This window comes from Tumebacillus amylolyticus (assembly GCF_016722965.1).
Taxonomy (GTDB): Bacteria; Bacillota; Bacilli; order Tumebacillales; family Tumebacillaceae; genus Tumebacillus; species Tumebacillus amylolyticus.
In genome coordinates, this window is sequence record NZ_JAEQNB010000002.1 from 1 (window position 1) to 57,671 (window position 57,671).

The 57,671-nt window shown below is 53.9% G+C and carries 51 protein-coding genes, 1 rRNA gene, 1 pseudogene, 1 riboswitch and 1 other annotated feature (1 of these 55 running past the window's edge); of the genes and pseudogenes, 17 read left to right on the forward strand and 36 right to left on the reverse strand.

The genetic code is table 11. From position 1 onward, the window contains the following. The 6 genes from JJB07_RS06900 to JJB07_RS06925 all read right to left on the reverse strand — a co-directional run. A 16S ribosomal RNA gene (locus JJB07_RS06900) occupies positions 1-63 on the reverse strand; the annotation flags it as partial. A 218-nt stretch (positions 64-281) separates the two neighbouring features. Further along, a complete protein-coding gene (locus tag JJB07_RS06905) occupies positions 282-1,172 on the reverse strand; it encodes a DMT family transporter (RefSeq protein ID WP_236587871.1) in 891 nt (296 codons plus the stop codon). Positions 1,173-1,273: 101 nt separating this feature from the next. Further along, entirely contained in the window at positions 1,274-2,137 is an 864-nt protein-coding gene (locus JJB07_RS06910; protein WP_201632792.1) for a 2-oxoacid:ferredoxin oxidoreductase subunit beta, read from the reverse strand. After that, positions 2,137-3,900, reverse strand: coding sequence for a 2-oxoacid:acceptor oxidoreductase subunit alpha (locus JJB07_RS06915; RefSeq protein WP_201632794.1), 1,764 nt, complete (start codon positions 3,898-3,900; stop codon positions 2,137-2,139). The genes JJB07_RS06910 and JJB07_RS06915 overlap by 1 nt, the downstream gene beginning before the upstream one ends. A 119-nt stretch (positions 3,901-4,019) precedes the next feature. Continuing rightward, positions 4,020-5,036 (reverse strand): tryptophan--tRNA ligase, encoded by a 1,017-nt coding sequence (gene trpS, locus JJB07_RS06920; protein WP_201632797.1) that lies wholly within the window; start codon positions 5,034-5,036, stop codon positions 4,020-4,022. Between the two features lie 109 nt (positions 5,037-5,145). Continuing rightward, positions 5,146-5,380 (reverse strand) — a binding site (T-box leader). Positions 5,381-5,426: 46 nt separating this feature from the next. Beyond that, a complete protein-coding gene (locus JJB07_RS06925; protein ID WP_201632800.1) occupies positions 5,427-6,611 on the reverse strand; it encodes a trans-sulfuration enzyme family protein in 1,185 nt (394 codons plus the stop codon). 156 nt (positions 6,612-6,767) lie between these two features. Between JJB07_RS06925 and JJB07_RS23950 the strand changes: the two genes are divergently transcribed. Beyond that, positions 6,768-7,547 (forward strand): 3D domain-containing protein, encoded by a 780-nt coding sequence (locus tag JJB07_RS23950; RefSeq protein WP_236587873.1) that lies wholly within the window; start codon positions 6,768-6,770, stop codon positions 7,545-7,547. A 59-nt stretch (positions 7,548-7,606) separates the two neighbouring features. Here the strand turns inward: JJB07_RS23950 and JJB07_RS06935 are convergent, their stop codons facing one another. The 8 genes from JJB07_RS06935 to JJB07_RS06970 all read right to left on the reverse strand — a co-directional run bounded on the left by JJB07_RS06935 (position 7,607) and on the right by JJB07_RS06970 (position 19,660). After that, positions 7,607-8,392 (reverse strand): ABC transporter permease, encoded by a 786-nt coding sequence (locus tag JJB07_RS06935; RefSeq protein WP_236587875.1) that lies wholly within the window; start codon positions 8,390-8,392, stop codon positions 7,607-7,609. A gap of 417 nt (positions 8,393-8,809) precedes the next feature. Then, a complete protein-coding gene (gene avs1c / locus JJB07_RS06940; protein WP_201632807.1) occupies positions 8,810-9,049 on the reverse strand; it encodes an AVAST type 1 anti-phage system protein Avs1c in 240 nt (79 codons plus the stop codon). A gap of 13 nt (positions 9,050-9,062) precedes the next feature. Then, positions 9,063-14,948 (reverse strand): S1 family peptidase, encoded by a 5,886-nt coding sequence (locus tag JJB07_RS06945; protein ID WP_201632810.1) that lies wholly within the window; start codon positions 14,946-14,948, stop codon positions 9,063-9,065. A gap of 13 nt (positions 14,949-14,961) precedes the next feature. Continuing rightward, positions 14,962-16,176 (reverse strand): AVAST type 1 anti-phage system MBL fold metallo-hydrolase Avs1a, encoded by a 1,215-nt coding sequence (avs1a, locus tag JJB07_RS06950; RefSeq protein ID WP_201632813.1) that lies wholly within the window; start codon positions 16,174-16,176, stop codon positions 14,962-14,964. A 290-nt stretch (positions 16,177-16,466) separates the two neighbouring features. Further along, positions 16,467-17,276: an ABC transporter permease gene (locus JJB07_RS06955; protein WP_201632816.1), complete on the reverse strand. Its 810-nt coding sequence runs from the start codon at positions 17,274-17,276 to the stop codon at positions 16,467-16,469. A gap of 4 nt (positions 17,277-17,280) precedes the next feature. Continuing rightward, entirely contained in the window at positions 17,281-18,267 is a 987-nt protein-coding gene (locus JJB07_RS06960; RefSeq protein WP_201632819.1) for an ABC transporter ATP-binding protein, read from the reverse strand. A gap of 8 nt (positions 18,268-18,275) precedes the next feature. Further along, the gene (gene hepT, locus JJB07_RS06965) at positions 18,276-18,710 is read right to left on the reverse strand and encodes a type VII toxin-antitoxin system HepT family RNase toxin (RefSeq protein WP_201632822.1); all 435 of its coding nucleotides are present in this window, start codon (positions 18,708-18,710) and stop codon (positions 18,276-18,278) included. Between the two features lie 95 nt (positions 18,711-18,805). Continuing rightward, positions 18,806-19,660: an N-acetylmuramoyl-L-alanine amidase family protein gene (locus JJB07_RS06970; RefSeq protein WP_201632825.1), complete on the reverse strand. Its 855-nt coding sequence runs from the start codon at positions 19,658-19,660 to the stop codon at positions 18,806-18,808. A 241-nt stretch (positions 19,661-19,901) separates the two neighbouring features. Between JJB07_RS06970 and thiE the strand changes: the two genes are divergently transcribed. Together thiE and thiO are read left to right on the forward strand one after the other, a co-directional pair. After that, a complete protein-coding gene (gene thiE / locus JJB07_RS06975; RefSeq protein WP_201632828.1) occupies positions 19,902-20,612 on the forward strand; it encodes a thiamine phosphate synthase in 711 nt (236 codons plus the stop codon). Then, the gene (gene thiO, locus JJB07_RS06980; RefSeq protein ID WP_201632832.1) at positions 20,609-21,739 is read left to right on the forward strand and encodes a glycine oxidase ThiO; all 1,131 of its coding nucleotides are present in this window, start codon (positions 20,609-20,611) and stop codon (positions 21,737-21,739) included. Before thiE ends, thiO begins: the two co-directional genes overlap by 4 nt. 39 nt (positions 21,740-21,778) lie before the next feature. On the opposite strand, the gene JJB07_RS06985 is transcribed toward thiO, so the two are convergent. The 4 genes from JJB07_RS06985 to JJB07_RS07000 form a co-directional block, all read right to left on the reverse strand. Next, positions 21,779-22,303 (reverse strand): DUF4352 domain-containing protein, encoded by a 525-nt coding sequence (locus JJB07_RS06985; RefSeq protein ID WP_201632835.1) that lies wholly within the window; start codon positions 22,301-22,303, stop codon positions 21,779-21,781. Positions 22,304-22,416: 113 nt separating this feature from the next. Further along, positions 22,417-24,156, reverse strand: coding sequence for a DEAD/DEAH box helicase (locus JJB07_RS06990; RefSeq protein ID WP_201632838.1), 1,740 nt, complete (start codon positions 24,154-24,156; stop codon positions 22,417-22,419). Positions 24,157-24,308: 152 nt separating this feature from the next. Then, positions 24,309-24,734, reverse strand: a complete 426-nt coding sequence (locus JJB07_RS06995) for a hypothetical protein (protein ID WP_201632841.1) — start codon at positions 24,732-24,734, stop codon at positions 24,309-24,311. A gap of 127 nt (positions 24,735-24,861) precedes the next feature. Further along, the gene (locus JJB07_RS07000; RefSeq protein ID WP_201632844.1) at positions 24,862-25,611 is read right to left on the reverse strand and encodes a glycerophosphodiester phosphodiesterase; all 750 of its coding nucleotides are present in this window, start codon (positions 25,609-25,611) and stop codon (positions 24,862-24,864) included. 142 nt (positions 25,612-25,753) lie between these two features. On the opposite strand from JJB07_RS07000, the gene JJB07_RS07005 reads away from it, so the two are divergent. From JJB07_RS07005 to JJB07_RS07025, 5 genes are all read left to right on the forward strand, one after another. After that, entirely contained in the window at positions 25,754-26,716 is a 963-nt protein-coding gene (locus tag JJB07_RS07005; RefSeq protein ID WP_201632846.1) for a GntR family transcriptional regulator, read from the forward strand. A gap of 75 nt (positions 26,717-26,791) precedes the next feature. Further along, entirely contained in the window at positions 26,792-28,522 is a 1,731-nt protein-coding gene (locus tag JJB07_RS07010) for a 2-oxoacid:acceptor oxidoreductase subunit alpha (RefSeq protein ID WP_201632848.1), read from the forward strand. 1 nt (position 28,523) lies between these two features. Next, entirely contained in the window at positions 28,524-29,393 is an 870-nt protein-coding gene (locus tag JJB07_RS07015; RefSeq protein ID WP_201632850.1) for a thiamine pyrophosphate-dependent enzyme, read from the forward strand. Positions 29,394-29,500: 107 nt separating this feature from the next. Continuing rightward, complete coding sequence (locus JJB07_RS07020; protein WP_201632851.1) at positions 29,501-30,775, forward strand: DUF1800 domain-containing protein; 1,275 nt, start codon at positions 29,501-29,503, stop codon at positions 30,773-30,775. Between the two features lie 16 nt (positions 30,776-30,791). After that, positions 30,792-32,024 (forward strand): DUF1501 domain-containing protein, encoded by a 1,233-nt coding sequence (locus JJB07_RS07025; protein WP_201632853.1) that lies wholly within the window; start codon positions 30,792-30,794, stop codon positions 32,022-32,024. Between the two features lie 58 nt (positions 32,025-32,082). Here JJB07_RS07025 and JJB07_RS24495 read toward each other — a convergent pair. Then, a pseudogene (locus JJB07_RS24495) lies at positions 32,083-32,259 on the reverse strand (DapH/DapD/GlmU-related protein); the annotation flags it as partial. Between the two features lie 788 nt (positions 32,260-33,047). On the opposite strand from JJB07_RS24495, the gene JJB07_RS07035 reads away from it, so the two are divergent. Further along, positions 33,048-33,722, forward strand: a complete 675-nt coding sequence (locus JJB07_RS07035; RefSeq protein ID WP_201632856.1) for a response regulator transcription factor — start codon at positions 33,048-33,050, stop codon at positions 33,720-33,722. Beyond that, on the forward strand, positions 33,715-35,169 hold the full coding sequence (locus JJB07_RS07040; protein ID WP_201632859.1) for an ATP-binding protein: 1,455 nt from the start codon (positions 33,715-33,717) through the stop codon (positions 35,167-35,169). Before JJB07_RS07035 ends, JJB07_RS07040 begins: the two co-directional genes overlap by 8 nt. On the opposite strand, the gene JJB07_RS07045 is transcribed toward JJB07_RS07040, so the two are convergent. The 7 genes from JJB07_RS07045 to JJB07_RS07075 form a co-directional block, all read right to left on the reverse strand. Continuing rightward, on the reverse strand, positions 35,166-36,026 hold the full coding sequence (locus tag JJB07_RS07045; protein WP_201632862.1) for an aminopeptidase: 861 nt from the start codon (positions 36,024-36,026) through the stop codon (positions 35,166-35,168). The genes JJB07_RS07040 and JJB07_RS07045 overlap by 4 nt on opposite strands. Positions 36,027-36,062: 36 nt before the next feature. Further along, positions 36,063-36,230: a hypothetical protein gene (locus JJB07_RS07050; protein WP_201632863.1), complete on the reverse strand. Its 168-nt coding sequence runs from the start codon at positions 36,228-36,230 to the stop codon at positions 36,063-36,065. Between the two features lie 170 nt (positions 36,231-36,400). Beyond that, a complete protein-coding gene (locus JJB07_RS07055; protein ID WP_201632865.1) occupies positions 36,401-37,564 on the reverse strand; it encodes an alanine racemase in 1,164 nt (387 codons plus the stop codon). Positions 37,565-37,642: 78 nt separating this feature from the next. Continuing rightward, entirely contained in the window at positions 37,643-38,140 is a 498-nt protein-coding gene (locus tag JJB07_RS07060; protein ID WP_201632867.1) for an NUDIX domain-containing protein, read from the reverse strand. Next, positions 38,137-39,096, reverse strand: coding sequence for an NAD(P)/FAD-dependent oxidoreductase (locus tag JJB07_RS07065; RefSeq protein ID WP_201632869.1), 960 nt, complete (start codon positions 39,094-39,096; stop codon positions 38,137-38,139). Before JJB07_RS07065 ends, JJB07_RS07060 begins: the two co-directional genes overlap by 4 nt. Next, positions 39,080-39,637 (reverse strand): 5' nucleotidase, NT5C type, encoded by a 558-nt coding sequence (locus tag JJB07_RS07070; RefSeq protein ID WP_201632871.1) that lies wholly within the window; start codon positions 39,635-39,637, stop codon positions 39,080-39,082. Before JJB07_RS07070 ends, JJB07_RS07065 begins: the two co-directional genes overlap by 17 nt. 20 nt (positions 39,638-39,657) lie before the next feature. Further along, entirely contained in the window at positions 39,658-40,812 is a 1,155-nt protein-coding gene (locus JJB07_RS07075; protein WP_201632872.1) for a class I SAM-dependent methyltransferase, read from the reverse strand. 181 nt (positions 40,813-40,993) lie between these two features. Between JJB07_RS07075 and JJB07_RS07080 the strand changes: the two genes are divergently transcribed. The 4 genes from JJB07_RS07080 (at position 40,994) to JJB07_RS07095 (ending at position 43,922) form a co-directional block, all read left to right on the forward strand. Further along, positions 40,994-41,218: a hypothetical protein gene (locus JJB07_RS07080; protein ID WP_201632874.1), complete on the forward strand. Its 225-nt coding sequence runs from the start codon at positions 40,994-40,996 to the stop codon at positions 41,216-41,218. A 107-nt stretch (positions 41,219-41,325) separates the two neighbouring features. Then, the gene (locus tag JJB07_RS07085; RefSeq protein WP_201632876.1) at positions 41,326-41,574 is read left to right on the forward strand and encodes a hypothetical protein; all 249 of its coding nucleotides are present in this window, start codon (positions 41,326-41,328) and stop codon (positions 41,572-41,574) included. A 46-nt stretch (positions 41,575-41,620) separates the two neighbouring features. Continuing rightward, a riboswitch (purine riboswitch) is annotated at positions 41,621-41,723 on the forward strand. Positions 41,724-41,910: 187 nt separating this feature from the next. After that, entirely contained in the window at positions 41,911-42,513 is a 603-nt protein-coding gene (locus JJB07_RS07090; RefSeq protein ID WP_201632879.1) for a xanthine phosphoribosyltransferase, read from the forward strand. A 95-nt stretch (positions 42,514-42,608) separates the two neighbouring features. Further along, entirely contained in the window at positions 42,609-43,922 is a 1,314-nt protein-coding gene (locus tag JJB07_RS07095; protein WP_201632881.1) for a nucleobase:cation symporter-2 family protein, read from the forward strand. A gap of 171 nt (positions 43,923-44,093) precedes the next feature. Here the strand turns inward: JJB07_RS07095 and JJB07_RS07100 are convergent, their stop codons facing one another. The 6 genes from JJB07_RS07100 to JJB07_RS07125 all read right to left on the reverse strand — a co-directional run bounded on the left by JJB07_RS07100 (position 44,094) and on the right by JJB07_RS07125 (position 51,877). After that, positions 44,094-46,817 carry an S-layer homology domain-containing protein gene (locus JJB07_RS07100; protein ID WP_201632884.1) on the reverse strand — a complete coding sequence of 908 codons (2,724 nt, stop codon included), beginning with the start codon at positions 46,815-46,817 and terminating at the stop codon, positions 44,094-44,096. A gap of 112 nt (positions 46,818-46,929) precedes the next feature. Beyond that, entirely contained in the window at positions 46,930-47,130 is a 201-nt protein-coding gene (locus JJB07_RS07105; protein ID WP_201632887.1) for a hypothetical protein, read from the reverse strand. Positions 47,131-47,258: 128 nt separating this feature from the next. After that, complete coding sequence (gene splB / locus JJB07_RS07110) at positions 47,259-48,284, reverse strand: spore photoproduct lyase (protein ID WP_201632889.1); 1,026 nt, start codon at positions 48,282-48,284, stop codon at positions 47,259-47,261. Between the two features lie 22 nt (positions 48,285-48,306). Next, entirely contained in the window at positions 48,307-48,804 is a 498-nt protein-coding gene (locus JJB07_RS07115) for a divergent PAP2 family protein (RefSeq protein WP_347338325.1), read from the reverse strand. A 92-nt stretch (positions 48,805-48,896) separates the two neighbouring features. Further along, positions 48,897-49,973 (reverse strand): M42 family metallopeptidase, encoded by a 1,077-nt coding sequence (locus tag JJB07_RS07120; RefSeq protein ID WP_201632892.1) that lies wholly within the window; start codon positions 49,971-49,973, stop codon positions 48,897-48,899. Positions 49,974-50,107: 134 nt separating this feature from the next. Beyond that, positions 50,108-51,877: a B12-binding domain-containing radical SAM protein gene (locus JJB07_RS07125; protein ID WP_201632895.1), complete on the reverse strand. Its 1,770-nt coding sequence runs from the start codon at positions 51,875-51,877 to the stop codon at positions 50,108-50,110. Between the two features lie 62 nt (positions 51,878-51,939). On the opposite strand from JJB07_RS07125, the gene JJB07_RS07130 reads away from it, so the two are divergent. Further along, on the forward strand, positions 51,940-52,248 hold the full coding sequence (locus tag JJB07_RS07130; protein ID WP_201632898.1) for a YunC family protein: 309 nt from the start codon (positions 51,940-51,942) through the stop codon (positions 52,246-52,248). Positions 52,249-52,313: 65 nt separating this feature from the next. Here the strand turns inward: JJB07_RS07130 and JJB07_RS07135 are convergent, their stop codons facing one another. Beyond that, positions 52,314-53,561, reverse strand: a complete 1,248-nt coding sequence (locus tag JJB07_RS07135; protein ID WP_201632900.1) for a glycosyltransferase family 2 protein — start codon at positions 53,559-53,561, stop codon at positions 52,314-52,316. A gap of 202 nt (positions 53,562-53,763) precedes the next feature. On the opposite strand from JJB07_RS07135, the gene JJB07_RS07140 reads away from it, so the two are divergent. Beyond that, positions 53,764-54,759: a phosphotransferase gene (locus tag JJB07_RS07140; RefSeq protein WP_201632903.1), complete on the forward strand. Its 996-nt coding sequence runs from the start codon at positions 53,764-53,766 to the stop codon at positions 54,757-54,759. Between the two features lie 33 nt (positions 54,760-54,792). Next, positions 54,793-55,413: a DedA family protein gene (locus tag JJB07_RS07145; RefSeq protein WP_201632906.1), complete on the forward strand. Its 621-nt coding sequence runs from the start codon at positions 54,793-54,795 to the stop codon at positions 55,411-55,413. Positions 55,414-55,454: 41 nt separating this feature from the next. Here the strand turns inward: JJB07_RS07145 and JJB07_RS07150 are convergent, their stop codons facing one another. From JJB07_RS07150 to phnE, 3 genes are all read right to left on the reverse strand, one after another. Then, positions 55,455-56,618, reverse strand: a complete 1,164-nt coding sequence (locus JJB07_RS07150) for an MFS transporter (protein ID WP_201634452.1) — start codon at positions 56,616-56,618, stop codon at positions 55,455-55,457. Between the two features lie 52 nt (positions 56,619-56,670). Then, entirely contained in the window at positions 56,671-56,961 is a 291-nt protein-coding gene (locus JJB07_RS07155) for a hypothetical protein (protein WP_201632909.1), read from the reverse strand. 141 nt (positions 56,962-57,102) lie between these two features. Continuing rightward, positions 57,103-57,671, reverse strand: the 3' portion of a protein-coding gene (phnE, locus tag JJB07_RS07160) for a phosphonate ABC transporter, permease protein PhnE (RefSeq protein WP_201632912.1). It continues 244 nt past the right edge of the window; only the last 569 of its 813 coding nucleotides appear in the window; its start codon lies beyond the right edge, outside the window; the stop codon is at positions 57,103-57,105.

Below are 57,671 nucleotides of genomic sequence, written 5' to 3' on the forward strand. Positions count from 1 at the left end.
GACTTGCATGTATTAGGCACGCCGCCAGCGTTCGTCCTGAGCCAGGATCAAACTCTCAATAAAAGTTTGGTTCTGACTCGAATCGATCTTCATCTATCACTCGTTTAGTTTTCAAGGATCAATCTCATCACCCGCTTGTCTCTCGCGGCGACAAGAGTTATCTTATCATGCCCATGACACCGCCACAACAAGACTTGTCCCCCAAACAAAAACAAATTCGCGCGATTCCTCCCAAATCTGAGGATCGCGCGAAGAGAGGTCCTGATTTTGTTTTCATACTCCTATTTTCGACCCAACGACAGAATCGTCACCGTAAGCAGAATGCAGACAGCACCGACTCCCTCGTAAAAACCAAACGGCACCTTCAACCACACAACCGATGCCAAGACAGCTACCAACGGCTCGATGATCGACAGCAGCGATGCTTCCGTCGACGTCAAATAACGCAGACTATCTACAAATAAATAGAACGCAATCAACGTCCCGAACAAGACCACAAAAACAACCTCTGCGACACTCACCCACGACCAGTGCATCCCCGTGGCATTCCAAGGCTGATTGATCACCGCCAGAGCAATACTGCCGATCACCATCGCCCAACCTACAATCACAGTTGAATCCCACTTGCGCTGTAGCTCCGACGGATAGATCGTATTAAACGCCAACCCAACCGCCGACAACAAACCCCAAACAACCGCAGCGGTCGAAATCGAGAGGTTATGCCAAGAACCGTTCGTGACCAAAAGCAACGTCCCCACCAGCGCCGTCATCACAGCCAATCCTTCTCGACCGCTCGGCATCCGGGAGTTCACCCACGCTTGATAGATCACAACCAGCAACGGCGACAAATATTGCAACAACGTAGCCGTCGCCGCATTGCCCTCTTCGATCGCGACAAAGTAGGTATACTGCACCCCAAGCATCCCGATAATCCCAAACACGATCAACCGCACGCGTGATCCAGTATCTTTCCAGACCCCGAGCACTTGTTCCCGTCGCTCGCCAATCAGAGCAATCAGCAACAAAAGAATCCCGGCCACCAGCATCCGCAAGCAAACCAAGAACTCCGGCGTGAACCCTTCCTCCACGAACAACTTCTGCGCCACCGTGCCGGACAACCCCCAGAACGCGCCGCCTATCAAAACCATTGCAAACCCTCTCCACCGATTCAACCAAACTTCCTCCTCCGCGCTATTGTTCCCTCCTTTTAGAATAATAGAAAAAGCTCTTGCACGCACGCGCGTACAAGAGCTTTTTTCTGCACAATTCAGGCTTACTTGAATTGCGCGATCAGTTTGCCCCAGTTCTCTTGGTCGAGGTTGATGTCAGCCTTGACAACCGGAGTAGACGGGAAGTTGGAGTTTGCTTCGTGGTACGGGAGCTTCTCGGTGCTGTGGTACAGCAAGCCGGTGAGGTGCTCGTCGCACTCTTCGATCTTCTTGATCGCAGCGAAACGGTCGGTCTTGTCGTAGGACGGATCTTCGTCTACGTTGACCAAGGTTTGCTTGTAGAAGTCGTAGGTGTTGACTTTGTTGAAGGTGACGCACGGCGAGTAGATGTTGATCAGCGAGAAGCCTTTGTGCTTCATGCCGCCTTCGATCAGCTCGGTCAGTTGCTTGAGGTTACCGGAGTAGCCTTGTGCAACGTAACCGCAACCAGCCATGATCGCCATTTGCAGCGGGTGAACCGGCTCGTCGGTGGAACCATCCGGAGCGGTCTTGGTCTTGGTCCCTTTGTCAGAGGTCGGGGACGTTTGACCGGTGGTCAGACCGTAGATGTGGTTGTCCATGACGATGTACGTGATGTCGATGTTACGGCGCAGAGCGTGGATGAAGTGGCCAATCCCGATGCCGTAGCCATCGCCGTCGCCGCCTGCTGCGACAACGGTCAGGTCAGTGTTGGAGAGCTTCACTGCAGTCGCAACCGGAATGGAGCGGCCATGCAGGGAGTGGAAGCCGTAGGAACCCATGTATTGCGAGATCTTACCCGAGCAACCAACACCAGAAACAGTTACCATATCCTCCGGCTCGAGACCGATGTTTGCTGCTGCCTTTTGCAGTGCTGCGAGGACGGTGAAGTCGCCGCAACCCGGGCACCAGTTCGGTTTTTCCGCACGGAAATCTGCCAATGTTGCCATTAGAGCGTCACCTCTTTTTTCAAGCTTGCTGCAACGTCCTTCGCTTTGGCCAGAACTTCGCGGACCAGAAGCGGGTCGCCGCTGTATTTCAGGAAGGATTCAAACTTCTCGTGACCGCCGACGAATTGCTTCAGCTGTTGAGCCAGCTGACCGGTGGAGTTGAGTTCGGTTACGAGGATTTTCTTCGCTGCGTTGATGTACGGAGCCACATCAGCAGTCGGGAACGGAAGCACGCGTGCCAGGGACAGATGGCCGACCGAAACGCCTTCCTCTACCAGTGCCTCGTATACTTCGCGTTGGATGCCGGAAGTGGAACCGAAGTCCACGAGCAGCAGTTCAGCGTTCTCAGCACCTACGTAGGAAGCGCCGACGATATCGTCGAAGCCTACGAGTTTCTTCGCACGCTTATCCATTTGCTTGACGCGCAGTTCTGCTTCTTCCATTTCCACGCCGACTTCGTCGGATTCGTTACCCATGGCAACGAAACGGCCGTTTTTCATGCCCGGGATGGTACGAACGGAGATGCCGTTCTCTGCGGTCACGTCGAAACGCTTGTACTCGCCCTTCTCAAGGGAGTCGAGGTATTCTTGGGACGCAAAGTTGCCACGGTTGTTTTGGAGCTTGTCGAAGTCGAGAGATTCGACGGTCCATTTGTTCATCCCCATGAACAGGTCGGTTGCGACGATAACCGGGCATTGGTACTTCTCAGCCAGGTTGAACGCTTCCTTGGTGAAGTAGAACACTTCTTCGACGTTGCGCGGGGTCAGGACGATACGCGGGATTTCACCGTGCGAACCGTACATGATCGTGTACAAGTCGGACTGTTCGGTTTTGGTCGGAAGGCCCGTGGACGGACCTGCACGCATAACGTCGATGATGACGAGCGGAGTTTCCGAGATCCCGGAGAGACCGAGTGCTTCCATCATCAGAGAGAAGCCCGGACCCGAGGTAGCGGTCAGCGCGCGCGCACCGGTGTAGTTCGCACCGATTGCCATCATGACGGCTGCGATTTCGTCTTCCGCTTGGACGACAGCGCCGCCCAGTTTCGGGAAGTTTTTGACCATTTGGTACATAACTTCGGTTGCCGGAGTGATCGGGTATTGCGACAGGAAGCGAGCGCCGCCTGCGATTGCACCGATCGAAGTCGCTTCGTTACCGGAGATGAACAGACGCTCCGGACGCAGAGCCGGACGAGCCGGGAGTTCGATATGGTTGCTGAAGTTGGCTTTGTAGTAGTCGTAGCCCTTTTGCATCGCTTGGATGTTGGACTCTACGACGTCATCGCCTTTGGAACCGAAACGGTCGGTCAGAACGGAACGGAAGTCGTCCGGGGTCAGGCCGATGATCGCTGCGGTTGCACCGATGGAAACCATGTTCTTCATAATCGTAGAACCGGCTTCCTTCGCGATGTCGGTCAACGGAACCGGAACGATGTTGACTTTGTCGTTCTCCGGAACTTCGACGTTCTTGATGGAGGTATCGTAAATCAAGAAACCGCCGTCCACGAGTTCGTGGAAGTTGAAGTTGATCGTCTCTTGGTCAAACGCCAGCAGGATGTGCAGGTCGTCGCCGTGGTGACCTTTGTTCTCGGTGGTAACACGAACTTTACCATTCGTGTGGCCGCCCTTGATCAAGGACATGAAGTGACGATACGTGGAAACATAATAGCCGAGACGGAAGAGAGACAGTGCAAAGATATCACCGGTAGACTCGATGCCTTCGCCTTGCGCCCCGCCTACTTTCCAACCAAGGTCTTTACTCACTATGGTTCACCCCTATTTCAATAAATGCCTATACCCTATGATACAGTTACATCTCCTCCATTGTAACAGTTCTGGACCAAAAATCTAGAGGGCATCTGCATAATTTTCGCGAGAGTTGGTTAGACGGTAATGATTCCAACCGCTTTGCGTACCTCTGCAATCGTGCGCTGTGCCGATTCTTTGGCACGTTTTTGACCATCTGTAAGCACATTTAAAATGAACTGTTCAGTCAGTTTTTCCCGACGCTCACGGAACGGGTTGACGATGTCTTTTATAGATTCTGCTAAGCGTGCCTTGCATTGGACACACCCGATCTCGGCACGCACACACTGTGTTTCAAGCTCTGCACGCGTCTGTTCGTCTGTGAAGTACGAGTGCAGATGAAAAATGTTGCAGCCCTCCACCGTCGGGTGACCGGGTTGGTGTTTGTAGAGGCGTTCCGGGTCGGAGAACGCTTTTTTGATTTTTTTCTCGATCAGGTCTTGCGGGTCGGTCATCGAGATGTAGGAGTCGGCGGCGTCAGACTTGCTCATCTTTCCCTGCCCGGTGAGCGCCGGAATGCGCACGGCGTTTTTGGTCATCCCTTGGGGTTCGGGGAAGATGTTTCCATAGAGCTGGCGGAATTTGCGAACGATCGTGCGCGCCATCTCCAGATGCACCATCTGGTCGTCGCCCACGGGCACGAATTCGCCCTTGTGAATGAGAATGTCGGCCGCCATCAGCACCGGGTAGCCGACGAGTCCGTAGTTGACGTTGTCGGGGTGTTTCTTCGCTTTCTCCTTGAAGGTCGGGCAGCGCAGCAACTCCCCGAGCGGCATCATCATCCCGAGGTACATCGCCAGCTCCGAGACTTCGGCGGCGATGGAGGACTGCGCGTACAGCGCGCATTTTTCCGGATCGAGACCGGCCGCCAAGTAATTGCCCGCCACGTTCAGCACGTTCTCGCGCAAGTTCGGGTTGCTCGGGTGCGTCGTCAGCGAGTGCAAGTCGGCGATAAAAAAGTACGCGTCGTACTCCTCTTGGTAGTTCACCAAATCCATCATCGCGCCGTAGTAGTTGCCCAAGTGCAGTTCACCCGTTGAACGGATGCCGGATACCAGTCGTTTCGAGTTCGTTGTGTTCGCCAATTTAGTCATCAGTAACCCTCCAATGTGTTTTTTGTTCACGTCCAAACCTCCACCACCAGCCGTCGCTCATCGCGACCCACCTCCTTTTTTGGGCAACAAAAAACGGGCCTCTCCTCCTGTAAAGGACGAGAGACCCGTGGTGCCACCTTTGTTTGTGCTCAATCGGTACACAACTGCTATACCTAGCCCCTTGTATCGGTGGGACGGTCCGCCGGAGCCTACTTTTTTCAAAAAAGAAAAGTTCGGTCCAGTGCTCGGAAGGCCATTCACAACGTCGCATGCACCGGCTCGCACCTCCCGCCGGCTCTCTGAAGCATACCTACGCCGCTACTCTTCTTCCTCAAAGCATCGCGGTTTGCAGTTGTTAACCCCTATCATATTCCTCTTTGCAAAAAATGTCTATGCCTTCAGCGCTTGGTCGAGGTCGGCGATGATGTCTTCCACATCCTCGATGCCGACCGACAGACGGATCAGACCGTCGGTGACGCCCGATGCTTCGCGTTCTGCTTTGGGCATAATCGCGTGGGTCATCGACGCCGGGTGTTGGATCAGCGTATGAACGTCTCCGAGGGAAACGGCCAGATGCGCGAGTTTCACGTTGTTCATGACCGACTTGCCCTTCTCAAACGAACGCACAACAAACGACATCGTACCGCCGAATCCGCTCATCTGGCGCAGCGCCAGTTCATGTTGCGGGTGCGATTCGAGGCCCGGGTAGTAGACTTCTTCGACTTCCGGATGGCTTTCGAGGAACTTGGCGACGGCGAGGGCGTTTTTGTTATGCTGTTCCATGCGCAGAGCCAGCGTTTTGACACCGCGGTTGAGCAAGAACGCGTCAAACGGCCCCATGATCGGGCCGTGTTCCTTGAGCGTGCCGAACAGAGGTTTGATGATATCCGCGTAGCCGACTGCAATTCCTCCGACAACGTCTCCGTGACCGCCGATGTATTTGGTGGCCGAGTGGATGGAAACGTGAGCCCCGAGGTCGATGGGACGTTGGAAGTACGGCGACATGAAAGTGTTGTCGACGACGACTTTCATCTCGGTGCCCTGGGTCAGTTCGGAGATCGCGGCGATGTCGGCCATCTTCATCGTCGGGTTCGCCGGCGTTTCCAAGTAGATGACTTTGGTGTTCGGTTGGATCGCAGCTTTCACTTTCTCCACGTCGGAGGTGTCCACCCAGGTCGTTTCGACGCCGTACTTTTTGAACGTCTTTTCAAAAAGCGCAAACGTCGCGCCGTAGAGCGCATCGGCCGCCACGATGTGGTCGCCCGCTTTCAAGAGGTGCAGCATGACCGTCGAAATGGCCGCCATGCCGGAACCGAAGCAGAGGCCGGCTTCCGCGTTCTCCAGAGCGGCGATTTTCTCCGCGAGTGCATCGGTGTTCGGGTTGCCGAGACGGCTGTATTTGTAGCCCGGATCGGTGCCGCCAAATCGTGCGGCGCCTTGGTCTGCATCTTCAAATACGAACGTGGAAGTCTGGTAGATCGGCATGTTGTGCGAACCGGTGGTCGGGTCGACTTTGTGACCGGCGTGGAGAATGCGCGTGCTGTATCCCAATTTGTTGAAGTCATGTTTGCTCATCAAAAACAACTCCCTCTCTGTATCGCGTAGAAATAGTGTAACTTACGTGCGACGTTCTCAATCTGCCAATCGAATTTCTGTATAGCGGCGTCTCGCCTCGGGCACAGTAAGACTGATTTTACGTACTTACAACGCTTCGAGGAGTGACGATCTGCCATGCAACCACGAAGTATAGTGATGGTCGCGCTGGCGACCTGTTTGCTCTGGTCAACCGCCGGCCATCACATCAGCGAGGCGCAACCGCTTACCCATATGGCGGTCAAACCTCTGGAGTTGCACTCGAGAGCCTTCCCTGCCCTGAAAGTGCTCCATGCGCAAATGCCGACCGCAAGTGCTTCGGTGAGTCCGGCACCGATCCGACATGATGAGCCGCAGATGGCGCGTCATACGATTGCCCAAGGCGACACGCTGTTCGAGATTGCAACTCGGTACAACACCAAAGTGGAGCATATCATGCAGCACAACCCTGAGGTGAATCCCGATAACCTCAAAGTGGGCGATACGCTGCAAGTTCCGCTCAACACGGTGAAGCACACCAAAACGCGGGAAGAGCTTGGGGACATCGCCGCCAGCGTCACGGTCGCGAGCAACGGTGAACCCGTGGGCTACAAACGCAAAATTACTTGCATGCTGACGGCCTACACGAACTCCTATGAATCCACCGGCAAACATCCGGGTGACAAAGGGTATGGCATCACCGCCAGCGGTCGAACCGCCAAGGAAGGGATGACGGTAGCCGTCGACCCCGACCTGATCCCTTTGCACAGCGTGGTGTACATTCCGGGGATCGGCCCCCGCTATGCAGAAGATACCGGAGGTGCAGTGAAGGGTCCGCACATCGACGTGTTTTTCAACGACGATACGACGGCCCGCGACTTTGGAGTCAAGCAAGCCAATGTTTATATCATAGAAGAAGGGCCCAGGGAGACGCAGTGACTCCCTGGTTTTTTTGTGTGTTTGCATTTATCTAGTAATCTTACTATAATGCTTGGAATTTAGGAACTGGCACTCGTGTAATTTCTCAACGCCTGTTTCCAGAACCAGCGGGCGACGAAGACGATCACGATGGCGATGATGAACGAAATCACAGCATCCGTCCACGTCAGTTTGCCGATCAACCCGGCGGCCGGGAACGTGGTGAGCACGGCGACGGGAAACACGTAGGTCAAAAGCGCTCGGAGAATTCCCTTGTACACTTGCACGGGGAAGCGTGCCGTTTCAAACAGCGACGTGAACAGGAACGTCAAATTCTCCACCTTCACGAACCAGAACGACATCGTCATCAGCACCATCCAGATTCCGTAGAGCGTAACCAGTGCCGCGAGGAACATCAGCGCAAACCAGAGCAGGTGGGAAGCGGTGAAGGCGAGGTTCATTTTCACAGCGGCATACACGACGAGACCCAGGCCCATGAGCACGTCGGTGATCGGCCAGAACAGGATGTGCCGGAACGAGACGTAGAACTGGCTGTCCACAGGCTTTGTGAGGATCAAGTCGAGCGTGCCTTTGCGGATGTGCTGGACAATGCGTCCGATGTTGGGGCGCAGCACCATTTTTACCACGCCGTCGAGAGCGTTGAAGATGCCGAGCAATACGAGCACCTGCTCAAAACTCCACCCTCCGATCGCTTGCGTTTGGTTGAAAAAAACTTGCAGGGTCAAAAGCGACACGAACAAGCCGGATACGGTGCTGAGCACGTTGGCGAAGAAGTTGGAACGGTACTCCATCTCTTCCACCACAGCAGCGCGAAGAAATTCCTTCATTAGGCGTAAGTATTTCATTTGAATCTCCTCCTGTCGCGGTGTTGCTCGTCTCATCTCTCCCTCCATTTTGCACCTATCTCCGTACTCTTTTCAACTTCTAAAAACAGCAAAACACCTTTCCGACCTCAAGTGCTTGGAGAGTTGAATGCGCCTACACAGAAGAATCGGAGGGCAAAATTATGCAAACTTCCGTAAAAGTCATTCGTTCTGACACAGGTTCCACGTTCCTCATGCCACCCGAAAGAAAATCAACAGACTGTGAGAACCCGATCTTCTATAAAAGACTAGCCAAGATTATCGCCAACTCTACAAAATAAAAAAATGAACGCGCCTTTAATTGCGGGCATGGTCATTTTTTCGTTTACATTTTGGCATCGCCAATACTGGGCGCACATGAAAAAGCCTGACCATTGAATGGACAGGCTTTTCATGTGGTTAAAAATCCCTATCGTGAAAGTTTGCCATCATGTTCACATGAAGTCGTGCAGTCTCATCGACACTTAAAAAGTCGATACGATTATTTGGCAAAAACCTTACTTTTCTTAGACCAGCGATCGATCTTTTAACGCCGGCAGAGAAGTCCATTTTGTTATTATGGATCTGTTCTGCAGTTAAGAAAAAACGCCTCTCAAATTCTCGCCTGTTCCTAGGTGTTTCCATTGGCGCGATGTTCATTAGAAGGCTCCTCCTATCCAAAACGAATAATTGTTCTCTGATCACGATCAATTATAAACGACGTGGTAAAGTCATATCGAACGAGCCACACCAACCTCCAAGGTGTTAAACTCAACCTCCTGGTATTCTCTTTTGATATGAGCAAACGGCATCCTTCCCGCAGAGGCATACCTATCCGGTCGACATCCCAGTCCCTACCTTCCAGCCAACTTTCCCGAATTACGTCCAATTCTCGAAGTTCACCTAAGAGATCGTCTAGCTGGGGATGGATAAACGCCGGGGTCATAATACCACCAGATACTTCCTCTATCGGCTCGACTTTGAATATAGCTGGCCTGTACATCTGAGATGGGCTCGATGTCACATCTTGAAAATTGGGTTGCTCATTTGAAAAAAAGGTATCGTAAAGATCCCCAATTTTAAAAGGAATTTGGAAAGCGTTTGGTCCCGCAAGGAAACCAATAATTTCAACTGCTTTCGGACCTTCCAACGGGCAAAATATCGTCTCGAGGTAATGTAAGTAATCATACGCCCCATCTTGTGTACAATGCTCAGCGTCCCCACTCCCAGAGACTAACTCCTCTATTAGCGAGAGTAAACTAGGTTTGCTTGTTAGTCGAATTCCCTCTATAGGAAAGTAGGGATTGTATATACGCAAAAAACTAGCCGCCTGAGTCAACTTTTCATGACTCACCCTTTTAGACAGTAGTTGGTTAATTCCTTTCCGAACCCTTTCAAGTAGTTCAGATTTTTGATTGGACGACCTATAGCTTCTGGCAACATAACTGTCTGCCCTTATTAACTCTTCAACGCTAAGAGGGAGGCACAATTGGCGTATACAATTCACCAACTCCTCATAATCAGTAGACACCAGTAATCCTAACTGTTCCAAAGGAGTAAGCAGTGAATTAAACTCTCTCAACCAGTATGGCATATCTACTCCTTGGTGGGAATGGGAATCCAACTCCCTCTTTGTCTGATCAGTTGCGAAAGTCTCAGACAATAGTGTGTAAAATCCGGCTGCATCGCCATATTCCTTTCTGGCAAGGTTCGCAATTTCTAGGAACGAATGCTTAATCATGAAATGATCAAGTTCGGCGATACGCTTTTGATTCTCTCCGATCTGGATGTATTCCCAAACCAAACTTGCGTCTTCAATCGCTAAGCTATGCAAAATTCCGGCACAGATTTCAGGAGAGACACTGGTTTCTAGGGATACGCTTTTATTAATGAGCATAGGCACAAAGAAGCTAGAGTCAATCCTAGTCATCCCTTTTAATATCTGTGGAGCACGATGTTTAATAATATTTTTCGGGTGATTGAACAACCAAATGAATAGGTCTGTCAGCAGAATATTGTTAGATGTATCCTGAGTCTCTTGTTCAAACCATTCATATTTTGTAATGACATCATCTGGAGTTCTTAACATGAAGCGGATATGCTCTAATACGGCATGAAATACTCTACTAGCTTCGGAGCTATCCAACTTCTTCCCGATAGAGGTAATAAGTTTATTTACCATTGTCCAATCAGCGGCATACACTTCGTTCAAAATCAAGCCATGAAGAGATTGGACAAACTCCTCCGTATTACTTAAGCTGGACAGCATTTCAAAAGCTGCGACCACTTCTTTTCCTGCATTGCTTGTCCATATGTTCCATGCTCCCGTTTGAACATTTTCCAATCCCTCTACAAAATGTTGTTTTGCTAAACGAACATTTTCTATATCCAACTGATCCTTAGCTAGCAACATTTGCTGTTCGAGTTTTTTCATAGCACTCATTTTCCCGAACGTACCAGGAAAGTAGAGCCGATCATCGTCCTCTTCACTTGACGATTGCTCATCTTGGATAACGTCAAACTCCGCACCTTGCATTGACGAAGGCTGCCAGTCAGAATCCCCCTCTTCTTTTTCCAGACTCAGACCAGCTTTTTTTAGTAACAAGGTTAAGGACTTGTAATTACTTTGTGATAACCATCGCTTCAGATGTGATAGCAGTTCCGTTCGATTATCAGGTGACATATCAGATATCATAATTCTGAGCAACCGTCGATAAAGTACTGGCAGTTCATCAGAGCCACTTGTTTCCCGTTCATTTAGCAAGTCTGCCATAATTCTTGTATAACGGTCAAAGTAACGGTCATCCCCAATTAGGAATAATTCACAGAATGCCCACTTCAAAAGCCCTTTCACGTTTGGAGCATTTTCTAGTATCTCCAATATGCAACTTTGTTCTTCCAGTCCTCCAGCACCGAAAACATACCCTTCTCCCGGCTCTGGAGAATCAATTTGTACGGATTCCGCAAATTGAAGGACTTTTTCAGGCGTAGGAAGGACAGTATTTTTAAAATATTCGACTGCGTGAGTGACCCTCCCCATAGAACATAAGCTTCCGATGAACGCTTCCTTTACTTGACGCACATAACGTTGGAACGTCATTTCACCGGATGCAAAATCGTAATGTCCCGCGATTTCTTTGAGATGTACCGACAATTCACCCGAACGTTGTAAATAGGAGATCGACGTCTCAAGAAGCGTAAGTTGGTCTTCTTTATACCAAGAAGGCCCCATTGATGTGTCCAGCATTTGCTGAAAGGTTGTTTGGGAACGCTGCTCGCTTCCAAGTCTTGCATAGAGTTCTGCTGTCTGAAGTAAGTCCCTAGAACGTTCCCAACGATTTTGCACCCCACGAGTAATGTGTTCTTCCAAAACTTTCAACAAACCAAATGTACTTTTTACATGCTTTTTTGTTTTCATCATTTCCGTAATGATTGAAAACATTGCTCCGCGAAAACCTTCGGTATATAAACCCAGTTGATCCGAGGAGTGGGATTCAACGATCTGAACGAATACTGGTAATTGATCGACACAATATTTTACATAAAAAGATGCAACTTCTTTGAAGACGTAGGGATAAAATGATTCTGGCAAAGCATAGCTTCTGTCCCAATCTACTCGCTCCTTGAGAGGCGCAATCAACTTAGGCAACAAATATTGCTCCAACGCTGCGGATACGCTTGCGAGTCGGTCACTCTGCTTCATAGACACCGCTTTCCATGCTTTGCCTAACATGTAGCCCACAAATGAGAGAATTTCCTCAAAATAATATTCCCACTCAGATGTTCCAAAGTTCATAATCGAGGGGTAGTTGTCCTCTTCTTCCAGAAACCCCTTGTACCGCCACGCATCTAAATAGTTCATAACTGACTGGTTATCAAGATCAACACCATTGGATTTTCGCAAAGAAAACTTCGTGTCAGTTATTCCCTTAACTTCATCAATCAACTTCTTGATGATATCCGGATTCAAACTCACATCCGTTAACGCAACAAGTATTAACTGCGTATCATCTTCATCAATACCGTACCGCCCCATTACGTATTCAATATCTTGAAGTAACTCTTGGTATTGAGGTACCTCTGAGAAGTTACCCCATGCCTCAAGATCATCTAGATGTAAAAGTATTTTACATAATAAGGTTGCAATCCCTTTCCCAAAAGGAACCCCCTGTTCCACGTAACTTGAGATTGGTATGTAGATGCCTTTTTTCCAAAGCAAATACGCCCTATTATAAGCCACGATATCTTCGATAAGCCTAGAATCATCATCCGTCGATTCGCCCTGCTCAAAAATTTTGTAAAGAAAATAAAGTTTTTGAGAGAAATCATCGGTGGGATTTTTAGAATTTACGGCAGTCTCAATGCTTAGGGCTCCGTAATATGTTTTCATAGTTCCAAAGGTCACGCTTCCGTGATCCATCTGATTCACAAACCGCATACGAATAGCTTTAAAAAGTTTTTCTGCCTCCTCAGCGGCTCCAGCTTCGTATAAGCGATGTAAAAAATAGAGGGCATCCGAGCCCGAGACGATCAAAACCGATTCACGAATAATATAACGAATCGCTTCCTTTGATCTCCCCATCGCGATCAACGTAGTGGCCAGTTCAGCCGCATATTCGGCAAAGATGTTATTGTATCTAAAGCTGATTCGTTGGGACAAAAGTAGAAGACTTATAACGGCACTAATATCACCCAAAATAATAGCAGCATCCAAGACCTGCTCTAAATCCGCTAAAATAAGATCTGGTTCAACATGCCATCTAGCGCATCTATCGGCCCACCCTTGGTTACAGTGACGCACACTTTCTTTTCTCATCTCCTCACCAGCGTTCAACATGTGGAAGAGAATGTTTTTGACTGCATAAGGGTGCTCTCGATTATCGATACAGAATTGCGTAATGGCCTTATGAACCCGTTCTTCAATCTCATTCGTTTTTTCGTCTATGAACATAGCGAAAGAAGAATGATATATTGAGACGGTATCATCGTTAACCAAGAGATGCTGTATTTTTGGGAACACGGACAGAAAAACATACCTTGCTTCGTCAGGTAACATGCGTTCCAATGACGCTCTATCAATACCACTTCGCAATCTTGCAACTGTACCTAACATCCAGGTTTCATGTTGATTTCTTCTAACAGTTTGCCAGATCGATTCATAGTAATTACCTATTTCTCCACCAAATGCAGGCACTTCTCGAATCCAATTTTCAATCTCCTGTACATCACTCAACTGCTTCACAAATTCAACCAGATATCGCAAATACAGCGGATGGCCTTCTGCCTTTTCGGAAATGGAATCTATCAATGCGAGCGGAAGTTGTAAGCCTGATGTTCTAGTTGAAATGTAATGTCTACACTGCTCCACTGCAAGAGGTACTACTTTAATAACACGTTCAGAAGACAGCCTTGCCTGAAGGTGAGCAGGAAGGACCTCTTCAGTCTGAACGGAGATGATCACCACGACATTATCAGGCAGATTTTCCGGTATTAGACTAAAAAAGTCTGTGGTCTTGCCCAAATGGTGAACATCATCAACTCCGTCAATGAAGAAAACACCGATTTGATTTTTATCTACATAATGAGCAGATAACTTACGCAATCCATCACTAAGATGGCTGATCCAATCGCGCAAAAGACGCTCCTTTTTTTCGGGTACGTCATTGTAAAGTACTCGGTGAATGATCGCGTCTAACCATTCCGCAAATGTAATTTCAGATGCCCGATACGAGACTGGAATATCATCCAGATCATTTCTAACAAAGTACTTACCGCAAATATCTATTTCTTTTGAATCCGGAGTGTAAGTTGCGGTAAGCGTTGTTTTTCCAGAGCCCGGACTCCCCTTGATCATTAAAAACCCTTTTCGGGTTTGAATAATATGCTGCTCCAATTCTTCAATAACAGGATGGTTAAGGATGGCCTGTTTTGCGACCTCGTTTAATCCTTCGGGAAGTTCGTCAGAATCAGGGGCTATTTCATACAAGATTCCATTTTTCTCCAGAAATCCTCTGATCTTCTCGATACTGATAGCACCTAAGGTGCCTTCAAGCTGCCTAAGAACAACTCCCTGTACAACCCCATCAATGATGACCGGAGCACCGGACAGTGCGTCAGCATCTTTGATTTCATCATCTAGGGATAAATCCATGTCCCATATTAATGCTTCATTACGAATCTGAGATCGTCTCACATGACCTCTAACTCTTTCCCCCGCGGTCAATTTAGCTGTAGGATAACCGAACGTTTCCCACAATGTCTTGTTACGAATTGGAGCACTGACAAGTTTCAATCCATGTACGCCTTCAAGAGGCTCAAGTAATTGAAGGAGGGCAATGTCTAGGGATTCATCCACATCCACAATCTCAGCTTTCATGGACAATTCCGCATCAAACAAATATGGAATCTCTATCTTGATCCCTTCATTAGGATCAACGTTATGCCTTGCGACAACATGTTCAGCCGTAAGAAGCCAGCGGTCGTTAATTAGAAACGCAGTACCACGGTCTTTACAGATAACACGCACTACCCTTTTTTCAATCTCAGGAAAATGTTCCAATGTATAAACCTCCTTAAATTTCGATCATTTGTCCTTCTGATAAAATCCGAACTTCGTAGTTGTATTTTTCTTTCCGCTGTTCATCATCCATATAAACCGAGGCAGGGGTTTCGTAATTAAAGATCAGGTTTCGCTTCACTTCGCTTTCTCTGCACACAATACGAGCAAGTGTAACCAACTCAGGATGCTTGAACCTCATTCCGTTTGTGGACACAAAAAAGTTAGCAGAATCAATCAATTGAAGTAAAGCAGGGCTTGTGTTACCGCTTGACCCATGATGAGAGATTTTCACCGCGTCAAACCAGATCGGTCCTTCACCGTAAAGAGTCCTGAGTTCCTGCTCTATGACAGATGGATGAGAATCACCCAGAAACAGAATCCTTTTATCCATATATTGCATTACAAATGAGATGGAACTTCCATTAGTAGCACTTGTGTCCTCAGTGAATTGCTCCTTTACCAGTTTCTCCAAGCTAATTTTGGAAAAAGAAATGTTTTTTTCCACATTTAATACAGCAGGCGCTTTTTCCCTAGATACAAGAAATTCAAATGCATCATCGAAAACAGCATCGTCGGTGATTTTCTTCTTATATCCAAGGTTGTATAGTGCTTTCTTCCAATATTCCTCTAGATTTTTAAGCTTGTTAAGCGTTGGGGAAAGCAAGATCAGTTTCACGTCACTACTAAATTCAATTTCGCGTTGATTCTCCACACATGCTGCTTGTCCAGCAAAATCAACGTTCCACGAATAACCTCCCTGAAGTATTAAACTCGCGAGAGAGGAGCCTTGTTTAGCACTGATCGGTTTCTGCTTGTCTTCCTCTTTTTTAAGTTCATCTGGGTACCCCTGTGCAGCGACCTCCTCTAGCGCTTTTTTTTCTCTAACTTCAAGCTCAAGGGGAGAAGAATCCTTCTCCCACTGAAGATGTCTAAAGCTGTTATGCCAAACTTTGTCTATCGGGATGATCTTTGGTGCAGATGAGTGCTCATTTTCCTTTAATAGCGCCAATGCTCCCGATAAGTGGTCGGCATCTATATGAGTAATTACGAGTAAGGCCAAGCGTTCGCCATTGTTGCTGAGCTGTAGCAATCGATCTCGAATATAATCGTCATAAGTTGATTTGAAGCCGGAATCAATCAAAAGATTGGTTCTATTACTATCCCCACACGATATGAGAAAACTGTCTCCATAAGAGGCTGGAAACATTTCAATATAAACGCTTCCCAAAATCTTCCCCCCCGACCTATACAAACCGTTTTTGGTTAGCTATATTATTCCATAACTTTGTTATATAATCCACAGGTAACGCAACATACTATATAACAATCCTAAGAGTTAAAGTATTGTATTTCTCCTACTTGTACGAGGTCTGTATCCAGAAAAAGACCACGCCTACTCCGACGTGGTCCTTTTCTGCACCTCATTTTTTGCCGTAGCAATACTCCATCTCTCTTCGGAGATTGCCAGTCGTACCATCGTGAACAGCAGGCGTGCATAACGTCGTATTTTTTTCATCGTTACCCTCCGACCGCGCTGTGTTTGCGTAAGCCCTGTCCCCACAGCAGTTTGTAGACGACGATGAAGATCACTAGCCAGATCGCTTGCACGCCGAGACCCTGCCACACCGCAGACCCGCTGAGTTTCCCCGTCATCAGGTCAACCGGAAAGCCCAAGTTCCAGTAAAAAGGCGTGAAGCTCTGCGACGCTTTTACCCAATCGGGCAAGAGGGCGTACGGTGCAATTCGCCCGGAGAGGAACATGGACAGCGCTTCGACAAAACCGATGATCGCACTCGTGCGCGTCGTCCAAAAACCAAGCAGCCCTAAGTTGTAGTAGAGCAAGTAACGGGTCGCACAAGCGAGCAAGATGGCAAGTAGAATCGTTACCACGTTGGCCGGAGCCAGCGAGATATGAACGACATCCGTAAACGGCCATGCGATGACCCAAGCGACGACCATCACCACACCGTAGAACAGCTTGTACACCAGATTCTCCGCGATTCGATAATGCAGATACGACGATGGCCTTAGCAGATACCCGGACAGCGTGCCCTCCCGGATGTGCACTTCGATTTCCCAAGCATCCCACGACGCGGTCAGCCGCGAGACGAACATGATGCTCAAAAAATACAGAATAAAATCGCGCCGGTCATAGCTCCCGATCGTACCGCCGCCCGAAACGGTCATCCAAACCGCGAGCGTGACAATCGGCGAGATGAACCCGCCCAGCATATAGAAAAACGTATCGCCCCGATACTCGAGCAGAATCGCCCAGTGGATTTTCATCCATTGTATGTAGACACGCCAGAGCTTGGTGAGTTTGCGCATCTGTTTACGCGCCCTCCTTGGCGGCAAACGCCATCCCGATTACGTCTTCCATCGGCGGGTCTTCGATGGTGAAGTCTTGCACCGGCAAGTCGGCGAGCATCCTCGACGCTTGCTCGGAGACCTCCGTGCGCGGGATCTGGATGGAGGCTTGCGGGTATTCGTACTGCAAGACCTCGCCGTAGCGGTCGAGGTCTTTTTTCTCAACGGGTGTTGAGAAGACCAGTTTCGCCACTTTGAACGGTGCGTGTGTGGAGACGAGTTGGTTGAGATCGCCGTCGAAGAGAATTCGTCCGTGGTTGATGATGATGACGCGCTTGCAAAGGGCCGTGACATCCGCCATGTAGTGCGACGTCAGCAAAATCGTGGCGTTGAACCGCTCGTTGTACGCTTTGATAAAACGGCGGACGGTCTCCTGCATGTTGACGTCCAACCCGATGGTCGGCTCATCGAGGAAGATGATCTCCGGACGATGCAAAAGCGAGGCAGCCAATTCGCATTTCATCCGCTCACCGAGCGAAAGCGTGCGGACAGGCTTGCGCAAAAGCGGTTCGAGCTCCAAGAGTTCGGTGAGTTCTCCGACCGTTTCTCTGTACTGAGCGTCGGGAATCTCGTAGATCGCTTGGTTGATCAAAAAAGTCTCGCTGGCCGGAATGTCCCAGATCAGTTGGGATTTCTGGCCCATGACGAGGGTGATGCGCTTCTTGAACGCATCCTTCTGTTCAAAAGGTATGTAGCCGCCAACGTCCACGGTGCCGTCGGAGGGATGAAGCAGGCCGCTCAACATCTTCATCGTCGTGGTCTTCCCGGCACCGTTTGGGCCAAGAAATCCGACGATCTCGCCCGGTTCGATGGCAAACGAGATGTTGTCCACAGCGGTTACAGTGCGAAACGATCGCTTGATCAGCGAATGCAGCGCGCCACGAAGTCCTGCCTCGCGTTCGTGGACTTTGAATTGCTTGGTCAGTTGGTTGACAACAATGCCGTTCGACATGTCAGCTCTCACCCCAGTTTGACGTAGGTGGAGATCGAATCGCGAATCGTCGGGAAGTCGCCCGCGTGTTTTTTCACCGTGTTCCAAACAGCGGGTGCTTCGAGTTTTTGGTACTCGTGTGCCAGCAATTTGCGGAAGCGCACGGCGTCGATGAAGTGGTCGTAGAAGTCGCGGGTGAATACGTTTTCTTCGGTGAGGATTTCAAAAATGTCCTCATAGCTCGCCGGGTCGCGCATGATCAAAGCGTCGATGATGACGTTGCCGATGTCGACCAAACATTCGAGCGCGAGGTGCAAAGCCCGTTCGCCGGCAGCTTGCAAGATGGTGTCGGTGAGAAATTGTTCCTCCGTATGGTCGGCCAGACGTTGCAAGACATTGAATTGCTTCTCCATCAGCGTCAAGGAGCCGCGAATCTGGCTGCGATGAGTGTCGGTGATAAACATAGGTGTTTCCTCCTCTAGACGGGCATTTGACTCCAACATATATTGTAACAAAAAAAGCCCTCGTTTTCACTCCGAGGGCTCCCCTTGCTTCTCTCCTACTTCTGATCTTCGCGCATCTTCTGAGCACCCGCGGAGTAGCAAGCCTGCAAGTTTTGATCATCCGTCAGCGGCCATGTCGCTTGGAGAAGCGTTTCCACACGGCGAGCGGCTTCTTGGCAGGGTTTGCCGAGGTCGGTGGTGATCGCAAGTCCCGCCCCTGCCCGAATGGCGTTGGCGGCACGATTGAGCGCGATTTGGTCTTCGAGGCGGGCATAGTTGTAGAACGCCGAGATATGTACGAGAGCTTCCTCTGCAGACGTTTTCTCAAGGCTGGACTTGCCCGCCGTCGGGAGGGGAACCCCGTAAAAATCCCAGAAGGCACGGGCGATCAACGGTGCGAACTCCTCGAGGTTGGCTTGAATTTTGGGCAGGTCGTCGGTGTCGATGAAGCCGATTTCGAGAAGCATCGCGTCCATTTTCGTTCCGACGATCACGCAGAACCCCGTCCCGTTCGAACCGCCGTCGCGGACTGCCTGCCCGTGGAAGCCGCAGATGGCGGAGACGTTTTTCACGATGTTTTTCGCAAGCGGTGCAATCGGACCTCCGTCGCCGTTCGTGTACAGTTCTGCGCCATGCCCACCTCCAGCATTGACGTGAATCGAGAGGAACACATCGGCCCCCGCCGCATTGGCAATTCGACAGCGCTCGTTGAGGTCGGCGTTGACTTCCGTTTTCCCGCCGGGCGAGGTGTCCGTTTCTCGCGTCATCACAACTTCAAACCCTGTTTGGATAAGCAAATCGCGCAGTTGCCGAGCGATGTGTAGGGTGATGTCTTTTTCACGTGTCCCATTCGCAGCGGCACCCGGATCGTACCCGCCGTGGCCGGGATCTAAGCAAATCAGTTTGGACATGTAGCGCTACCTCCTTGAGGAGTGATTCAACACACGTTCTATGTATAGATGCGTAAACTTTTACTCATACCATCATATTACATTTATTTCTTCAAAAATCCCAGCCTTCGCTTTGACAAGACTATCAGTCACTGTTAGGATTTTGTTTGGAAGTTTCCGCATGGGACAGGTGGATTGGTGCGCATCGTAAAATGGAACGGTGGCCTCTTGGACCGAATCCCAGTAGAGAGAAGGAATTTGTGTGTCCGAAGCAAGATTTCAACTTCATGTGATCACCGATGGCAAGCGTCATGCCAACGAACTGTACGAAATTGTAGACGGAGCGGTGCGCGGCGGGGCTGATGTGATTCAGTTGCGCTACAAGTCGGCACCTGCTCTGGATTTGTATACACTGGCTCAAGCGATCTCCCCGGCGATCCGGGAAGCGGGAGCCGGACTTTTGATCAACGACCGCGTCGATGTCGCCCTCGCCGTTCAAGCACAGGGCGTTCATCTCGCCGCCAAAAGCCTGCCGATCGCTTCGGCTCGTCCGCTCATGCAACCGAACCAACTCGTCGGCTGCTCCGTTCACTCTGTCGAAGAAGCGGTGGAAGCCGAGGCCAAAGGAGCCAGCTACATTACCTACGGCCACATTTTCGCCACGAACTCCAAACCGGGACTGCCGCCGCGCGGCGTTGAATCTCTGCGCCAAGTCGTCGAGGCGGTACACATCCCCGTGCTCGCCATCGGCGGAATTACCAAGGACAACCTCGAAGAAGTGCTGTCCACAGGCGTCGCAGGCATCGCCGTCATCGGAGCCGTCATGGCCGACGAAGAACCGGAGCGTGCCGCACGTCAATTGCGTCAAGTCATGGACGCAAGCATTCACCGCCCGAAAAAAGCGCTCCCCACCGCTGCAGCGCTTGGCACGCTGTCCGCTCTGTCCAACCTCAGCGGAGGCGTTTCCCGATGAACGGCGGCACACGAACGAACGTTCTCGAAACGGACGTCCTCATCGTCGGCGGCGGCGTCATCGGCGCATCGATCGCCTATGAACTCGCCGAAGCCGGCGTGCAAACTCTCTTGATCGACAAAGACAACCTCGGTTCTCAATCCACCCGTGCCGGAGCGGGGATGCTCGGAGCGCAAGTGGAGATGATGAATCCTGGCCCGATGTTTGAATTAGGAGTCGCGTCGCGGGCGCTTTTTTCCAACCTGCGTGAGAAGTTGCTGGAGATCAGCGGCTTGGACATGGAATTGCAGACGCCGGGAATTTTTCGCGTTGCCGTGGATGAAGAAGATCGCCAAGAACTGCTCGCCCGTCAAATCTGGCAACGAGAAGCGGGTCAACGCGCCGAATGGTACGAAGACGAAGACCTCCGAAACATTCTCGGCGACAACATCGTAGGCACGACCTATGGGGCGCTCTACATCCCCGACGACCACCAAGTCCGCAACAACGCCTTGCTCCTCGCACTCGTCGCCTCTGCAAAGGCTCTCGGTGCCAAATTCCTGGAGCATACGGCGATGACGAGTTTCTTGACGGAGAACGGAGCGGTCGTCGGCGTTCAGACCCAGGACGGCGTGATCCGCGCCAACCGCGTCGTGTTGGCAACGGGAGCATGGACCGGATTGCTCGGACAGGGTCTTGGACTCGACATCCCGGTCTTCCCGGTGAAAGGCCAGTCCTTTCTGCTCGACTCCTACGCCCCGCCGACACCGTATACGATCTTCACCCACGGCTGTTACATTCTGCCCAAGCGCAACGGACAAGTGTACGTCGGCGCAACGGAAGAAGCGAGCGGCTTCGACACCCGCCCGAATCTCGGGTCGCTTGCCAAACTTTCCACCCAAGCGGTACATCTCATGCCGTCTCTCGCATCGCTCCCGTTTGCCGAGCCGATCGCCGGGCTCAGACCGGGTTCCCGCGACGGACTGCCGGTTTTGGGCGACGTACCCGGCGTGCCGGGACTGTACCTCGCAACCGGTCACTTCCGCAACGGGGTGTTGCTGTCCGCAATCACAGGCAAAGTCATGCGCGAGTTGCTGACAGGGACGGAAACGTCTGTGGATCTCAAACCATTTGCCCTCATGCGATAAAAAAAGCCCTCCCCTGCCGTGGCAGAGGAGGGCTTCTTTTTACTTGAGGTCGAAGTTGACAGCCTGCGTGCCGTCAGCGGAGGTCGCTTGCACACGCACTGTAGAATTCGTAGGCGGGACGTCGAACACCAGCGTGCCGGTGACCGTTTCCTTGCCATTCGCATTGCGGAGGAAAAACGCATGTCCGGTCGGGTTCGCCAGCAGACTTGCCGTGTTGTCTGCGGCGAGGAAACCTCCGTCTGCGAGCACGACTTTGAATTGCGAGAGGTTGATCGGCTGCGGATTTGCGTCGAGATTGCGCATCGAGAGGTTGACGCAGTAGTACGTCCCTTTCGCGTCTACCTCGTTGGTTTCGCCGACGATCTTGGTTTTCTTTTTCAGGTCGGTTAGTTCCATCTCGAAGCGGCCCAAGATCACGCTTTCGTGAAGCGTATAAGTCTTGATTGTCTTCTGCCCTTTGTTTTGCGCCAATTGTTGCTCGGTCATCCACCACACCGCGCCGCTGAACACGAGTACGAGCAGCACGAGGAGGAGGATCAAGTTGGTTCCTTTGCCACGTTTCATATAGGTTTGGTTCTCCCCTGCGTTGTCTTTCCTCTATTGTAGCACTGCCAATGAAAAAGTCACGGTTCCACAAGGCGTGGAACCGTGACTTTTTTCGTACGAATGACTAGAGATTAGAAACGCGGGCCGCGCGGAGCGCCGGTCTTAGCTCCTGCGCCTTCGCCGGATGCACGACGGCCTTCGCCACCGCGATCTTTGTTGAAGCCGCCGCCCTTGCTGCCAAAGCCGGTGCCGCCGCCGACGGAGCGCTTCTTGTAGCCGCCTTCGCCGCCACGGGAACCACCACCAGCGTAGCCACCGCCTTCGCCGCCGCCGCTGCGAGCGCCGTAGCCACCACCGCCGCCGGAGCGACGTTCGCCGTCACGACCACGGTAGCCGCCGCCACCGCCGCCATAACCACCACCGCTACGCTTGTTGCCGTAGCCGCCGCCACCACGGTTGCCGCCGTAGCCACCACCACCACCGGTGCCGCCACGTTCGGTACGACGTTGGTCACGAGCTTCACGGAAGCGTTTGGAGAAGTCGATAACTTCTTCGAGGCTCTTGTCAATCGAGGTGAGTTCTTGGTCGCCGACGAGGTCTTCGCCGATGATCTTCAGAGCTGCAGCCAAGACTTGAACGGAATCATGCTGGTTGAGCAGTTCGTTCGCCAGTTCCTCGAATTGCGGTTCCACGTCTTCCATGCCGTTGAGAACGCGCTCCATGATGCGGGATTGCTGGCGTTCTTTCAGTTCTGCGAGCGTCGGCAGGAGAGATTTGTGGATGCGCTTGCCGATGGCTTGCTCGATCATGCGCAGAAGTTTGAACTCGCGCGGAGCTACGAGCGTCAACGCTTTGCCTTCGCGACCTGCACGACCGGTACGGCCGATGCGGTGAACGTAGGAGTCCACGTCTTGCGGGATGTCGTAGTTGATAACGTGCGAAACGCCTTCGACGTCCAGACCGCGCGCTGCCACGTCGGTTGCGATCAGCAGGTCGATGGTGCCTTGACGGAACTGGTGCATAACTTGGTCGCGTTCGCGTTGGGTCATGTCGCCGTGCAAGCCGGATGCGAGGTAGCCGCGAGCTTGCAGGAGTTTTTGCAGTTCGTCAACGCCCTTCTTGGTGCGGCAGAAGATAACGCCGAGTTCCGGGTCTTCTACATCCAAGAGACGGGTGAGTGCGTCGACTTTGTTTTTGTCCGCAACTTCGTAGTAGATCTGTGCAATCTTCGGCGCGGTTACGCCTTGCGGTTGGATCTTGACGATCTGCGGAGATTTCATGAAGCGTTCTGCCAGACGACGGATCGGGTCCGGCATCGTAGCGGAGAACAGCAGGGTTTGGCGCTCCTCATTCGGCACTTCTGCGAGAATCGCTTCGATGTCTTCGAGGAAGCCCATGTCGAGCATTTCATCCGCTTCGTCGAGGATGACGGTGGAGACGTCCTGCAGACGAATCGTTTTGCGACGGATGTGGTCGAGCAGACGGCCCGGCGTCCCGATGATGAATTCCGGGTTGCGCTTGAGCGCTTTGATCTGACGGTCGATCGGTTGCCCGCCGTAAACCGGCAGAACGTTGACGCGGGAGAACTTGCCGAGTTTCGCCGTCTCATCTGCAACTTGGATCGCGAGTTCGCGGGTCGGTGCGATGATGAGGACTTGGATTGCGTTGCGATTCTTATCAATACGTGAGAGGGTCGGGATGACGAAAGCAGCCGTCTTACCCGTACCTGTCTGCGCTTGCCCGATTACGTCGTTGCCTTGGAGAGCGAGCGGGATGGTCTCCGATTGAATCGGGGTTGCGGATTCAAACCCCATCTCCTCCAGCGAGCGCAGTACATCATTGTCAATACCTAATTCTGCAAACATTGCCATAGATCTTGTTCCTCCTATAATAAAAACCTACTCTGGTCCTAGTGTGCCCACATTTTGACCTCGGTTGTATGTAAGCGCAAAAGAAAAAAAGGAGCGTCCAAAGTTATTTTCTATGCTCCAAATAATGATGATATCACAGTTTGCCTCCCTTGTCACCAATTTCCTGCAATAACATTTCCAAGCGTCAAGATCTTGTCCCCCCAAAGCCCTTGGTTCAGGATGACGCGGACCGATGTTTCCACGGTAAGGCCTATTTGCAAGAAAGACTTCGCAGACTCCTGCACCGCCCGGCAGAGGTCTTCGTGTTCGAGATTCCCCACATCGGCGACCTCCAGCTTATCTTCATTGAAGAAACAGACAATCGAGATCCCGTCTTCGTCCAACTCGGCGGTGGCGAGGTTATGCAACAACTCGATGTTGAACGCATAGAGCTCCCCCGCCTCTGTGAGCAACAACCGGCACTTCTGCGGATGCTCCGTCTGCTCCGCCAATTTCCGCAGGTCAGAACGAGTGGGTGACTTGTAAATTTCATAGTAGCGTTTGTCATACTTCCCGATCAAACCGGTGTGAAAAGGCATGTCGTCCACCTCCGCCCTTCATGATACCCAACACATTGGTCTGCCACAACTTCGGACCAATCGAAAAACCTCGCCCGCGACTGCGAACGAGGAGTGAAGTCTCTTTGAAAGCATGAAACTCTTCCTATTATATAGTAGAAACAGACGACAGCACTTCTTTGAGTCGATCCGGGTAATTTGTGATGATCGCATCGACCCCGGACAACGCCGCGAGCCGCATATGGTTCACTTCGTTTACAGTCCAAACGTTCACAGCCAAACCCGCAGCATGTGCCTCCTCGACGAGATGCGGTTTCACCGTAGCAAAAAACGGATGCAACGCCCGCGCCCCCAAGCGTTTCGCATACTGAACGGCGCCGACGATCACGCAGTCATACAACAACCCCGTCGCGATGTCGGGGGCCAGTTCATGAAACTTCAACATCGAGCCGTGATGGAAGGATGAAACCACCACAGACTTCTCAATTTGGTTGCGCCGAATAAGGTCCAATGTCTTTTCTTCCAACCCCGGCATCTCAAAAATCGAATTCTTCAATTCGATATTCAACACCATCCGGTTGCCGAACGTCTCGATCACTTCTTGCAGCGTCGGAATCTGCACCCCCTTGTACTTCGGGTCGTACCACGAACCGGCGTCCAAGGCCCGCAACTCGTCCAGCGTATGCATGTACACAAAGCCCCGTCCATTTGTCGTGCGGTCGAGCAATTCATCGTGGATCACAACCGGCACGCCGTCTTTCGTCAGCTGCACATCGAACTCAAACCCGTCGGCTCCCATCTGTTCCGCCACGTGAAATGCCTCCATCGTGTTCTCCGGAGCATAACCGGAAGCTCCACGGTGCGCGAGATTTAGAACTTTTTTCCTGAAGAATGCCATAAAATCAACCCCTCCCAGCCCAAACATAGCAAATCGATGGCAATTCCGCAAAATGAACTTTTCGTGAAGCGTTCGTAGGTGTATAATGTTGGCGAAGCAAGTTGTTGGACCAATGGATTAATCCATTAGATGAGGTGAGCACATGCCTTTTCCGATTGTGCGGAAGAACGGAATTCCCCTCTACATACAAGTCAAGGAAGCCGTCCTCGCCGAGATCAAAACAGGCGTTTGGAAAACGGGCGACAAGCTTCCTACAGAGCGGGAATTGTCTGAAAAGCTCAAGGTGAGCCGCAACACGGTCTCACAAGCGTACCAAGAACTAGAGGCTGAGGGCGTCCTGAGCTCGGTTCAAGGCCGTGGCACGTTCGTCTGTGACCGCGACGACGCCGTCCGCATCGAGAATCGGAAGGAACTGCTGCTCAAAATCATCGACGTCGCGATGGAGGAAGGCCTGCAATTGGGCTTTACTCTTGAGGAATTCGCCGAGTTTGCCACAGAGCGTGCGCGCCAGAAGCTGGAGATTCTCAGCAAAGTGCGCGTCGTGTTCATCGAGTGCAACCGCGAGCAAGTCGATTACTTTTCGAAAAAGTTGCAATTCGACTCCGGCGTTTCCATCGCACCGCTGGTTCTGGAAGATCTCAGCAAGGACACCGACCGCTATCTGCCGGACGTCGTAGCCTCCGACCTTGTCATTACCACATTCTTTCATTATGATGAGGTTAAAGAATTATTAGGCTCGCGTAAAAATGTGCTGGCCATCTCGCTCGACCCGCAATTGGAAACGATCGTCCGGATCGCCCGCATTCCAATGGGCAGAAAAATTGGTCTGGTGAGTAAGTCGGAGAACTTTGCGGGCAAAGTATTACTGGCACTCAAGAATGCCGGGCTTGACGGTGTGGATATTCGCGTGTTCACTCAGAAGATGGAGATGGACATCGCCGACATCGTACACAGTCTCGACGTGATCATCTGTTCGCCGGGTCGTCGACGTGAAGTCGAGCAACACATGACCCGACGCCAAGAGATCATCGAATTTGTTTACAAGCCGGATGTGGCCTCGATCAATTTGTTGCGCGCCGCATTAATTGATTTACGACGCCAATGATCCAATTTTTCGATCCTCACACCCGAGTTGTATATAGAGTTATCACTTAATGTCTACGAGGAGTGGAACTGAAACATGTTAGAACAACTTTCTTGGAAAGTTGGGGGCCAACAAGGTGAAGGTATCGATTCCACCGGTAACATCTTGGCAACCAGCCTGAACCGTCATGGTTACTTCATCTACGGGTATCGTCATTTTTCTTCCCGTATTAAGGGCGGTCATACCAACTACAAGATCCGCATCTCTACCAAGTCTCGTCTGGCAAATGCCGACTATCTCGACATCTTGATCGCATTCGACCAAGAAACGATCGATTTCAACGGCCACGAACTGCGTGACAACGGCGTCCTGATTGCCGACGCGAAGTTCAACCCGGTTGCACCGGAAGGCAAGAACGTTCGCTTCTTCCCGGTTCCGCTCACCAAAATTGCCGAAGAAAACGGTTCGGCAATCATGAAAAACATGGTAGCTGTCGGCGCTACTGCGGCTGTACTCGGCCTCTCTCCCGACACGTTCCTGTCTTACCTGAACGACAAGTTCCTCCGCAAAGGCGAAGCGGTCGTCCAAAACAACATGAACGCCCTCAAAGCGGGCTTCCAATACGTCATTGACCAAGGCATCGAACTCTCGGACCTCAACCTGGCTCCGGGCGACGGTGTAGAACGTCTCTACCTGACCGGTAACGATGCGTGCGGTTTCGGCGCACTTGCAGCAGGCGTTCGCCTGATGCCGGCCTACCCGATCACTCCGGCTTCCGAGATCATGGAATACCTGATCAAAAAACTGCCGAAAGTCGGCGGCCACGTTCTGCAAACCGAAGACGAAATCGCAGCGGTCACCATGTCCATCGGTGCATCGTTCGGCGGTTCCCGCGTTTGTACGTCCACTTCCGGCCCGGGTCTGGCGCTGATGATGGAAGGGATCGGTCTCGCAGGTATCACCGAAACCCCGATCGTCATCTTCGACACCCAACGCGGCGGTCCGTCTACCGGGATGCCGACCAAGCATGAACAATCCGACATGTACGCAGCTCTGTGGGGCACCCACGGCGAGATCCAAAAGATCGTCGTCGCACCGTCCAACGCAGAAGAATGCTTCTACATGACCGTTGATGCGTTCAACTGGGCTGACAAGTACCAAGTTCCGACCATCATCTTGACCGACCTCGCGCTGTCGATGTCCGACCAAACCGTTGAGAAGTTCGACTTCTCCCGCGTCTCCATCGACCGTGGCAACCTGGCGACCCAAGAACAACTGGACGCTGTACCGGCCGGCCAACTCTTCAAACGTTTCGAATTCACCGAATCTCTGGTCTCCCCGCGTGTATTCCCGGGCCAAAAAGGCGGCATTCACCACGTAACCGGTGTCGAGCACACCGAAGTGGGCCGTCCGACCGAGGACAAAACCATTCGTACCAAGATGATGAACAAGCGTCTCAACAAGTTCGACGGCGTTGAACTGCCGAACTCCTACTCCTTCAACGGAGATGAAGACTACGACGTGTTGCTCGTCGGCGTCGGCTCCACCGCGGGCCTGATCGACGAAGCGAAGGAACGCCTCCAAGCAGACGGCAAGAAAGTCGGCCACCTGCACATCAAGGTCCTCAACCCGTTCCCGACCGCTTCCGTTCAATCGTTCATCGACCGCGCGAAGACCACCGTTGTCATCGAAAACAACGCAACCGGTCAGCTGAAAAACATCATGCGCTTCAACGGTGTTCAAGGCAACCTGACTTCGCAAGTCAAATACGACGGGAACCCGTACATCCCGTCCGAAATCTATTCCTTTGTCAAGGAGCTGAACTAAAGTGGCAACAGTAAAAGATTTCCGTAACGAAGTTCGCCCGAACTGGTGCCCGGGTTGCGGCGACTTCTCTGTCCAAGCTGCGATCCAAAAAGCGCTGGCTGAAACCGGCAAAGAACCGGAATCCACTGCAGTTATCTCCGGGATCGGCTGCTCGGGCCGTATCTCCGGTTACATCAACTCCTACGGTTTCCACACCATCCACGGTCGTTCCCTCCCGGTTGCACAAGGCGTTAAGCTGGCAAACCGCGACCTCACTGTCATCGCGTCCGGCGGCGACGGCGACGGCTTCGGGATCGGTCTGCACCACTTCATGCATGCGGCTCGCCGCAACATGGACATCACCTACATCGTGATGGACAACAACATCTACGGTCTGACCAAAGGTCAAACCTCCCCGACTTCCGCACACGGCTTCAAGAACCCGAAGTCCACTCCGGAAGGTAACATCGAGAACGCACTCGTTCCGGCACAAGTCGCGCTGTCTGCTGGCATCGGCTTCCTGGCACAAGGCTTCTCTTCGGACATCAAGCAATTGACCGAAATCATCAAAGCGGCGATCAACCACAAGGGCTTCTCCCTCGTCAACGTGTACTCGCCGTGCGTCACCTACAACAAAGTCAACACCTACGACTGGTACAAGGAAAACATCACCGTCGTTGACACCGTTGAAGGCTACGACAAAACCGACCGCATCAAAGCGATGGCGACCGTCATGGAACACCGTGGCCTCGTCACCGGCATCCTGTACCAAAACGAAAACCTCCCGGCGTACGAAGACCTCATCCCGGGCTACCAAGCAGAGCCGATCGTTCACCACGAACTGCCGCTCTCCGAAGAACTTCTGACCAAAACCATGAAGGAATTCGTGTAAGCCAAAGCAGGCTCCGCAACAAAAACACACCTCGCTACGTGCGGGGTGTGTTTTTTTGCTATATGATAGAGAGGATGACGCGTTACGAGCGGAGGACGATGAAACCCATGAAGATCGCAACCAAGGAAGCCAAGATCCAGCACCTGTTGCGCCGCACCGGATTCACGGCAACCAAAAAGCAAATGGCAGCCTTTGCATCGCTTACGATCCCGCAGGTGGTCGATAAACTTTTGAACGCCCCTCTCCAAGCCCCCAAACCGCCGGAGAACCTGAACGAGAAATCGGACGTGTCGGTGCTCGTCCAATGGTGGCTCAACACCATGATCCACACCCCCAACCCGTTGCAGGAAAAAATGACCCTGTTCTGGCACGGTCATTTCACTTCCTCGTTTCGCAAAGTGAGAGACATCCACCTCCTCGCGCAGCAAAACGTCCTGCTGCGCAAGTTTGCCCTCGGGAATTTCCGCGAACTCACCTACAACATCACCGTCGACGCCGCGATGCTGATCTACCTCGACAACAACACCAACATGAAAAAGTCCCCCAACGAAAACTACGCCCGCGAGCTGATGGAATTGTTCACGCTCGGCCTTGGCAATTACACCGAAACCGATGTCAAAGAAGTCGCCCGCGCTCTCACCGGCTGGCAAGTCAAAAAAGCCGAACGTAAAGTCGTCTACGTCCCCAACATCCACGACGACGGCAAGAAAACCATTTTCCGAAAAACGGACACCTTCGATACACGCAAAACCACAGATTGGATCGTCGCCCAGCCCGCTTGCGCCACCTACATCGCCACCAAGCTCTGGAAAGCGTTCGCCTACCCGAACCCCGAGCCCTCCGTGATCAAATTCGTCACCAAAGCGTTCATCGACAGCGGCTACGAGATCAAAGCCCTGCTCAAAGCGATCTTCAACTCCGAAGCGTTCTACTCCGACCTCGCCTATCGCGCGCAGGTGCTCTCACCTGTCGAGTACACCGTCGGAATGCTCTCGCTGTTCCCAACGATCAAACTCGTCGAAGACAAAACCACGCACGCCCTGCTCAAAGAGATGGGGCAGGTCCCGTTCGACCCGCCGAACGTATCCGGTTGGCAAAGCGGTCCCGCGTGGCTCAATTCCGCTCCCCTGTTCGGTCGCTTCAACTTCGTGGATTTCCTCGTCGACAAACTCACCGACAAAGACTTCCCGATCAACACCTCCCTTGCCCCAACCACCTTGCTAAACGATGTGCTCGACCGACTCGGGCTCTCCGACCTGAGCCAACAGACCCGCGCCGAACTTGAGTCGTATCTCAAGAAATCCGGCCTCTCCAACAAAGAGACGATCCAGCACGGCCTCTTGCATCTCTTGTTGATCTCACCGGAAGCCCAAGTCCACTAAGAGGAGGTCCAAATCCATGAGCATCACTCGCCGCGACTTTGTCGTCAAAGGGGGCCTCGGCCTCCTCGCTCTCGGTCTCACCGGCCCGCTCGGACTCTTGGAGTGGGACAAACACATTGCCCAAATCGCCTCTGCCGCAACACCTGACAACATCCTCGTCGTCGTGCAGCTCTCCGGTGGCAACGATGGCCTGAACACCGTCATCCCGCACGCCCAAGGTGTCTACTACGACAACCGCCCCTCCCTCGCCATCGAGCAAAAAAACGCCCTGCACCTCGACAAAAACTTCGGCCTCCACCCGAGCCTCACCAACTTGAAAAAAATCTACGACGGTGGCAAACTTGCGATCCTCAACGGAGTCGGCTATCCCAACCCGAACCGCTCGCATTTTCGTTCAATGGAAATCTGGCAGACGGCCGTGCCTGACAAACTTGACGTGCAAACGGGCTGGCTTGGACGCTACCTCGACCTGACGACCACATCTGACAAAAATCCCGTAGCTGCCCTCACCGTCGGTGCCGGATCGAAAGTGTTCCTCGCCAAGAAAAACGACGCTCCGATGATCACCTACCCCGACATGTTCAAACTCGTCGTCCGCAAAGCATCCGTCACCGACAAACAGCGTCGTCTGGAAGCTTTCACGAACATGTACACCAAAACACCCGATCCCCTGCTTTCGCTCGTCACCGCCAAGGGCAAGACCGCCATCAAAGCGTCCGACAAGATCCAATCCGCTCCCAGATTGACCACATCCAGCTCCGGTTACCCGGCCGGCTCCGCGTTTGGCAATCACCTCGAACTGATCGCGCAGTTCATCGGAGCCGGACTTCCGACGCGCACGTACTTCACCATGCTCGACGGCTTCGACGATCACTCCAACGAAAAGGACGAGCACGCCCTCGCCCTCAAGGAGTTCGACAACGCCCTCGGCGCTTTTTACGACGACCTCGTCAAACGCGGCGTGGCCAATCGAGTGACCGTGCTCGTCTATTCGGAATTCGGTCGCCGTGTGAAAGAGAACGCCAGCAACGGCACCGACCACGGAACGGCAGGCCCGGTGTTCGTGCTCGGGCAAGGAGTCAAAGGCGGGCTGTACGGACAGATGCCAAGCCTCACCCAACTCGACAGCGGCGACCTCAAGTACACGGTCGATTTTCGCTCCGTCTACTCCACTCTGCTCGACAAATGGCTGAATGCCCCTTCCAAGGACGTACTCGGCAGCTCCTTCGAAACCCTCAAATTCCTCTAAAAAAAGCACGCCTTCGCGTTTTGCGAAAGCGTGCTTTTTTTACAAAGTATCGACGGACCTACGGAACCCACCGCACCGCTTCTTTGACCACACGAGCAGGGTTGCCCGCAACCACTTGCTGCGGAGCCACGTCCTTGGTGACGACCGCTCCGGCTGCGATGATGGCACCGTCACCGATGGTGACGCCTTTTAAAATCGTGGCGCGGGAACCGATCCAAACGTTGTTGCCGATCTTGATCTTCTTGGTATTGGGACGACCTTCGGCGGCATAGTGAAAATCGGTGTCCATGAGTTGAACATCCCACGAAATCGCACAGCCCGAGCCAATCTCCAGTTCTGATTTGACAATCAATTTCGAGTTGGCGGTGATATAACTACGATCCCCGATCTTGAATTTGGCGTTCGGCCCGACCAGCACGCGCACGCCCGGTCCGAACGTGACCGAACCGTCAACTTCCATCACGCCGCCCTCGCCGATTTGGATGACGTTGCGGTCCAAGCCTTCTTGGCCGTTTTGCCCGACTTGGGTGTCCATCCGTCCGACGATCAACCGATCGCGCACAATCAATTTCGCGGTTGATGCCAATCGCCAGCGGGTCTTCCAATGTGTGAAGACCGGGAGCGGCATCGCGAGCTTGCCCCGCAATCGAAAACTCCAATAGAAACTCGACAAATAGGAAAAGGCGTCTCCCGTCACCAGACGGCGCAGAATTCCGCTCCAGCGCCCTGTGGTTTTGGTCTGCTCCCGAGAGGTCTGATCGCTGCCCTGCGTTCGTCTCGTGAGTGTTTTGTCCAACATCGACACGTCGGGGTTCCTCCCATCTCTTGCTACCAAAAATTCGACATACCCATAGTATGTTAGTTTACCTTTTATTTATCTAAATTATACGTTTCCAATGTGTTGGTACTGTGTCTGCAGGTCTTTTTTTCAATCTCTATAGGTTTCGGACAAGTAGCTACAGCTTAGACCGTCTGTTTTTGATACACTACTAGGTAGAACTTTCATGTGTGAGGGGAACAGCCATGCAGACGATTCTAATCGTAGAAGACGAAAAGCCCATCGTGCGCTTGTTGCAAGCCTATCTGACCCGAGCAGGTTATCTCGTGGAAGCGGCGATGGACGGCGATGAAGCCTTGGTTGCGTATGGACAACTGCGACCGGCGCTGGTGCTGCTCGATATCAATTTGCCCAGACGCAACGGGTGGGGCGTTTTGGAGGAGATTCGCAAGTTGGGATCAACTCCGGTGATCATGCTGACTGCTCGCGGCGACGTCACCGACCGCCTGCGCGGGTTGCAAAACGGCGCCGATGATTACATACCGAAGCCCTTTGACCCGGACGAGGTCGTCGCTCGAGTCCAAGCGGTTTTGCGCCGACCTCCCGCGCTGGTGGAAACCGACCAAGTGCGCATCGGCAGTTTGGCGGTGGACTTTACCGCCCGTTCCATTGCGCTGGGCGGCGAAACGTTAGCTCTGGCTCCGAGAGACTGGGATTTGCTCGCCTTTTTCGTCCGCCATCCCAACCAAAGTTTCACCCGCGACCAATTGCTGGATCGTGTGTGGGGCTTCGATTACGAGGGCGGAGATCGAGCGGTCGATGTGGCGATCAAACGCCTGCGTCAATCCCTGCGCGACTGGCCGACCGAAGAAGGAGAGATCGTGACGATCCGCGGCATGGGGTATATGCTCCGTGCGTAGTCGTTGGCTGAGATTCTGGCGACAGCGCACAGAGCCCGTGCCGCTTCTGACCGTCTGGACGTGGCGGTATCTGTTGGTGTTGGTCGGAAGTCTCGCGTTCTTGGTGGTGTTGGCAGGGCTTTGGTTGCAAAGCAACGCGTACGACCAAGCGTACGAGATGATGAATTTGCGCGCCAACCAATTGGCCGACTCTGTGGGACAGACGATGGCATCCGGCGGTTCGCTTGATAAATTGAAGCCGTACCGCGATTTGCACAGCGAGTGGTACATCGTGCAGATTTTCGACGACAACAACCATGAACTGCTTTTTTTAAAAGGGAAAAATCCGACAGTCCCCGGTGAAGTTCGTTTGCAATCGACAAAACGAGATTCCGTGTTGGCGAACAACGTCATTCAGGAAGAAATCGAGACGAACGATCAAAATTGGTTGCGCGTCGGCGCGCCCATCCTTCTGAACGATGACCGGACGTATGCGCTCTATCTCACGTTGCCTGAAAAAATCGCCATCCCCCGCGTCAACCGCCAGTTCGGGTGGGCGGTCATCCAGATTGTCGGTGTCGCACTGGCCGGATGGATCGTCATCTACTTCCTGTCCAAACGACTGACCCGACCCTTGCGCCAATTGGCACGAGCGGCTCGGCAGATCGCAGAAGGCGGATACGACCCCGTATTGCCTGAAGGCGTCAAGGAGCAAGAGCTGCAACAACTCCTCGTCTCCTTCCGCGACATGGCCTCGCGCTTAAAACAACTGGAGCAGATGCGCACCGACCTCCTCGCGGGGGTTTCGCACGAATTGCGCACACCGCTCACGTCCATTCGCGGCATGATCCAAGCGGTGCAGAGCAAAGTCGTCACCGACGAAGAAGCGGAGGAATTCCTCCAAATCTCGCTGGATGAGTCGAAACGGTTGCAAAGCATGGTCGAACAACTCCTGCACGTCTCCGCCATCCAGACGGGCGCTCAGGAGTTTTCGCGGGAGACGGTGGACCTCATCTCGCTCGTCGAGGAAGTCATCCAGCAATTGAGCGTCTTGCCGACGTTTGCTTCCGTGCAGTTTGAGCGCAACCTCCCGCCTGCCCCAGTTTGGGTGAGCGGTGACGCCGGCGCGTTGCGCCAGATTCTCCTCAACCTGCTCAACAACTCCAAGCATGCCCGTCCAACCTCCGTCACACCGCTCACCATTCGGCTGACAGCTCAGGCGGTGGGCGGTCAAGTCCTTCTCGACGTGGCGGACAACGGAACCGGCATTCCGCCGGAGGAGCAGTTGTATATCTTCGAACGCTTCTATCGTGGGCAGGAACGCCCGCGTGGGAGTCACGGCCTTGGACTCGGCCTCACGTTGTCACGATTGTTGGCACGCGGACAGGGCGGAGATTTGCTCTTGATCAAGTCGTCCGAACAGGGCACCACGTTCCGTCTGCTCATGAAAAAAACGCCCCCGCACTAAGCGGTGGGCGTTCTTTTTGGTTCCAGCCATGTCAGGACTTTTGCCGAGAGTTCCTCACGTGCCCAAAACGTCATCGTCTCGGTGAGATCGTGAGTCTCGCGCAGAGCTTTGACAAACTCTGTGCCCAAGTAGTAGCCGAGGCGGTTGTGGCCGAAATGGCTGCCTCCACGGAGGCGGAACCACTCGATTTGAGAGGCGTGCGTATAATCCGCGAGGTCTTGGTGGAAACGGTTCGAGATTTCAGCCTCATGCGAGCGACAGAAGTTCAGCCATTCCTCGCCGTCTTCTTCGTAGGAGTAGTAGACCCAATCCGGCAAACCGGGGACGAGCTGTTGGGTCAAATAGGTCGCGATGCCTTCGAAGTAGAGCGAAGTGTAGCCGTCATCCTTGAGCTTGCTCCAATCCATACCGGCACGGCCAAGCATGACGAAGTGGAAGGCATGACCCAATTCGTGCATCACGATCGAACGCAGATGTTGCGGGTCATCGGAGAGCTTTTCGACGGCGAAGTAGAGACGACATCTGGTATCGACCCACGCGTTGGAGCCATAGGCACCGACGAGCAGAGTTGCGTCAATTTCAAACTCCACCCCGAGATAGAGGGAAATGGTTTCGGCGCACTCTTCGATGATCGCGGGCAGTTGTGCGATCACGTTTCGCAGACGGTCGGAATGGGTCGGGTATTTTTCAAGAGTGGCTTGAAGTCGTTCGGGGGTACGCGGGCAATGTCCGTTAAAATAGATAGAGTCAAAAAGTGTGGGGTACTGGGCGTAATAGACGTCCAAGTCCTCCACCGTCAACGGCTCTTCGCGGTCGTACAGCGCGAGAAACGCCGGAGTCGTATCGAGCAGTTTCAAAGCAATCCACTCCCAGTGTGTGGCGGATTTTGAAAATCAGCATTCGGAACGAGGAACAGCTTCGTCGTAGATCGTGAAACCGTCAGCTTCATCATAATCAATGACAAGTTCGCCGACGAGGGTTGCTGTCTTGGTGTCGAAGAGGAACAGCAGGCCCTCTTCTTCCACCTGTGTATCGCGCGGTTTTGGCTCATCCAGAGCCAATTTATAGATGGGGCCGCCTCAGCCGGGGACGCAGAAGATGCGTGCGCCGAGGTTGTCGCGATCGTCCTTGGCAAGCAAGAACTCGATGCGCTCGACGGCATCGCGGGAGATGTCGATCATGATCATGGCGTTTGCCTCGCTTTTTTTGATATCTTGTTTTTTCCAGTTTACTAGATGGTTTGTCCGCGTGCAATGACGGACCACACAGACAGGGAGCCATCATGGTTCAAGACGGTCAGATGGTCGGTGAGGTTGGCGACGGGGCAGGAGTGGTTCGGGATAATTTCCAGCACGTCCCCGACGCGGATGTGGCTGTCGGTTGGGATGCGTACGACCCCGTGTTCTTCGGAGAGGCGTTCGATGACGGCGTGTTCATGCCCGACGATCAAACCGTAGCCCTGCAACGCATCGCTGCCGTGGGCACCACGGTCCAACGCGAGCGTCTTGGCTCCCGCATCGATGACAATCCGATCTCCTGCAGGTCGAGACACCACACGACTCAGCACGCGCAACGAAACTCGCTCTGGGCGCACAACCCCCAGTCGAATCTGCGTGGCATCGCAGAACACATAATTACCCGGCCGAATCTCCGTCACACCACTCACAGCCCCCGAAATCCGAACGGTCGGTGTCGAGCCAACGGAAACTGCGAGGGACGACGCATTCTGTTTTTGGCTTTGGATTTCGCCTTGGCTCTGCACCAACGCCATCGTCTCCAAGAGGCAATGCGCTTCGTACTCGCCGATTGCCCGTACTTGCTCCGGCGTTTGGGCGCCGTATGCATGTCCTGCGTGCGTCAGGAACCCTTGCACGTCAAGCCCCGGAAGTTGCGCCATCTCTCGAAAAAGTTGAGCAGCCCTTTCCCCCGGCTCAACTCCCACACGCTTCAATCCAGAATCCACCTTGAGCCATACTTTCAGCTGCACCCCTTGCGCCACTGCCGCTTCGGAGAGCGCTTGTGCATGCGCCAACTCCGCCGTCAGCGTCTGCAACACAGCCTGCGGGTACTGCGCCATCAACTCAAACAGCCGCCGAATCTTGGGCCCAACCAACGGATACGCCACCAACACATCCCGAGCCCCGCGTTCCAGAAACACGGTTGCTTCCCCGAGCTTCGCACACGTCAGCCCCACAGCTCCCGCCGCCAGTTGCAGTTCGGCAATCTCCCACGTCTTGTGCGTTTTCAAGTGCGGTCGCAAGCGGACGCCATGCTCCCGAGCGAACTCCGCCATCTCCCGTACGTTCTGCTCCAGCTTCGCCCGATGAACCAGCACCATCGGTGTCTCCAATTCATCGACCGTTTTCGCCATTTCCTGCTGCCAGAATTCCGTCATCTCGCCATCACTCCCTGTCGAAAATTTATTTCCCGTGCAATATCGAGAGGATTGAAAAAAGCCACCCGCTCCGGATGGCTATTTTTCAACCTGTGCAAAACGATGCTTCAACACGCGTTCGAGCGCCAACGGATAGACCTCGTCTTTTAAAATCGGGCTGAACTCCGCGCCCGCACGCACTTCCTCCACCGACGGCGGTTCTGCAAACAGCTTCGCTTCCTCTGTCTCAAATCCAGCCGGAATGGCATGCATCCGCGCAATTCGAGCCACATAGATCGTCTTCACAAACGGCGGGGTCCCATCCAACTCGATGGCATACTGCCCCAACGGCTCAATTGCAGCCAGTTCCGCTCCCGTCTCTTCGTACACTTCGCGCACCGCCGTCTGAATCGGCCATTCCTGCGCTTCCCGTGTCCCGCCGGGCACTTCCCAGCCGCGCCGCTGATGACGAGTCAGCAACAACTGCCCTTGCCAAAACGCAAACACCAACACATACCCCGGCTCCACGAACTCGCGCTCGTCAAACGTCAAACAAACTTTTTGCCCCGGATAGGCACCGGAAAATTCATACCTCACCAAATTTCCCTCCTCTCCGCCAACACGACCGACAGATGCTTCGCCGCCGTCATGCCATGCCCGACCGCTTTGGCGATGCTCGAATACACAGGCCGCGTACAAACATCGCCAATCGCCATCACAAACTCGACAGACGTCTGCCCCACTTCATCCACTTCGACAAAACCGTCCTCATCCGTCACAATCTGCCCGCGCACCAGATGAGAGCTCGGCTCCACCCCCACGCGAACAAAAAGCGCCTCTGCCGCCAATTTGCGAACTTCTCCGCCGGGCAGTGCCACTTCCAAACCTGTCACGTGATCCGACCCGAGCACCGAAGTCACAGTCGCATACGTCAACAACTCAATCCCCGGATGGCTCAACACCCGATTCCGAAACTCGGCACGAGCGCGGAACCGCTCCGAACGGTGAATCAACGTCACCTGCGCGCCACCGTCAGCGAGGAGCAGTGCGCCTTCCAAGGCACGGTCGCCGCCCCCGACGACGGCGACTTTTTTGCCGGAAAAAAGGGCGGAGTCCCGCGACGCCGAATACACTTCGCCTCGCTTCAACATCTCCGCTTCCCCCGGCACACGCAACCGCCGATCTCCCGAACCGGTTGCCAAGATCAAACTTTGAAAATGCAACTCCGACACTTCCGGAGTTCCCGCTTGCTCCGACGTTTGCCACCAGAGTACCTGCTGGGCCACGTCGACTTCCAAAACCCGCACGCCCGTCTCCACGTCACAGCCCACACGGCGTACATTTTCTTCAAACACGCGCTTGACCTCATACCCGTTCGCCGCCAAGATGCCCGGATAGTCGATGATCTCATTGTGAATGGCATGCAATTGCCCGCCAAGCTCCATCCCTTGTTCCAACAAGAGATGATGAAGTCCCAGCCGTCGGCACCAAATCGCAGCGGACAGACCCGCCGGTCCGCCGCCAAGAATCACCACATCAGTTGTTGCCTTCATCCCGCTCGCCCCACTTTCGTAGTAGGAGTGCTTCGAATTCCAACCAACTGCTGACACGCGGGACGTCAATGTCCCGGTTGTACGGATAATCCATCGCCACCACCTCGCGCCCTGACCCCTGAAACGCCAACAGGTTGTGCGGCGCGTCGTCAAACAGCAAATCGCCGCAGATCATGTCCTTGCGATGGGCGAAAATCAAATTGTGCTTGCCGACAAACGGCAGGTATTTTTCCACCCACTGCTCCTTCTCCGTGTACGCATGCGTGCGAGACGAAGTGACCAGCAGGATGTCGTAGTTTTTTTTCAACCGTTCCAACACGTCGACTGCATCAGGAAACGGCGGTAAGTTCAGAAACAAGCCCGGCTCGTCGAGATAGTCGTACACTTTCGTCCCGCATTCCGGTTTGACGTACTTCTCCGTCTGCCAGCAATGCAACTTCGCCACAGACAAATCGTCGTCATAGTCGGCATTGTACCGGCGATGCCACTCCGTCATGAGGTCGCAGATCACCGAATCCATGTCGATCAAGAGCGTTCGCATCTCCTGTACCCCTCCAACTTCTACTCATCCAACGTAAACGCAAGCGCATTCAACCGCCCCGACAGACCCTCCGTCGAAACGCCCTTGGCCTGAAACAGCACCTTGAACACATCGCCGAGCGATTGCGGGAGGAACAAATTCAACATGCGGTACAATTCTGCGTCCGCCATGAGATCGAATCGCTTGTTGCGCAACTCTTGCACTTTTTGCAAAAAACCGTTGCCTCCAAGCAGCTTCATCTGCGTGGTGAACCCGACCTCGTGCAGTCCGACTTTCTCGCCGCTTCGAATCAACAGCGAAAAATCGACGTCGGCCGTCAAGTCCTGCTGCCCCACGTATTGGAGAGGCTGGGTGAGTTTTTGATAATAATAGCCTCGCACGCCGTCCGCTTGCTTGTGCTGGAGATGCACATCCGGCGCGAGGTTCCCGTAGTCGATCGTCATCACGAACCCGCGGTTCAGCAAACGACCCATCGCCTGAAGTACGTCCACCGCCGCCGGGCAGACGGCGACCCGCTCCCCTTCCGGCAAGTGGGCTTTCGTATCCTCATCGACCAAGTCTGCCAACTTCGGATCGGACAACGGCCCAGGCTCCTCTGCGAAACCCGCACCGTCTGCAACGACGTAATACTCGACAAATCCGTCCCCGCTCTTGCCCAGACGATGCACAGGCAACGCGTCGAACAATTCATTGGACAGAATCACGCCCTCGCGTTCCCCCTGACCCGGAACTTCGTCGAGAGTTTCGTACCACGTCACTTTTTCCGTGAAGCCGTGCTCGTGCAAGTTCGATTTCTGCCGTTCGCGCAAGTGCGCCCCCTGCTCGACGATCACATACTGAATCGCGGCAAAAAAGCCCGGATTCGCTCCCGCTACCGTTCTCAACAGATCAACCGCCAGTTGACCGACACCCGCTCCCATTTCCAGAAGCATAAAAGATGCCGGTCGTCCCAATTCCACCCACAGTTGGAACACTTGCCGAGCGATGCACGCGCCAAAAATCGGGTGTACCATCGGCGATGTGTAAAAATCTCCGCCTTCGCCAATCGTCATCTCTTGACGGTTGTAATAACCGGCCGTCGGGTGGTACAGCGCCGTCCCCATAAACTCGGCAAACGTGACGCGACCCTCACTCGCGAGGCGGTTTTGCAACGTCTCTACAACCACTTGATTCATCCGCTCGTCTCCTTGCCGTTCGTTGGTATCTAGTGGGTATTGTACCAAATCGGGTGCCGATTGTCGTCATACTTTGCCCGTATGCGCCATCTACTGAAAAAGAGGATTTTTCTTAAAGTATTCGAATTAGTTATACGTAAGGGGTATGGGGAAATCCAGTTCACACAGGAGGGCAACTCAGATGCTGCACGACATGACTGTAACTGAACTAGACGACCTCTACTACACGCGTCATGCGGATGGAGCAAACCTGCAAGAGCTGAAAAGCATCCGCTACATGCAGGAAACCAAGATCCGCGAGTTGCCCTTGGATGAAAGAAAGCGGATGACGAAGGAAATTCGTGATCGCTACGTATCCAAGATGCTCGCGCCATCCGCCCGCACCATGTTGCAAACAGGTATGTAATCATACATCCCGTACCAGACTGACACCTTGGCGAGTAGGGATCGCCGAGGTGTTTTTTTATGCGCCCGTTTTTTGGTACAATAAGGTTCGAGAAGGAGTGATTTCGGATGCAAATGCCCAAAGAATGGCACGAAGCAGAGGTCCCGGAGGGCGGCAAACTGCTGCGCAAAGAGTCCTATGAATACCAGACGGAAAAAGGCGAGTACGACATCGAAGTGTTTGAGAACATGAAAGGCGAGTTCTACGCCATCGCCGTGCCGCGCGATGACGAACGATTGGTCATCTACGGCAGCAACGTCACGATGAGCCGCGCTCTGGCGCTGTCGGTCGTGATGGATAAAATTGAGCGTGAGTAACAGAGTTAAGGGGTTGCTCGTTCTTCTAACTCTATGCTAGATTGTATCTAAACTTGAATATCGAACTCGTATAATTTTTGGGGATATGGCCCATAAGTCTCTACCAAGCGACCGTAAATTGCTTGACTACGAGTGAAAGTGCATCTAGGGTTCCGTCTTTTTTGGTGAAAAAAAGAGCTGGTCCGAGCGATGCAGGCGTGTTTGTTTTCGAAACAGATGCGCTACACCCCAGGGAGAAAAGCCCGGAAGGATAGGTTTCACTTGCGATTTTTCGGCGAGTGAAGTCTATCCTTCCGGGCTATTTACTTTTTCTGACTACAAAGGAGACGGTGAGAGATGAAATTGTTGCAAGATCGCATCCGCCAAGACGGCGTCGCGTTGAACGGTCAGGTGTTGAAAGTGGACTCGTTCTTGAACCACCAAGTCGATGCAGGGTTGACGATGGAGATCGGCAAAGCGTTCGCGGCGGAGTTTGGCGCACAGGGCGTGACCAAAGTGCTGACGATTGAAGCGAGCGGCATTCATTTCGCGCTGGCGACGGCGGTGGCGCTGGGCGTTCCGTTCGTCTACGCCAAGAAGAAAAAAGCCGTCACCCTCACCGAAGACCTCTACACCGTTCCCGTACACAGCTTCACACGCGGGGAGACGTTTAACGTAAGCGTCTCGAAGCGTTATCTGCAGGCAGAAGATCGCGTGCTGATCGTCGACGACTTCCTCGCGACCGGCGACGCCCTGCTTGGGCTGCAAGAAATCGTCCGCCTCTCGGGGGCTCATCTCGTCGGGATCGGCGCTGTCATTGAAAAAAGCTTCCAAGAAGGCCGTGCGAAGCTCGAAGCGACAGGTGTCAAAATTCATTCGCTCGCCCGCATCAAGTCGATGTCGCCGGAGCATATGGAGTTCCTCGAAGAGGAGAGCCTCACCCCCGTCGCGACGAAGTAACTTTTCCGAAGAGCACTCCTTGCTTGAACCACAACTCCTGTTTCGTACCGATTCGATCTTGAACTTATCTTATTTCCTTCTAGGAGGCTCCCCCCATGTTGAGCAAACAAAAGATTTTCACCCTCGGTCTCCAGCATGTGCTCGCGATGTATGCAGGGGCGATTATCGTTCCGTTGATCATCGGCGGTGCGTTGAAGATGACCCCGACGCAGATGGCGTATCTGATCGCCGCCGACCTGTTTACCTGCGGGCTGGCGACGCTCTTGCAAGTGATCGGCACGAAATTTGTCGGCATCAAGCTCCCGGTCGTGCTCGGTTGTACGTTTACGGCGGTCGGCCCGATTATTGCGATCTCTTCCACGTCAAACCTCGCGACGGCGTACGGTTCGATTCTCGTCGCGGGTCTTGCGGTGTTCCTGCTCGCTCCGCTGTTCGGCAAACTGCTTCGCTTTTTCCCGACCGTTGTGACTGGTTCGGTTGTCACGATCATCGGTCTGACGCTGATCCCGGTTGCCATGAACAACGCCGCCGGCGGTCAAGGTGCACCGGACTTCGGTCAACCGCGCAATTTGGTTCTGGCACTTGGTACCCTGTTGCTGATTCTCGTGATCAACCGTCTGTTCACCGGATTCGTTCGTGCCGTTTCCGTTTTGATCGGTCTCATTGTGGGGACGATTGCAGCTTCGTTCATTGGTATGGTTTCTTTTGCAAACGTTGCGGATGCTTCGTGGTTCAACATCGTTCAGCCGTTCTACTTCGGCACTCCGCAGTTCAGCATCTCCGCGATTCTGACGATGGTGCTCGTTTGCATCATCTCGATGGTCGAATCGACCGGCGTCTACTTCGCGCTCGGCAAGATCGTCGGGGCTGATCTGAAAGAAAACGACATCGTCAAAGGTCTGCGTGCCGAGGGCATCGCCATCCTGCTCGGCGGGTTCTTCAACTCCTTCCCGTACACCACCTTCTCGCAAAACGTCGGCCTCGTCTCTCTGACCCGTGTGAAAACCCGCAATGTCATCATCGCGGCCGGCGGCATTCTGGTCGTGCTGGGTCTCCTGCCGAAATTGGCGGCTCTGGCGACTGTGATTCCGAGTGCCGTGCTTGGCGGTGCGATGATCGCGATGTTCGGAATGGTCGTCTCGTCCGGCATCAACATCCTGTCCGAAGTCGATTTCAAGCAAAATGAAAACCTGCTCATCGTCGCCTGCTCCCTCGCCGTCGGCCTCGGTTCCGCCACCGTCCCGCAGATGTTCGACCAACTGCCGACCACGCTGAAGATGCTCCTGCAAAACGGCATTGTGACCGGCTCGCTCACTGCGGTGGCGTTGAACATCTTCCTCCAAGCGAAGACGAAAAAGCAAACCTCCACTTCCCAAACCACCACGCAACCGAGTGGTGCCCGCGCGTAATCAAAACAGAAAAAAACAAAGCCCCCGCCAATCGACGGGGGCTTTGTTCGTTAACATGGCGCACTCAGGACGAGTGGCTTTTTTTGAAAAAGTGACCAACTCAGTACGTGTGGCATTTTTACGAATGGGACCCCCCCGTGTGCGTGGGAGGGTCTTTTTTCTGCTTGAAGACTACTTGGGTTGTTTGTAGTTTTTGAATGCGTTTTGCAGGATGTAGTAGCTGTCTTTCAAGCGTTCGTGGTAGGTGGGGACGTCCCATTTGGCCCAGGTGTAGGGCGTGGAATCGACCGTCACCGGGGCGGTGTCCGTGTTGGCACGCAGCAGGGGCTCGACGGTGACGCCCGGACTTTGTGCGGCTTGCAGTTTGCCGGCCGAGTACGGGTAGTCCCAGACTTGCAGGGAACTCGGGTCGGTGTACCCCAGCATCATCCACGGAATTCGCACTTCCAACACATTGCCTTTGGCGTACCAGTCGGACAGCGACGTCTGTCCCGTTTTCATGATCCCGACGTCGAGGTCTTCGAACGGGATGTTTTTCCCGCTCTGCGGGAGTTTGAGCGCATACGAGAGCGCGAGTTTCCACGGGAGGAACTTGCCCTGTGCCGCGTCTTGGTAGGACGGATCGAACGGCACCACGCCGCCCGACTTGCCGGCATACTGGAACGTATGCTGGTCATACGCGCTGTTCACGTACAGTCGCGACCCGTCATTGTCTCCCTTCACTTGCAGCAGGAACTCCACCGGCGACTTGAACGTCACGCCCGGAGCTTTGTCCGCCGTTGCACTGCCGCCGCCGAGCACGTCAAAGCCCGCCGTGAACGTCTCTTTTGAAAAGTCCCAGTTGCCCGACTTTTTCTGTGCCAAGAGGTACAGGTACGCTTCATCGTGCGAAACGGAGAGGTCGAAGCCCGGATAGGAAGCGGTGGTTTTGTTCGCACGCTTCGCCCAATCGGACGTTTCCCCGTCCAGTCGGATCACATCGTCGGCCGTCTTGCCCGGCTCCATCTCGACGACGCCGAAGTTCGCCTCGTTCGTCAAGCGGTTGAACCAAAACGCACGACGGTCACGCGGCATCGTGAGCGACATCGTGTTCCACGTGTACTTGAACCACTCGTCTTGCCACGAGAACACGAACCCGCCGTCATACCCTTCGTTGTAGATACTTCCTTGCAAGTCCGCATCGATTTGCCCTTGCTCTTGCTCCGTATGCATCCCTTGGTTGCGATCCAACGGCCCGCGATGTGCCATCCCGCGAGAGCTCGGCACGCCAAACTCTGCCACCATGATCGGCAGGCCCGGCGTTTGTTTTTTCAAATCGTGCAGGTAGCCGGCATACGGGTTCACCGCGCCGGTCGAATCTTTGTAAGTCTGGTAGCCGGAATCAAAACGCAGGAAGTCCGGATAGTACGGGTACGCGTGGTACGCCGCATAGTACCCTGCGCTCCATTTGTCCGTGTTGCCGAGGTGCGTCGGGTCGACCGACACCATGTCTTCCTCGGGGAACGGTTCCTCCGGATGCTTGAGCGGGTCGGCGGTGACCCAGTTCGTAAACGCCACTGGATGTTGCCAGCCGAATTTCATCTCTTCCGTGCCCACGGTGTCGAGCAACTGCGCCAACCAGCTTTCAAATGGCGTCGCATTCGCTTTCGCCGCAAAGTACGTCCCGCTGTACGGCTGCATCCCCGGATGGTTGTCGTTGGTCAACTTGACGGCGTTCGGGAACCACTCCGTGCCGAGAAGCCAGCCTGCCAGGTATTTGGAGGCATCGGTGCGGAACGTGCCATAAGCATGACCCGGCATCACCGGACGGCTCAAATCTCCGTGGACGGCGTGCACCGCGTCGACGATCTCGCCTTTGAATTGGTTGGTGATCGCGGAGGACAGCGCATCGGCTCCGTTGCCGTCTGCAATCAACTCCTCCTCAGGCGACCAGATGCCTTGGAGGAAATAGAGCGGGTCTGTGCGTCCTGCGTTGAACTCGTCAAGCGCTTCATAGAAGTACGGCGGCAAGATCGTGTACACGCGAACGAGATCGACGTTCATCGCCTTCATCTGTTGGAACCAGCGCAGATAATCTTGCTTGGTCGGCGAGAGTTCACCCGGATAGTGACCCGGTGTCGTCGCGCCTAGGTTTACCCCGTTCCAGAACTTCGTGTTCCAGTTCGTGCCGTCGAAGAGGGCGATGTGGCCGTTCTTGACAGCGGTAATTTGTTTGATGCCGTTTGTCTCTTGGACGGGGTGGGGCTTTTCGTTCAGGGCGTTGAGCGTTTTGTAGATCATGTAGGCGGCTTCGGCACGGGTCGCGTTGCGGCGGGGTTCGAAGTTGTTGTCGGTGATGTTTGGCAGAGCGCGTTGGTACGCTTGGTAGACGTCTTGGCGCGCCCAGTCGCTGATGGAGCTGTCGTCGTTGAATTTGAAACTCGACTCCGGCTTGTCGGCGAGGTTACCGTGTCGAATGGCACGTTGAAGCATGACGGCCATCTCTTCGCGGGTGATCCGGTTTTCGGGGCGGTAGGTGGAGTCTTCGTAGCCGAAAATCAAACCGCCGTCTGTCGCGGCCGAGATGTAACTTGCGCCCCAGTGTGCGCCGACGTCGTGGAACTTCTGGGCGGAGGTTGACTTGGTCAGATGCAGAGCGTCGGTGATCATCTTGGCGAATTCGGCACGGGTGACGCTGCCGTTCGGGTTGAAGTAGAGCACGCCGTCAGAGCCTGTGGCTCCGTTGACCACGCCTGCTTCGCGCATTTTCAAAATGGCATCAGACGCCCAGTAGCTCTTCGGAACATCTGGAAAATTAGAATTCGCAGCGTCTGCCGCCGTCGCGCTGAGAGCACCCAGCGGAGAGAGTGCGAGCAGAGACGCAAGTGCGGCTGTCCAAATACGAGACTTATACACAGGAAATCCCCTTATTAGTAAATTTAAGTACCCTCCCATTCTATCAAAAACAGAAAATCCAGCCTAGTAAAAAAACGCCTCCGGCGGCCACAGCCACCAGAGGCGTTTTTTTTTACAGATCCGAGCTGTCGTCGTAATCGGCGCGGAAGCCGTCTTTGGCTGCGAGCGGGGCGCCGTCGCCGTCGTCGTCTTGGCCGTTGGTGTTGAGTCCCATCTGGCTTGCGAGTTCTTCGACTTGGTTTTGCAGGCCCTCTTCACGAGCCGCGTCTTTCGCTGCGTTCAGACCCTTCTGGATCGCGTTGTTGTTGTCCATGTGTGGTAGCCTCCTCTGCTTGTTCTTGAACTTCTTTCAAAGTAAACGCCTCATCCGTGCCCGCCTCAAAATCGGCTTGCAACGCACTTCGAATTCCATCTCGGTCTCGGCTCATCAGCAGACCCTCTCTACGTGAAGTAATCAACCCGCGCCTCTGGGAAGTATTCCGCAATCAACGCCCGGAGATGCATGTCCAACGCCGTTGCATCGTCTGTCGGATACACCCACTTCCCTCGCCCGTACTTCCCCCATTTGTACTTGCGCTTCTCCTCGTCCATGTCGAGTTTCGTCTTCGGATACCGCTCCAAGATCACTTTCTTCGCCGTCGCCGTAAACCGATGCTGGATCAACTCAAACGTGAGATTCTTCTTGGCTTCCGGCACGAGCACCCGGCTCAAACGCTCGATCAACTCCGCATACCCCTCTTGCCACCCGTCATAGATCATCAACGGCGCGAGGATGAACCCCAGCGGATACCCCGCCTTCGCGATCTTCCCCGCCGCTTCGATCCGCTCCTCAAAATTGGCGACACCCGGCTCAAAGTTTTTGATCACATAGCGCGAGTTGATCGAAAAACGAAACCGAGTCTTGCCGTTATGCTTCGCGTCGAGCAGCGAGTCCACCTCATCGTACTTCGTGACAAAACGCAAACTCCCCAACTCCGACTCTCCAAAAAACTCGATCATCCGCTTCAAATTCCCCGTCAAATACTCCACGGCAATCGGATCGGACGAACAAGCCGCTTCAAAAACGGTTGGCTCCGGCGCCCGTTCATCAATGTACTTCTGCGCCGTCTCCAAAATTTCATCAATGTTGACGTACACTCGTATGTACGGTTTCTTGCCCATCGTCGTTTGGAGATAGCAATAATGACAGTGCCCCGGACACCCTGTCGACGGCGGAAGCGAGAAGTCGGCGGAAGGTTTCGAGGTCTCCAACTTCATCGTTTTTTTGATCCCGACAACGAGCGTGCTTTTCGCATTGCGGTACGCTTGTTGCGGCGTGTCGCCTGGGATGCCGGTTACCCGGTTGTGCGAAGTCGTGGTTTGGATCGGTTTGCCCTGTTCTTTAAACATCCGGTACAGACGATCCCCCACCTCATACTCCAACGCCTTCGGTTCAAAATACACATAGTCCGGCTCAAATTTCGACATGCCCTCACACCCCCTCACTTTTTCAAGTCAGTATCAGCGAGTACACCAACCCCACTGCCACGCCGAATGCCGCCCCGCCCGCCACCTCAATCGGCTGATGGCCGAGCAGTTCTTTGAGATGCTTGCGCTGGCGGCGCAGTCCACGACGGGAGAATTCAGGGTCGTCCGTCTCGATATGTTTGTCAAACGCCTCTTCCAGTTCGTTGATCGCCATCGCCTGCTCACCGGCATGACGGCGGATGCCCATTGCATCGTACATGACGATCAGCCCCAACACGCAGGTGATCGCAAACATCGTACTGCCCACCCCTTCGCGATACCCCGAAGAAGAAGCCAACGCCATCACACCCGCCGAATGCGAACTCGGCATCCCGCCCGATCCGAAAAAACGCGACCAATCCCACTCCCGGTGATACAAGAAGTGCAACGGAATCTTGACCGCCTGCGCCAAAAAAATCGCGGAAAAGGAAGCGACCAGCGGTACATTTTCAAGAAGTGAGAAAACCAACGTCTGAGACACCCCTTTCTCTCTCTCCCGTTAGTATGTCAAGAAACGGAAAAAACCCTCCTCCCACGCATGTGGAAGAAGGGTTCTTTTTAGAAAAAAAGAGATTAGTACAGGTGCAGTTCCTCAACGGTTTTCTTGTCGAGTTTCTTGATCACAGCCGTGATCAGTTCTGCCGCCTGTTCGAAGTCTTTGCGAGCCATGATCGCGGTATGGCTGTGGATGTAGCGGGTTGCAAAGCCGATGACGATCGACGGACAACCGATGCCGGTGAGATGGAATTTGCCTGCGTCGGTGCCGCCGCCTGCGAGAGCGTCGGTTTGCAGGTTGATGCCCAGTTCCTTCGCGGTGTCCATGACGAGATTGCGCAGACCTACGTGCGGAACCATCGACGCGTCGAAGATCATCATCAGCGGACCATCGCCGAGGTTGCAAGAAGCCGGGTACAGTTCAAAGCCCGGGGTGTCGTACGCGAGACCGACGTCGACTGCGAACGCGATGTCCGGTTGCACGAGGTTGGCCATGACTTGCGCACCGCGCAGACCGACTTCCTCTTGCACGGTAGCGCCGGAGAAGACGACGTTCGGGTGGTCTTGGTCTTTCAGTTGGTTCAGAACTTCAATCGCTACACCGCAACCTGCGCGGTTGTCGAGCGCTTTCGCTGCCCAGAACTCGCCGTCACGCATCTCGAAGAAGTCCGAAACCGGGATGATCGGGTCGCCCACGCGAATGCCCATGCGCTCGGCGTCTTCTTTGTCACGAGCACCGATGTCGATGAACATCGATTTGATCTCGGTGACTTTGCCGCGCTCTTCGGCCGTCAGCACGTGCGGAGCTTTGGAGCCGATGATGCCGATGATATCGCCATTGCTGGTTTTGATGCGGACGCGTTGGGAGAGCATAACAGCCGGCCACCAGCCGCCGAGCGATTGGAATTTCAGATAGCCTTTGTCGGTAATGTATGTAACCATCCAGCCTACCTCATCGAGATGGCCTGCTACCAAGATATTCGGGCCGTCTGCTTGACCCACTTTTTTCCCGAGGATGCCGCCCAGTCGATCGCGGACAATCTCGTCGGAAAGCGGTTGCAAATAGCCTTGCATTTTCTCACGTACTTCGCGTTCAAAGCCCGGTACGCCGTCAACTTCGGTCAGGTCTTTCATCATTTTTACTACATCTGACATTGTTGTTACCCCCTTGTTCTTCGTGTAGTGTATCCTTTTTGTACAAATCTACCCTTTGCCCCACTACCATAGTACCGAAATATTTCGGTTTTGTAAAAATAAATCCCCGTGCCCTTTCGGACCCGGGGTTTTTGCTACGCCAAGACAGGGTCGAACGCCGACATCGCGGCGTGGAAATACAGCGGTTCCCGCCCTTGGCCCGGCTCGTAGTACGCCACCAAGAGGTGAACATGCAAGTCCATCGTGCCCGGTTCGAACGGGATGGTTTCCAACAAGCAGTGCTTGTGGATATCTTGCTCGGTGAGTTTCAGAGCGGCGAACTCTGCGCCCATCATCTCCGGAGAGTCCGCGAGAGTTTGGATCAGGCGCGACGATGCCTGCTTGTCCAACGTGCGCTCCCACCAGATCGCACGCGGTTTGTTTTTGAACGCTTTGAGGTAGTCCAGCTTCATGAGACCGAGGACGACGTCCATCGACTTCGTGCCTCTTGCTTCGAGGAACTGCTGCAGGCGTTTGAAGAGGTCCTCCAACTGGTGACCGATGCGGTTCCACCCGCGCTCTTCCCAATAGTCGCCGAACTCTTGGAAGAAGTCGAACGGCGTCTGAAACTCGCTGCTCACCAGATACTCCATGGTCCGGTCGGCACGATGCGCGTTCCAGTACTTCTCCAACACGTCCTCCACGCGCTTGATGCGGATCACGTCGTCAAACGAGAGCACGTTGTTCGAGAGGATCTCATACGGCGCGTTGTCCATGTACTGGTAGCCGTACTTCTCCGCTTCGGCCCGCACGCCGGTGCCGCGCAACATTTTCAGGAAGCCGAGCTGCAATTCTTCCGGGCGCAGTTCGAACACGTCGTTGAACGTCTTGCGGAACGACGCATAGTCCTCCTCCGGAAGACCTGCGATCAAGTCCAGATGCTGGTCGATCTTGCCGCTGTTCTTGACGCCAAGCACCGTGTTCGTGAGCTTCTCCCAGTTCTGGCGACGCTGCACGATGTCGTTGGTGATGTCGTTCGTGGACTGCACCCCAATCTCAAAACGGAAGATGCCGGGCGGGGCATTCTCCGCCAAGAACTGCACCACGTCCGGCTTCAAGATATCTGCCGTGATCTCAAACTGGAAGATCGTGCCGTTGTGGTTCTTGATCAGGAAGTCAAACACCGTCAACGCATAGCGGCGGTGGATGTTGAACGTGCGGTCGACGAACTTCACCGTCTTGACCCCCGCGTCAATCAGGCGCTTGAGTTCGGACAGCGTGCGGTCGAGATCGAAGTAGCGCACCCCGGTCTCAATCGAGGAGAGGCAATACGAGCAAGAAAACGGACAGCCGCGCGAGCACTCGAAGTACACGACGCGGTTGACCAGCGTCGGCAGATCGTCGTCGTCAAACGGGGACGGGATTTCATCGAGCTTCATCTTGTCCGCCGGGAACGTCTGTTGAACACGCTCTTCGACATCGCGATACACGATGCCGGGCACGAGGTCGAGTCTGGCCCGCTCGCCCGTTTCGCTTTCCCGCTTCATCTCGGTCAAGACACGATGGAACGTTTTCTCCCCCTCGTTGATGACGATGCAGTCCACTTCCGGCAGACGTTCCAGCCACATCCGAGAGTCATAGGAAACTTCCGGTCCGCCGAGCACGATCTTGATCTGCGGATTGGTCTTGCGCAACATCTGGATGATCGGGATCGTCTCTTGGATGTTCCAGATGTAGACGGAGAACCCGACGACATCCGGTTTGCGGCTGTGAATATCCGCTGCGACCGACAGAGCCGGGTCTTTGATCGTGTACTCGCAGAGGTCGATGTCCGGGAAGTCCTCACGGGCATAAGCGCGGAGATAGCGCAGGGCGAGTGACGTGTGTATATATTTGGCGTTCAGCGTTGCCAAGACGATTTTCATAGGTGGCACCCCCAGGTGCATATGGTATGGTGATGTGCGAATGATTGAGGAGGAGGAGTTCGATGATCAACGTTGTTCCCATCCCGTTTGATGACAAAATCGCCCTCGGCATCTCCGTTCAACTGCCCAAAACGAACTTGATCGTGGTCACGACCGACATTGGGTACATCATGTGCGGTGCGCTCGATGTCGGGCTGCTCAACGAAAGACTGGCGTCGCGCGGCATCATCGCAGGCCGCGCAGTCGGTGTCAAAACGCTGGACGAATTGCTCGACGCACCTCTTGAATCGGTCACGTTTAAAATGGAAGAGATGGGCATCCCCGTCGGGACGATTGGTCGCGATGCCATTCGCCGTCTGTTACAAGGATAACCGAATACGAAAACAAACACCCCCGCCAACAGGCCGGGGTGTTTTTTCCGTACTCTTTGCGCAACTTAATTGCTCAATTCGTCGAGACGAATCGCACGGCTGTGCGCAGTATGGCTCCACGTCTTGTTGTTCTTGGTGAAGAACGCGATGACGGTGAGCGGGAACCACGTGAGCAGGAAGATCGGGTAGATCGGCAACGCCAAGTAAGCTCGCCATCCGGCTTTCTCCAAGAACATCGAGAGCGGCAACTGTGCATAAAGCAGTGCGTTGACGAGAATCCAGTACTGGGTCGGCAACAGCACGCGCTGCACGTTCGTAACGGCCCACCATTCCGGCATCACCAGTTGGAGGTAGAGCACGATCGACGTGACCAAGATGATCAACAGACGCATCGGTTGGAACAGATAGAGCGCCGCATCGAGCATGTGCCAGTTGCGGTGTTTGATCGACTTGCCAAGCAACGGCCAGAAGTAACGGGACGCGCAGTCGAAGTGACCTTGCATCCAGCGCAGGCGTTGCTTCCACGAGGCTTTCATCGTGTTCGGCTTCTCGTCATAGACGATCGCGTTGTGCGCCCAAGACGGGTACACACCGCGTTCGACACAACGAGCGGTGAACTCGACGTCCTCGGTAAGCGACGTAGCGCCCCAGCCCATCTCTTTGAGCAGCGGGGTGTCGATGCAGATCCCGGTGCCGCCCAGCGAGTTCGCCAGGCCGAGGTTGTAACGGGACAACTGCCAGCAGCGGTTCGTGTAGTAGTACGAAATCGCCATCGACACGGAAATCCACGAGTCGTTCGGGTTCTTGGTCGCCAAGTAGCCCTGAATGACGCGTGCGCCCGTCAGCAATTTCTCGTTCATTTCGAGCAGGAAGTTACGAGCGGCGAGGTTGTCGGCATCGAACATGACAACTGCGTCGTAGTCCTTCTCCTGTTCCCACAAGCGTTCCAACATCCACTCGATTGCGTGACCCTTGCCGCGCTTGGCGTCATCGAAGCGCTCAAACGCCAACGCACCCGCACGACGAGAAATCTCAGCGGTGTTGTCGGTGCAGTTATCGCAGATCACGAAGATATCGTACATGTCTCTCGGATAATCCAACGTTTGCAAGTTCTCAATCAACGGTTCGATGACTTCAGCTTCATTATGAGCCGCCACGAAGATCGCGAACGACTTCCGGGGAGCATGTGTGATCGTTTCTTGCTTCTGGCGGAGGCCGAACAGCGAGACACCAACCTGGTAGGCACTGAGCGCCCCGGTCAGACCTTGTAAACCAATAAAGGCCCCATCCGCTAGAGTTCCAAGAATACTCATTAAGTCTTCCCTCGCTTTATTGTGGCTTCTCCACATATGGTTCCATAGGATAGCATCTCAATCTGAGACACATTCTAGTCTACTATAACAAATATGCAATTCTCGGACAAGTATACGTCCATGATTCTAATTTTGTGAGAACTTCGCCTAGTCTGAACGAATATGAATAAAGGTACCGAATGATGACAGAGAGGTGATCGACATGCCGACAAACGCACAGCACATCGAAACGCACTGGGGTTTGCAAGTCTTGGAACTGGAGCCGTTCGGCCCGGTTTTCAAAGTGACCGCCACAGACGGCATTTACTGTTTCAAACGTGGAAAACACGGCCGCGGCCGACTCGGTTTTGACCACCATGCCATTGAATGTTTGGCAGAAAAAGGCTTCCACGACACCCCCCGCTTCTGCCACACCCTCGACGGAGCACCGTGGGCGGAGATCGAGGAGGAACCGTGGGTCCTGACCCCGTGGACAGGTCGAACGCTCGACGTCGGCTCGCGGGGAGAATGGCTGCAAGCGGCGGCGCAATTGGGTCGTTTCCACCACGCCTCTCACGGGATGGAGATGCCCGACGATGTGAAGCGAGTCGCTTTTTCCGGCAAGTGGTTGGCGCGGTTTGCCGAGCGCAACGAGGAACTTCATGCCTCGCTTGCAGCGTTCACCTCCCCTCGCAACGGATTTGAAGCCGAAGTGGTGCAAATGGCTGATGAACTCCGGGGATTGGCGGCGTATGCGACAGTGATGCTCCAACACTCGGCGTATGAACAAATGGTGCAAGACATCGAAAACTCCGCCACCCTCGTGCACGGCAACGTCAAAGCGGAAAACTTCACCGTCGACGAGTCCGGGCGCGTGTGCCTCATAGACTTCGACTCGTTCCGGCTTGATGTGTGGGTGCAGGATGTGAGCGACTTTCTGAGCAACGCATTGGCGGCGCACGGCTGGTCGCAGGAATTTGCCTGCGAGCTGTTTGAAGCGTACCACGCCAAACGCCCGCTTCGGCCACAGGAAGCGCCGGTTCTCATCGCCCTGCTCGCCTATCCCTACCGCGCCGTCAAAGTCATCCACAAGTACCACCACGAAGGTCGTTCGTTGGAAAAAACGCTCCGCAAGTGGCAGCGCACCCTCCATGACCTGAACTCTCAAAAAGTTTTCGTAAAGGAATGGGCAAGTTGGTTGGAAAAACGTGTACAATAGGAGGGACAATCGTAGACAAGGAAGGTATTGTACATGCACGCACTGCTTGAGTGGCTTTCCTCCATCGCCACCGGTCTGATTGAGACGTTCGGACATTGGGGAGTTTTCCTCGCCATGATCATCGAGAGCGCCTGCATCCCGCTTCCCAGTGAGGTCATTATGCTGTTCGGCGGCTTCCATGCCGAAGAAGGTCTGCTGACATTCTGGGGCGTCGTCTGGGCCGGAGTATTCGGCAATCTGGTCGGTTCCGTCCTCACCTACTGGGTCGGAGCAACCAAAGGTCGCGAATGGTTGGAGCGTTACGGTAAGTATGTCCTGATCAAGAAAAAACACATTGACCAAGCCGACCGTTGGTTCAAACGCTACGGTGAATGGGCGGCGTTCTTCGGTCGCAACTTGCCTGTCATCCGCACCTTCATTTCGCTTCCGGCAGGGATTGCACGGATGAACTTCGGCAAGTTCCTGCTGTTCACGTTCCTTGGCTGCTTGCCGTGGAACTACGTGCTTACCTACCTCGGATTCAAACTCGGTTCGAACTGGGGCTCAGTGGAACCGTACATCAAGCCGTTTTCTTACGGCATTCTCGGCCTGCTCGTGCTCGCCGTTCTGTGGTTCCTCTTGCGCAACATGCGCGGGCGGACGGCAACGAAATAAAAAAAGCCTCGACTCCCGGATGGGGTCGAGGCTTTTTTTGCTTAGGCAGTGGCTTTTGATTTGTCACGTCCTGCGAAGACGTAGTACAGCACGAGCGCCACCGCGCTCAAGATGATGCCCGAGACGTACGGGAACCCGGTGCCAATCGCATACAGAGCGCCCCCGACAGGCGGGCCGACGATTCGGCCGAGCGAGTCGAACGAGGAGAGCAGACCGGATGCGTTGCCTTGGCCCGCCGTCGTGCGCTTGGAAATCAACGCCGTGACGGACGGGCGCATGAACCCGTTGCCGATCCCGAAGATCGAGAGGTACAGCGCCGCGGTCCAGAACGAGTCGGTCAAGAGAATCAAACCGAAACCGACGGCCGAGATGACGAGACCCATCTGGATGACAGCGCCTTCGCCAAACTTTTTGATCAAGCGACCGATCAGACCCCCCTGTACGAGCGCGCCTGCAAAGCCCATGATCATGAAGATGTAACCGAGGTGAAGCGTATCGAGACCCGCCTTGTCCGCACCGTAGTACGCGAAGGTGGTCTCCAAGCCCGCCATCGAGACGGAGACGACGAAGTTCATGATGTACAGCGTGGCGAGGTTGCCGGAGAACGCTTTCCATCGCGATTCTTTGACGCCGCTTTGTTTACGCTTTTCCGGAGGCAGCGACTCTTTGAGCACGAACAGGACGAACAAGAACGTCACCGCCGACGAGATGCCCGCAATCAGGAACGGCATCGAATAGCCACCCTTGGACGCGATCCCGCCGATTGCCGGGCCGAATACGAACCCGAGGCCGACGGCCGCCCCGATCATGCCCATGCCCTTGCCACGCTCCTCAGGCAAGGTGATGTCTGCCACATACGCCGTAACGGTCGGCATGTTTGCCGAAGACAAGATCCCCGCCACGATGCGGATGGCGAACAACTCCCAGAGTTGACCGGCAAACGCAAATGCAAAAAACGACAGGGCAAGTCCCAAGATGCCGATCAACATGACCGGTTTGCGACCGATGCGGTCCGACACGCCGCCCCAAACGGGAGCGAAGATGAACTGCATCACTGAGTACACCGCCATCAAGAAGCCCAGTTGCAGGGACGATGCGCCAAACGACTGCGCAAAGAACGGAAGCACCGGGATGATGATACCGAAGCCCAACATGACGAGAAACATCACCAAGAAGAGAATCGGCAGTGCTTTTTTGGTTTGAATCTGTTCCATAATTCTCTCTTCCTTCTGTTTTAAATATGTCTAGGGGTGAAGATTACGAACGAGCTTTAAACGCGCGGGCGATCGACACACCGATCGCGGCTCCGATCAATGCGAAAATCACATCGACGACCAGCGGCGTTTCATTTTGACCCAACTGGATCATCGGCCCGAAGTTCAGGCCCAGCAAGTGAGAGCCGACAAACATAAATCCGTCTGCGAAGATTGCACCCAAGAGAATCCCGATGCCCTTGCGAGACGGTCGTAACAAGAGCGTCAGCAGGATCCCGGCGACGATCGAGGTGCCGTAGAGAAATGCCTGCAATTGCCAACCCATTGCGCCCATGAATGTTACATCCTCCTTCTGTCTGAGAAGCCAGTTTGCATACCTCATTATTGTAGACTACTTGTCGTTTCTATACCAGCATGTATAGAAAAAAGCCCCAAGGCTCCCTTGGGGCTTTTCACAAATTGGACAAAACGTATCTTACACGAGACGTTTGCGGATCGCACCGGAGATGAAGTCGATGATGACGACTGCAATGATGATCCCGATGAAGATGATCCCGACGCGGTTCCACGCCTGCGATTGCAGGGAGAACAGCAGCGGAGTCCCGATCCCGCCGGCCCCGACCATCCCGAGGACGGACGCTGCACGAACGTCGATTTCGAATTTGTAGAGAGCAAATGAGAAGAATTCCGGCAACACTTGCGGAAGAACGGAGAAGAACAGCGTCTGAATGCGGTTCGCGCCAACGGCGGTGAGCGCTTCCATCGGACCTTCGTCCATGTTCTCAATCGCTTCCGAGTACAGCTTGCCGATCATCCCGATGGAGTGGAAGCCGATGGCGAGCATCCCCGCGAACGGACCCGGACCGACGGCGACGAGGAACACGATCGCGACGATCAATTCCGGCAGCGTACGGATGACGTTCAAGATCCGTTTGCCGATCCACGAGATCCAGACGAAGCGCTTCGACATGTTGCGAGCGGCGAGGAAGCCGAACGGCACGGCGAGAATGGCGGCGGCCGACGTCCCGAGGAACGCGGTTTCCA

Bases quoted from the DNA above. Each gene is read 5' to 3' on its own strand.
- JJB07_RS06910 (WP_201632792.1), bottom strand. From the start codon at position 2,137: ATGGCAACATTGGCAGATTTCCGTGCGGAAAAACCGAACTGGTGCCCG.
- trpS (WP_201632797.1), bottom strand. From the start codon at position 5,036: ATGACTAAATTGGCGAACACAACGAACTCGAAACGACTGGTATCCGGC.
- JJB07_RS06925 (WP_201632800.1), bottom strand. From the start codon at position 6,611: ATGAGCAAACATGACTTCAACAAATTGGGATACAGCACGCGCATTCTC.
- JJB07_RS23950 (WP_236587873.1), top strand. From the start codon at position 6,768: ATGCAACCACGAAGTATAGTGATGGTCGCGCTGGCGACCTGTTTGCTC.
- JJB07_RS06935 (WP_236587875.1), bottom strand. From the start codon at position 8,392: ATGAAATACTTACGCCTAATGAAGGAATTTCTTCGCGCTGCTGTGGTG.
- avs1c (WP_201632807.1), bottom strand. From the start codon at position 9,049: ATGAACATCGCGCCAATGGAAACACCTAGGAACAGGCGAGAATTTGAG.
- JJB07_RS06955 (WP_201632816.1), bottom strand. From the start codon at position 17,276: ATGCGCAAACTCACCAAGCTCTGGCGTGTCTACATACAATGGATGAAA.
- JJB07_RS06960 (WP_201632819.1), bottom strand. From the start codon at position 18,267: ATGTCGAACGGCATTGTTGTCAACCAACTGACCAAGCAATTCAAAGTC.
- hepT (WP_201632822.1), bottom strand. From the start codon at position 18,710: ATGTTTATCACCGACACTCATCGCAGCCAGATTCGCGGCTCCTTGACG.
- JJB07_RS06970 (WP_201632825.1), bottom strand. From the start codon at position 19,660: ATGTCCAAACTGATTTGCTTAGATCCCGGCCACGGCGGGTACGATCCG.
- thiO (WP_201632832.1), top strand. From the start codon at position 20,609: ATGAACGGCGGCACACGAACGAACGTTCTCGAAACGGACGTCCTCATC.
- JJB07_RS06985 (WP_201632835.1), bottom strand. From the start codon at position 22,303: ATGAAACGTGGCAAAGGAACCAACTTGATCCTCCTCCTCGTGCTGCTC.
- JJB07_RS06990 (WP_201632838.1), bottom strand. From the start codon at position 24,156: ATGGCAATGTTTGCAGAATTAGGTATTGACAATGATGTACTGCGCTCG.
- JJB07_RS06995 (WP_201632841.1), bottom strand. From the start codon at position 24,734: ATGCCTTTTCACACCGGTTTGATCGGGAAGTATGACAAACGCTACTAT.
- JJB07_RS07000 (WP_201632844.1), bottom strand. From the start codon at position 25,611: ATGGCATTCTTCAGGAAAAAAGTTCTAAATCTCGCGCACCGTGGAGCT.
- JJB07_RS07005 (WP_201632846.1), top strand. From the start codon at position 25,754: ATGCCTTTTCCGATTGTGCGGAAGAACGGAATTCCCCTCTACATACAA.
- JJB07_RS07010 (WP_201632848.1), top strand. From the start codon at position 26,792: ATGTTAGAACAACTTTCTTGGAAAGTTGGGGGCCAACAAGGTGAAGGT.
- JJB07_RS07020 (WP_201632851.1), top strand. From the start codon at position 29,501: ATGAAGATCGCAACCAAGGAAGCCAAGATCCAGCACCTGTTGCGCCGC.
- JJB07_RS07025 (WP_201632853.1), top strand. From the start codon at position 30,792: ATGAGCATCACTCGCCGCGACTTTGTCGTCAAAGGGGGCCTCGGCCTC.
- JJB07_RS07035 (WP_201632856.1), top strand. From the start codon at position 33,048: ATGCAGACGATTCTAATCGTAGAAGACGAAAAGCCCATCGTGCGCTTG.
- JJB07_RS07055 (WP_201632865.1), bottom strand. From the start codon at position 37,564: ATGACGGAATTCTGGCAGCAGGAAATGGCGAAAACGGTCGATGAATTG.
- JJB07_RS07065 (WP_201632869.1), bottom strand. From the start codon at position 39,096: ATGAAGGCAACAACTGATGTGGTGATTCTTGGCGGCGGACCGGCGGGT.
- JJB07_RS07070 (WP_201632871.1), bottom strand. From the start codon at position 39,637: ATGCGAACGCTCTTGATCGACATGGATTCGGTGATCTGCGACCTCATG.
- JJB07_RS07075 (WP_201632872.1), bottom strand. From the start codon at position 40,812: ATGAATCAAGTGGTTGTAGAGACGTTGCAAAACCGCCTCGCGAGTGAG.
- JJB07_RS07080 (WP_201632874.1), top strand. From the start codon at position 40,994: ATGCTGCACGACATGACTGTAACTGAACTAGACGACCTCTACTACACG.
- JJB07_RS07085 (WP_201632876.1), top strand. From the start codon at position 41,326: ATGCAAATGCCCAAAGAATGGCACGAAGCAGAGGTCCCGGAGGGCGGC.
- JJB07_RS07090 (WP_201632879.1), top strand. From the start codon at position 41,911: ATGAAATTGTTGCAAGATCGCATCCGCCAAGACGGCGTCGCGTTGAAC.
- JJB07_RS07095 (WP_201632881.1), top strand. From the start codon at position 42,609: ATGTTGAGCAAACAAAAGATTTTCACCCTCGGTCTCCAGCATGTGCTC.
- JJB07_RS07105 (WP_201632887.1), bottom strand. From the start codon at position 47,130: ATGGACAACAACAACGCGATCCAGAAGGGTCTGAACGCAGCGAAAGAC.
- splB (WP_201632889.1), bottom strand. From the start codon at position 48,284: ATGTCGAAATTTGAGCCGGACTATGTGTATTTTGAACCGAAGGCGTTG.
- JJB07_RS07120 (WP_201632892.1), bottom strand. From the start codon at position 49,973: ATGTCAGATGTAGTAAAAATGATGAAAGACCTGACCGAAGTTGACGGC.
- JJB07_RS07125 (WP_201632895.1), bottom strand. From the start codon at position 51,877: ATGAAAATCGTCTTGGCAACGCTGAACGCCAAATATATACACACGTCA.
- JJB07_RS07130 (WP_201632898.1), top strand. From the start codon at position 51,940: ATGATCAACGTTGTTCCCATCCCGTTTGATGACAAAATCGCCCTCGGC.
- JJB07_RS07135 (WP_201632900.1), bottom strand. From the start codon at position 53,561: ATGAGTATTCTTGGAACTCTAGCGGATGGGGCCTTTATTGGTTTACAA.
- JJB07_RS07140 (WP_201632903.1), top strand. From the start codon at position 53,764: ATGCCGACAAACGCACAGCACATCGAAACGCACTGGGGTTTGCAAGTC.
- JJB07_RS07145 (WP_201632906.1), top strand. From the start codon at position 54,793: ATGCACGCACTGCTTGAGTGGCTTTCCTCCATCGCCACCGGTCTGATT.
- JJB07_RS07155 (WP_201632909.1), bottom strand. From the start codon at position 56,961: ATGGGCGCAATGGGTTGGCAATTGCAGGCATTTCTCTACGGCACCTCG.